Raw genomic sequence first — 57,671 nt, forward strand, 5'->3', positions numbered from 1 at the left:
AAGGACCTCTTCGCAGGGATAAGATAGGAACGCCGGTAGTTTCTATCGCTTGTAGAAATTGCCGTGTGGCCAACCAGCTTCCGGCTACGCTGCCTGGCGGCATGCATCAGCTCCCATAGAAGGTTTGAACGTGCACCACTTGATTCTCGCCCTGACCGTCACCCCGTCGCCCAACCCCTCGGGCACGCTGCGGCCCGGCCTGTCCGAGGACCAGGTGACGCCTGGTACGTGGGGCTTCGTCCTCACGGCCTTCATCGTCATCCTGACCACCTTCCTGATTGTGGACATGGTTCGCCGTATCCGTCGCGTCCGGTACCGGGCACAGGTGGAGGAAGCCCGCCTGGCTGCCGAGGCAGGAGAGCCTGCGGAGGCCGGTTCCCCGGCAGACGCTTCCACACCGGATGAGAGCGGCGATGCCGGTCCCCGGACCCGCTGAAACCACCGGTAACGGTTCGCCCGGGGCACGTAACGCCCTGGGCTCGGAACCTTCTGCCTATTTGCGGCAGCATGCGGACAATCCCGTCCACTGGCGTCCGTTCGGCGACGAAGCTTTTGCTTTCGCCGCCCAACGTGACGTCCCGGTTTTCCTCTCCATCGGATACGCGGCATGCCACTGGTGCCACGTCATGGCCCATGAGTCCTTTGAGGACCAGGAAACCGCCGACTACCTGAACGCCCACTTTGTTCCGGTCAAGGTTGACCGCGAAGAACGCCCGGACGTTGACTCCGTGTACATGGCCGCAACCCAGGCCATCAGCGGCGAAGGCGGCTGGCCGATGTCTGTCTTCCTGACCCCGGACGGACTCGCCTTCCATGCGGGAACCTACTTCCCGCCGGTGCCCCTTCCCGGCCGGCCTTCCTTCCGCAACATCCTTGAGGCGGTCCACGAGGCGTGGGTTGAGCGGCGCGATGGCGTGGAGCAGAACGCCAGGGGGCTGGCAGCCAATATGGCCGACGCGCAGTTGGCCGGGGCGATCAGGCTGGACGGACCTCCCGAGCTGCTTGATGCCAACCTGCTATCGGAAGCGGTAGGACTTCTTGCCCGCTCAGAGGACCCCGACGCCGGCGGGTTTGGCGGCGCTCCCAAGTTTCCGCCGTCGGCGGTTCTTGAGTTCCTCATCCGGCACGCAGCCGCTCCTTCCGACACCGCTGATGCCGCCAGAGACATGACTGGACGAGCGTTGGCGGGCATGGCGCGCTCGGCCCTGCGCGACCAGCTCGACGGCGGATTCGCCCGCTACTCGGTGACGGCAGACTGGTCTGTCCCGCACTTCGAGAAAATGCTGTACGACAATGCGCAGCTGCTCCGGGTCTACGCGCACTGGGTGCGGCTTGGCGGCAATGAGGTTTTCACGGCCAGTGAAGCTGCCGCTGTGGCCTCGAAATGCGCGGACTGGATGCTTGACTCGCTGCGCCTTCCGGACGGTGGCCTGGCTTCCTCGCTGGACGCCGACACCGTGGTGGGTGGCGTGCACCATGAAGGCGCTACCTACCTGTGGACCAAGGAATCACTGGTGGACGCCTTGGGACCGGGCGATGCCGAAGCCGTGGCAGGAATCATGAACATCGGCCCGCAAGGGACCGTTTCGGAGCTTGGCTCCCCGCTGCACCCTGCTCGTAAGCTGACCCAGGCGGAAGCCACGCTCTGGGAGCGAGCCCGTCCGGCGCTTCTTGCCGCCCGCAACCTCCGGAACCAACCTGCCAGGGACAACAAAGTTGTAGCCGGGTGGAACGGCCTGGCTGTGGCCGCCCTTGCAGAGGCGGGCGCCATTCTGGATCGTCCGGAGTTGGTGGCAGCGGCGGAAGCCGTCGCCGGGTACCTTGCCAATGTCCACTGGGACAGCGGTTCTCAGGTTCTGGTCCGCGTCTCGCACGACTCGCGGCCCCGCGGAATCGGTGGCCTCCTGGAGGACTACGCGTTCTGCGCCGACGGCTGCCTGGCCCTGTACGCAGTGACGGGAACCAAGCGCTGGTATCGCCTTGCGGAGGAGCTGCTGCTCGCCGCGTGTTCACGGTTCGTGGACAACGGACAACTTGCCGACTCGACGGGGGAGTCCGCCCAGGTGTTCAACGCACAGGGCCAGCACGCGGTGCTGGACCCCTTCGACAACGCCGCACCCAGTGGTGCCGCCGGATTTGCCGGTGCCCTGTTGTCATACGCCGCGTACTCCGGATCCCACGAGCACCGACTCATGGCAGGCAATATCCTGGGGTTGCTCCCGCCCCTCGCCACGCAGGCACCACGTGTTGCCGGATGGCTGCTGGCCACCGCGCAAGCCGCCCTGGCCGGACCGGTAGAGGCCGCCGTCGCAGGCCCGGATTCGCCGCTGAGGAGTGAACTTCACGGAGCCCTGTTGACGTCGCCCAGCCCGGGACTGGTGGTCGCCCTGCAGACGGACGACGCCGGGTCCCCGGCCGGGGATTCTGAGGTTCCGCTGCTGCTTCACCGGTCCGGGACGCCGGACGGTTCCCCGCAGGTCTATCTATGCCGGGACATGGTGTGTGAGAGGCCGTTGGGGGATGTGGCTGCGGTCCGGTCCCGGTTGGCCGCGATGGCGATGGGTGATCCTTAGCCGGAGCTGATGGCCGGGTACAGCTAGCTGAGCACTGCCATCATGATCGCCACGAAGTGGGCCGCGAAAGCCAGCACCGTAAAGGCGTGAAAAAGCTCGTGGAACCCAAAGTGTTGGACGCTGAAGTTCGGCTTCTTGAGGGCGTAGAACACCGCGCCGGCGATGTACAGGGCGCCACCCACGCAAATGAGTATCGCGGCAGGGGCGTTGGCGGCAAAGAACTGCGGTAGGTAGAACAACGCTCCGCAGCCTAACGCTATGTAGACAGGCACATACAGCCAACGCGGAGCGTGGGTCCACAGGATCCGGAAGAGCACGCCAACGATCGCTCCGGACCAAACAAGCCACAACAGGGTGACAGCCTGGGATCGTTCCAGCAATGACCATGCCAAGGGTGTGTAGCTCCCGGCGATGACCAGCATGATGTTCGTGTGGTCCAACCGTTTGAGCAACATGCGCACCTTGGGCGACCAGTTTCCCCGGTGGTACACGGCGCTGACGCCAAACAGGAGAAAGCCGGTCAAAGCGTAGATCGCGGAGGTGATTTTGCGATCCTCGGTGGGGGCAACTGTTACCAGGACAATGCCTGCAGCGAGTGCGAAAGGAGCCGCTACAGCGTGGATCCATCCGCGCCAGAGGGGCTTGGTTTCAAGGAGCTCTGCCATGGTTTAACAGTAACTTACGTTCCGGTAAGTTACCTGAGGGTAACAAGTGGTTGATGCTTTTTGACTGGCTTCTGCACCGGCTCGCCAGCTTGGGAAGGTAGCCTTGGATGTGCGCCGTCGTCGTACAAGCAAGGAAGTCAGGTGAGAGTCCGGTGGAGCTGCCCGGTTTCCTCTATGGCTTCTACGAGCGCAAACTCCTGCGCTCCCTCAAGCAGGACCAGATCCCGAGGCATATCGGTGTCATGGTGGATGGCAACCGGCGGTGGGCCCGCCAATTCAACGCCCCCACCAGTCAGGGACACCAGGCCGGCGCAGACAAAATCCACGAATTTCTCGGCTGGTGCCAGGAGCTCGGCGTCAAAGTAGTGACGCTCTACATGCTCTCCACGGACAACATGAACCGCTCCGGTGAAGAGCTGGACCTGCTCATGGGCATCATCGCCAACACCATGGACCGCCTGGACGAGGACGCGGACGTTTCCGTTCATGCCATGGGCGCCCCCGAACTCCTCCCGGATTATCTGGCCGAACGGCTCAACAAACTGACGGCCCGTACGCCTGTCCACGAAAAGATCCACGTCAACGTTGCGGTGGGATACGGCGGCCGCCGCGAAATCGTCGACGCCGTTCGGGAACTCCTGCACGACGCCGTCGCCAAGGGACGCAACATGTCCGACGTCGCAGATGAACTTTCGGTGGACGACATCTCCCGGTTCCTTTACACCCGCGGCCAGCCTGATCCTGACCTGGTCATCCGCACCTCCGGCGAGCAGCGGCTCTCGGGTTTCCTGATGTGGCAAAGCGCCTACAGCGAGTTTTACTTCTGCGAAGCCCTGTGGCCCGCGTTCCGCAAGGTCGACTTCCTGCGGGCGCTCAGGGACTACGCCGGACGTCAACGCCGGTACGGAACCTAGGGTGCGGTCCGGTTCACCAAAATTTAACGATCCGGACATGCGACTTGCCGACCGCGGATTGCGGAAATGAATGTGCCGGGGATTACGTTAATCACATCAGCAGGCAAAACCGCCCGCTGATCGGGGAGGCCAGTACATGGAGCGAACTATCGCACCAGTTACATGGGAGGCCACGCCCGGCCTTCCGGCCGAGCCGCTTCACCATTAGGCCGGGCGATCTGCCCGGGGCTGGAGTCGATGTGGCTATTTCTGAGCAACTGCCCGCAATGGTTTCCGACGGGGAAAGTGCAGCTACCTCTCGCACCAAGCGGGTCTCACAAAAAGCGCGGACCGCACCGTCTGCGACAGGCCGCAGCTACGTGATCGATACGTCCGTCCTGCTATCCGATCCACACGCCCTATTGCGCTTCGCCGAACACGAGGTCATCGTTCCCATCGTGGTCATCAGCGAACTGGAAGGAAAACGGCACGATCCCGAACTGGGCTACTTCGCTCGAAAAGCATTGCGACTCCTCGACGACCTGAGGATCGAACATGGGGGACTGGACCACTCCATTCCCCTCGGCAATGACGGCGGAATGCTCCGGGTGGAAATGAACCACATCTCCCCGGAAGTGCTGCCAGCAGGATTCCGTGGAGGCGACAACGACAGCCGCATCCTGGCAGTGGCCAAGAACCTGGCCAACGAAGGCCACAACGTCACCGTCGTTTCCAAGGACCTCCCCATGCGCGTCAAGGCGTCCGCCATGGGACTGCAGGCTGACGAATACCGCAATGAACTCGTCAAGGACTCCGGCTGGACGGGCATGGCCGAAGTGGAAGCCAACGACGACGAAATCACCACCCTTTACGGGCACGAACCAGTCTTCATCCCCGCAGCCGCCGAACTACCCGTCAACACCGGGCTGGTCCTTCTCTCGAACCGGGGCTCCGCCTTGGGCCGGGTGGGCGCCGACAAGCAGGTCCGGCTCGTGAAAGGTGACCGCGACGTCTTCGGACTCCACGGCCGCTCAGCCGAGCAGCGGCTCGCCATCGACATGCTCATGGACCCAGCTGTCGGCATTGTCTCCATCGGCGGACGGGCCGGCACGGGCAAGTCCGCACTGGCACTCTGCGCTGGCCTTGAAGCCGTCCTGGAGCGGCGGGAACACCGCAAGGTAGTGGTCTTCCGACCCCTGTACGCCGTGGGCGGCCAGGAACTCGGCTACCTCCCGGGATCCGAATCCGAAAAAATGAACCCCTGGGCGCAAGCCGTGTTCGACACCTTGGGCGCCTTGGTGAGCCAGGAAGTCGTTGAGGAAGTCATGGATCGGGGCATGCTCGAAGTCCTGCCACTGACCCACATCCGCGGACGTTCCCTGCACGACGCCTTCGTGATCGTGGACGAAGCACAGTCACTCGAGAAGAACGTCCTCCTGACCGTCATGAGCCGCATCGGACAAAACTCAAAGATCGTCCTCACCCACGACGTCGCCCAGCGCGACAACCTCCGGGTAGGGCGGCACGACGGCGTTGCTGCCGTCGTCGAGACGCTCAAGGGACACCCGCTGTTCGGGCACATCACGCTGACCCGTTCTGAGCGGTCACCGATTGCAGCGCTGGTGACGGAATTGCTCGAAGGGGCTGAGATCTAGGCTGCGTTTGCTGCACGGTGGTCACCACCGCGCGGCCACGGCCTCCCGCCGTCGCTTAGACACAACGCAAAAGGACCCCGAAGGTCGCTGGGCGACCTTCGGGGTCCGATGCGTTGCGATGCGCTCCTTTCCGGGAGACCACAGCCGCGCTATTGCCTGAGAGCCGTCAGAGCTTCAGGTACGTTCTCAGTTCTTCGTGGCCTTGGACTTGGAGGGTCCAGTCCGGGCGTTTGAAGGTGGTTGGGGTGAGGCGGACTTTTTGGACTTCCTCGACTCTCTTGTCCCAGCCGTGACGGAAGATGCCGTTGGGCTCATAACCGAGGCTGGTGGAGACGCCCAGCGACTGTTGATTCCATGAGGCGGCCTCGGACTCGGCTACTTCGGCACCCAGGTAATCAAAGGCATAGCTGACGACGGCGGCACGCATCTCCTTGCCGAACCCCTGCCCTTGGGCGGACTGCTTGAGCCAGGAGCCAGTGCCTACTGTTTTCAAAGTGTTGAAGTTCTTGGCGACGATGTCCTGGACGCCGAGGAACTCGTTGTCATTCCAGACCGCCAGGAGGAGGGTCCAGGATTCCTTGGTGAAGTTGGCGCGGCAGCGCCAGTACCACTGGGCCATATTGGGAGCGAGTTCATCGTCCGGGAGCTCGGTCCACGGGGTGCTGAACGGGCTCTTGCCGGGCTCGTGGACACCGGAACGTGCCGCGGCGACGGCGGCCGGGATATCGTCGTCGAAAACTGGACGGATGCTCAACCTCGGGGTGGTGAGGGTGAGTCCGAACGGGGGCCAGATGTCTGCCAGCGATGTCATCGCCGTAGCTTAGCCCGGCAGGGAAAACCACGCGAGTCACATCGCAGCGAGGCTCCCGGGCCACCGTCTTCGTCCACCAGGCTCGCCGGGGTTGGCTCCCGGCGCGGGGCGCTCTTCAGGCTGCCGGGCCGATGTCCCACGGGATGTGGCGGCGTACGTCCGTGAGGTTCATGGACTCAGCCAGGAAAAGGTCGTCCAGCATGTACTCGTCCACGGCCAGGATCTTCAGCCAATGTCCCTTTCCGGAAGAGTCCCCGTCCAGGCTTTGACTGGCAACGCAAACCCCTGTGCCGGCGTCGATCCTGATCAACGTTCGTCCGGTGTGGGCCAAAGGCTCGGCAGGATCCGAGGGAACATAGGTCCTGCTGCGGGTCACGATGGTTTCCAACGCGAGGCGGCCCTCGTGGTCCACTTCCCGGGGTTGTTCCAGGAATACGGGGTTTGTGTCCGGAAATTCAAGGGGAACCGGCGCGTTACCGGCCAGTTCCACGGGATCGAGGGCGGCGGCAAGGCGGCCGTTGCCGAAGGAGGGCTCACCGTAGGCGGCCTCCGGTCGCCGCCTGACCAAGCCGGCGTCGTCGTAAACGGGTGTCACCAGGTGGGCCGGGAGCAACCATGAGCGGCGTGTTGAAGACACGTACAGATCATCCCGGGAGTCGTTGATGCCCGTGGTGCTGTGCAGCAATTGGCCGTCCGGTGTTTCCAGGCGAAGTGCGCCCGGCCGCCTCAGCCACGCGCGGACCATGGTGGCGCCCGTCCCGGGCCGTTCCAGGTATTCGAAGCGGAGGCTCGTCCATTTCCACGGCGAAGAACGGCAAAGATTCCGGAATGTGGAGGACAAGTCGAAACCCGGTCCTCCTGCGCTGTAGCTCCCCATATCCACAGTTTACCCAGCCATTCAAGCGGGCCCTGCGGCCAAAGCGGGATAGCATCCGAGAGTGATCCGACGCCTCTCCGACCTCTGGGACGCCATCCCGCTGGGCTTCTGGCTGGTGATGGCCGCGTGCCTGTACTTCGTGGTGATGGCTGTTCGGCTCACGGTGATCGACGTGCGGAGCCACCTGTTGCCCAACCGCATTGTGTTTCCGTCCTACGCCGTGACCGGGGTGTTGTTGCTGGCGGCATCGCTCCTGACATTCTTCGCTGACGCAGGTTCGGACCGCCACCTTACTGCTGATCTATTCGCTGTGCCCGGACTCCGGGTCCTCGCGGGCGGCGCTGTGCTGTGGCTCTTCTACTTCGTGCTGAGGCTCATCCACCCGCCCGGCATGGGCTTTGGTGACGTCAAGCTGGCGGGTGTGCTGGGCCTATACCTGGGCTACCTGGGGTGGAGCCACGTGTTCGCGGGCACGTTCGCCGCTTTCATACTGGGCGGTCTGTGGAGCCTGGCCATCCTGGTATCACGCCGCGGTACCCTGCGATCGGCCATTCCTTTTGGTCCGTTCATGCTTGCAGGCGCGGCAGCTGCCATGGTGCTGATACCCGCATGACGCTTCCCCCCGGGCCAACTGCGGCCGAACTGCAACCGTCCCCGCATTTTCGCGTTCACCGTGCTGAGGCATGCTTAGCCCAGTGAGTGTTTGGATGTGCTGGGAGGCGGCAGGAGGTGCTGTGGGACGGATCAGGTTGAGGTTCTTGTTGGGGGCCTCCCTTTCCTGTGCCCTACTGCTGACCGGATGCGGGCAGGCCATCAACAGTCCTGACCAAGCGGCCCTGTCCAGCAGCCAGCCGGGTACTACGCATCAGCCCGGCCCTACCGAACAGCCCTACCCCACGCGGGGGCCGGAAACTCCCTGCGAAGGAGGACCGTTGGGCTGTGCCGAGTTCACGTCCGCGCGGGGAACCGACGCCACGGGAGACGTGGCCTGGCTCGGAACGGAACCGCTGGAGATCAGTTCGTCGCAGGTGAATGGTGACTGGATCTTGTACGTTACGACACCATGCAACTGGCTGCAGGTGACAGTTTCGGTAGGCGATGATGTCCTGACGCCGCTTTGGAGGGTCGCCACTGACAAAGGCTGCGAGGGGTCAACCGCCAGCTATCAGGCCTGGACAGAGGAGCTCTTTGAGCAGCCCGTGCAGTGGAAGCTCGACGGCGACACCCTCACCTTGAAGAACTCACATGCCACCATCGAATTGAAGGAAAGCTAACACCATGGGTGCACCAGAGTTCGTGCTGAAATTGCGGGAAAAGATCGGCAACGATCCCCTCTGGCTGCCGGCCGTGCGGGGAGTGGTCTTTGACGACGAAGGCAGGGTGTTGTTGGGCCAGCGTGCCGACAACGGTCACTGGGCACTGATCACCGGCATGCTGGAACCGGGGGAGCATCCAGCACCGGGACTCGTGCGGGAAATCTTCGAGGAAACGGCGGTGGTGGCCGAGACTGAGCGGATCATCGGCGTCGGGGTCGTAGGCCCGGTGACCTTCCCGAATGGCGACATTTGCGACTTTCTGGACATCACGTTCCGTTGCCGATACGTGTCCGGTGAAGCCCGGGTCAACGATGACGAATCACTGGCAGTGGGGTGGTTTGCACTCGACGAGCTTCCGGAGATGAGCGCCGGAAACCTCGAAGCCATCAGGCTTGCCACGGAGCCCGAAGGCCCCGTGGCGTACCAAGTGGAGGACTAGCGTTACCGATGTCCCGCATCGGCTGTGGGGCGATCCTTGTCGACGCCATCCGAAGCTTCAAGTTCCGCTTCCAAGCGCGCAGTCTCGAGTCGCTCGGCCTCGAGCCTGTCAGCTTCGGCGCCGCCGACAGCCTCGCCGCGCGCCACCATTCCTGCAGTGTCGGAGAGAGGGATCTGCTTGAGCGTGATGGCCAGGATCAGAGCGATGGCAATGAATGGCACCAGGTACCAGAACACGGGCGCCAGAGAGTTGGCGTAAGCGTTGACGATCGCGTCCCGCAACTGCTCAGGGAGCTGTGACAATGCCTGCGGATCCAACGTGCTGGTGGACTGCGAAGCTTGCTCGGCAGAAGCGCCGGCGCCGGTGAATGCCTCGGTCAACGATTCGGACAAGCGGTTGGTGAAGATCGCACCGAAGACGGCGACGCCCAGCGACGCACCTACCTCACGGAAGTAGTTGTTGGTGCTGGTGGCCGTGCCGATCTGGTCAGCCGGAACAGAGTTCTGAACAACCAGGACGATGACCTGCATGATGAGGCCCAGTCCTGCGCCGAAGATGAAGAGCTGGACACAGATCACCCAGATGGGCGTGGACGCTGCGAGAGTGGTCAGCCACAACATCGCTGCGATGGTCAGGGCCGCACCGAGGATGGGGTACATCTTGTACTTGCCGGTCTTGGAAATGCGGATACCGGAGTAGATGGACGTGCCCATCAGGCCCACCATCATGGGGAGCATCAGCAGGCCCGACTCAGCCGCCGAGGTGCCCGAGGACATCTGCAGGAACGTCGGGACAAAAGCGATGGCAGCGAACATGCCCAGGCCCAAGGTGAAGCCGATAGCCGTTGCGTTGATGAAGATGGGGTTCTTGAACAGGCTCAGGGGAATGATGGGATCCTCGGCCCGGCGTTCAACCATCACAAAGGCGAAGGCAGCCAGGACCATGCCGGCGCCAAACGCCCAGGTAAGCGGCGAGTCCCAGCCCTCGTCCTTCTTGCCACCGAAGTCGGTGAAGAAGATGAGGCAGGTGGTCGCAGCCGAGAGGAAAAGGACACCCAGGATGTCGATCTTCTTTTCGGCCTTCTTGTTGGGCAGGGTCAGAGTAAACCAGGCGGTGATAAACGCCGCGATGCCGATGGGGATGTTGATGTAGAAAGCCCACTCCCACGTGAGGTGGTCCACGAAGAACCCGCCCAACAGCGGTCCGGCCACAGCGGAGAGACCGAAGATGGCGCCCAGCGGGCCCATGTACTTGCCGCGTTCCTTGGCCGGGACGATGTCCGCGATGATGGCCTGCGAGAGGATCATGAGGCCACCGCCGCCCAGGCCCTGGATGGCACGGAAGATGACGAAGCCCCAGAAATCGGTGGCGAAGGCGCAGCCCACGGACGCGAGGGTGAACAGGGCAATGGCAATGAGGAACAGGTTGCGACGCCCCAGGATGTCACCAAACTTGCCGTAGATGGGCATCACGATGGTGGTGGCAAGGAGGTAGGCGGTGGTGATCCAGGCCTGGTGCTCCACCCCGCCGAGCTTGCCCACGATGGTGGGCATGGCGGTGGACACGATGGTCTGGTCGAGGCTGGACAGGAGCATGCCTGCGATCAGCGCCGAGAAGATGATCCAGATGCGTTTCTGGGTCAGCAACAGCGGTTCTGCTGCCTTCGAGAGTGTACTCATGCGGGGTCCTTCGAGGTTTCAAGGGGGTTGGGGCCCAGCTGCTGGTTCGTGGCCAACGGCTGGGCGAAGAGTTTCCGTGCGGCGTTGAGGTTCTGTTGGAGGATCCCGCGGTACGGGCGGGTGTTCTCCTCCGAGAAGAATTGCTGGGCGGTCTTCTTGGAGACCGCCCCGAACAACGCCGTTGCAGTTATGACTTCGGGATGCTCAGGATCCAGCCCTTCGCGGGCGGCCACCAGGGCAGCGAATTGTCGTTCACGGGCCTCCCCTTCCAGCGTCAGGCGTGCCAGCAGTTGTGGTTCGGCCGTGATGGCAGCGATGAACTGTTGGACCTCGGTACGGCTGATGGATGAACGCTCCATCAGGGTCACGGTGAGCACATGGAGAGCTGCGAGAAGCGTTCCGGAGATGCTGTCCGGCATGCGCGAAGGGTTCTGGTTGAACGACTCCAAGGCGTCTGTGGGCAACTCATCCGAGAAGGAACCGATCACGGCGTCTTCTTTGGAATGGAAGTAGTTGAAGAAGGTTCGGCGCGAAATCCCCGCCGCTTCGCAGACTTCCTCAACCGTGAAACCGCTGAGGCCATGCTCAGCGGTCATGGAACGCGCGACGGCGGTAATCGCCGTCCGCGTGGCAGCCCGCTTGCGCTCGCGGAGGCCGCCGTCGATATTTGCACTATTGCTCACAAAGTAAAGTTTTGCACTCTAAGCTACAAAGTGCAAAAAGAGTCAGAAGTTTTTGTACAGCAGATGCCCTTAAGGGAGGGTCTTAGGGGCGTCTGCTGTACAAAAACTCCGGGGTACGACGACGGCCGGCACCTTTCGTACGAAAGGTACCGGCCGTCGTCGTGCTGCTGAGTTTTAGACCAGGATTCAGGCCTTGTGGGCGGGGGACGTCATGGTGGTGACGTCCAATGCCTTGTCGAGCTCTGCCTCAGTGACCTTGCCTTCGCCCTCGCCGACGAAGCCGAGCTTCTCGGTGGCCTGGCGGATGGTCAGGCCCTCCTTGACGGCGATCTTGGCGATCTTGGCGGCGTTTTCGTACCCGATGAACTTGTTCAGCGGGGTGACGATGGACGGGGAAGCCTCGGCCAGGAAGCGGGCACGCTCCACGTTGGCGGTGATGCCATCGATCATCTTGTCGGCCATGACGCGGCTGGTGTTGGCCAGCAGGCGGATGGACTCAAGAAGGTTGGCGGCCATGACGGGGATGCCGACGTTCAGTTCGAAGGCGCCGTTGGTGCCGGACCAAGCGATGGCGGTGTCGTTGCCGATGACCTGGGCGCAGACCATGATGGACGCTTCGCAGATGACCGGGTTGACCTTGCCCGGCATGATCGAGGAGCCCGGCTGGAGGTCCGGGATGGCGATTTCGCCGAGGCCCGTGTTGGGGCCGGAGCCCATCCAACGGAGGTCGTTGTTGATCTTCATGAAGGAGATCGCAATGTTGCGGAGCTGGCTGGAGCCCTCGATGAGGCCGTCGCGGTTCGCCTGTGCTTCGAAGTGGTCGCGGGCCTCGGTCAGGGGCAGGCCGGTGTCGGCTGCGAGCAGTTCGATGACGCGCTCCGGGAAGCCGGCCGGGGTGTTGATGCCGGTGCCGACGGCGGTGCCGCCCAGCGGAACTTCGGCAACGCGGGGAAGTGCTGCGTTGATGCGCTCGATGCCGTACCGGACCTGCGCTGCGTAGCCGCCGAACTCCTGGCCCAACATTACGGGCGTGGCGTCCATGAGGTGCGTACGGCCGGACTTGACGACGTCCTTGAATTCGACAGCCTTGCGGTCCAGGGATGCTGCCAGGTACTCGAGGGCCGGGATCAGGTCGTTGATCAGGGCAGACGTGGCGGCAACATGGACAGACGTCGGGAAGACGTCGTTGGAGGACTGTGAAGCGTTCACGTGGTCATTCGGGTGGACAACTTTGTCGCTCCCGGCGGCCGCGAGTGCGCGCGATGCGAGCTCGGCGATGACCTCGTTGGTGTTCATGTTGGAGGATGTGCCCGAGCCGGTCTGGAAGACGTCAATCGGGAAGTCGCCGTCGTACTTGCCGGCAGCAACCTCATCGGCAGCCGAAGCGATTGCCTTGGCGAGCTCTTCATCGAGCACCCCCAGTTCGGCGTTCGCCAGGGCAGCAGCCTTCTTGACGCGGGCAAGGGCCTCGATGTGGGTGCGCTCAAGCGTCTTGCCGGAGATCGGGAAGTTCTCCACAGCACGCTGCGTCTGGGCGCGGTACAGGGCGTTCACGGGGACGCGAACTTCGCCCATCGTGTCATGTTCAATACGGAACTCAGTGGTGGAAGTCATGGGGCTAGCTTAGGGCGATTGGACGCCGCACAGAAAACCCGGAGGGGAGTGCTACGTGCTCCGGCGCCGGGGCCGGAGCACGTGCTCCTAGAGCTTGCCGATCCCGGAAACAAGGTCCGCGCGGCCCTCATCCAGCTTGTAGGAAAGACCAACAACTGCCACCCGGCCGTCGTCGATAGCGTCGGAAATCACACGCGAGCTGTCGGCCAGCCGGGCAGCTGTCTGCTTGACGTGCTCCACCACCATGTCGTTGACGTCCTCCTGGCTGTTGCGCTTGGCCGTCAGGACGGACGGCGTGATGCGCTCCACGAGGTCCCGGATGAAGCCCGGAGGCATCTCACCCGTTTCCACGGCGGCCTTGGTGGCCTTCACGGCGCCACAGCTGTCATGGCCCAGGATGACGATCAGGGGAACGCGGAGTTCACTGATGCTGTATTCGAGGGAACCGAGGACTGCATCATCAATGACCTGGCCCGCAGTGCGGACCACGAAGGCGTCGCCAAGACCGAGGTCGAAGATGATTTCTGCAGCGAGCCTGGAATCCGAGCAGCCGAAGATCACGGCAAACGGATTCTGGTTCTCAATGAGGGAGGATCGTCGCGAAGCATCCTGGTTGGGGTGCAGGGATTCGCCGGAAACAAAACGTTCGTTGCCCTCGCGGAGACGGCGCCACGCCAGGGCTGGAGTCAGGTAAGTAGGCACGAGCCTTACTTTACGACGCCGACGCGGCCGGACGTGAAACTGTTGCGCCGGGTTAGGCGGCCGGTGTGGGGGATGCGGTGGCCGGCGCGGACGGCAACGGAGCCTGATCTGCGGACTTGACGACGGCGGCAGCGAGCGTTGCGAACTCGTCCAGGCTCGCGGTGCCGCTCAAGATGATGGTGGTGCCCCGGTACTCCAGGACCATGCTGCGCTTCTCCTTGCCGGAGTCCCGCAGCTCCCAGTCCTGGCCGCCGGCGTTGCGTGTGCCGGTGACGGGCAGGTTGCCGGTCTGCTGCAGAACCCAGGTGGGATTGGCCTGGTTTGTCTGGGTCAGGCCGATGAAGGCCTCCTTGGGCGTCAGGAAACCGACCTCCCAGGTGGGGACGCCACTGCCGGTGCCGGACTCCCACCGGGCGTAGTTGGGTTTGAATGTGTCGCCCGTATCCGGGGTCACAGGTGTGAATCCTGCCACACCTGTGGCGTTGCGGGCGATCGCTGCCACGTCGACATCGGGCCTGAAGCCCTCGCCCTTGGGCGCCGGGTTCATCAAAACGATGGGGAGGAAAGCCAGCACGCAGACAAGCAAGGCAATGACCATGCCAATGACCGACGCGTTGGCCCGCTTGGCAGCTTTCGCCGCAATGACGGGTTTGTAGGGGGCATCCGGGATGGCCTGGGCATCGTTTTGGCTGGCCGCTGCAGGGTCCGATTGGTTCTCGGCTGCGGGCTTGTCCTGCGTTTCACTCACCCCTCCATGATCCCTTATCGCGGCAGGGAACACACATCCGGCAACCTCACCACCGGTATTGCGGACGGTGGTCATCCAACGACTCCCGGACGGCGCGGCGACTATGATCGTTGGTAGAGGAACCACGGGTTGCCACGTGCAACCATGTCCGGTCCCGTGAATCGTCACTCGAAGAAGAGGTTCAAGTGTCTCCTGCACCAATGACCCAGCAGTATTCCACGATTTCGCCGTCGCTCGCCGTCGGCATCGACGAACCCGACCGCAACCTTGCGCTGGAACTCGTCCGTGTCACCGAGGCCGCGGCAATTGCCGGTGGCCACTGGGTAGGATTCGGCGACAAAAACAAGGCAGACGGCGCCGCCGTTGACGCCATGCGTTCGTTCCTTCACACCGTCCACTTCAACGGCGTCGTGGTCATCGGTGAAGGCGAAAAAGACGAAGCCCCCATGCTGTTCAACGGCGAGCAGGTTGGTGACGGCACCGGCCCCGAGTGCGACGTCGCCGTCGATCCCATCGACGGAACCCGCCTGACCGCCCTCGGCATCAACAACGCACTCGCCGTGCTGGCCGTTGCGGAACGCGGATCCATGTTCGACCCCTCAGCTGTCTTCTACATGGAGAAGCTCGTCACCGGCCCCGAAGCTGCAGACATGGTTGACCTTCGCTTGCCCGTCAAGCAGAACCTGCACCTTATTGCCAAGGCCAAGGGCGTCAAGGTCAACCAGCTCAACGTCATGATCCTGGACCGCGACCGCCACCGCCCCCTCGTGGAAGAAATCCGCGAAGCCGGTGCACGCACCAAGTTCATCATGGACGGCGACGTCGCCGGCGCCATCGCCGCAGCCCGCACCGGCACCGGCGTGGACGCCCTCATGGGCATTGGTGGCACCCCGGAAGGCATCGTTGCAGCCTGTGCCATCAAGTCGCTTGGCGGCGTCATCCAGGGCCGCCTGTGGCCGACGTCGGACGAAGAGAAGCAGAAGGCCATCGACGCCGGACACGACCTCGACCGCGTCCTGTCCACCAACGACCTCGTCACCTCGGACAACTGCTACTTCGCAGCCACCGGCATCACCGACGGCGACCTCCTCCACGGCGTGCGCTACCAGAAGGACCGCGTCATGACGCAGTCCATCGTGATGCGCTCCAAGTCCGGGACGGTCCGCTTTGTTGAGGCCGAGCACCACGCATCCAAGTGGGAGACGTACGCGCGCAAGCCGTAATCCCCCCCCCGTTGCTGTCGCGTCTTTGACGCGAAAAGCGCCCTATCCCTCTGCGGCTATCTCCTCGTACCTCGTCGATTTGATGCCGCTGACGCGACAGGGCGCTTTTCGCTGTCCGGGCACGTTTGCTTACGCGGCTCCGGTTGGCGCGATTTGGATGGGTCGGGGCATTAAGCCGGGGTGTTCCTTCGCCACCTACTTTGATTGCGCAGTCCTCGGGGCGCGCCGGGAAGCAGGGTGTGTCGGGGTCAGGACGGGCTCAAAGTGGGTGGTTAAGACACGTGTTCTAGTGGCACCCTTGTCCGTTGTGCTTCCGCAGCGGCGTGAGCCTGGATGAATTTTGAGGGCTTTGGATCCGCGTCCCGATCGGCCGGGGATGCGCGTGGACCCGGGCTCCCCAGCGCAAAGGCTCGACGACGGCGCTTCCGTGAGTATCGTCGTCGGGCGCTACTCGTGATTGGCCGTTGGGCCGTACCGCCACCACTGACTTTGATTGCGAAGCCCTCATGGCGCGCTGGGATAAAGGGTGTGTCGTTGTGAGGGCGGGCTCAAAGTGGGTGGTGGAGGTACGCGACGATTTGAGCGCGAACGGTCTAGCGGAGCTTGTCGCGGAGCTTCCTTGCCAACTGGTAGGCGCCGTAGCGGAGTTTGTTCACCGGGAGGTCCCATGTGCCTGGGTAGGAGACTTCGCGGCCTCCGAAGGACTTCTTGAAGGCCGTGAAGCCCGCCCACTTGTGGTCCGGCTGGTCCTCCGGCGCAACGCCCCAGAGGTCCACGTGTTTGAGGCCCTTCTCCTTGGCATCGGCCATGAGCGTCACCAGGAGCGGGATGCCCGCACTGAGCTTGCGGTGCGTGTCGTCCAGGGCTGCGTGGGCGTACACGCGTGTGTCCGCGGAATCGTACGCGAAAGCCGCAGCTATCGCTTCGCCCTCAAGCTCTGCGATGAACAGCGTGCCTGCGCCGGAAGGCAACAACGATTCCGCCACCTTCGTGAGGTATTCGTCGCTTTGGGGCTTGAACCCGTTCCGGGCAGCGGTCAGGTGCAGGAAGTGCAGGAGCACCGAAATATCGGCGGGGTCCTGGGAAGCCCGGAAGGTCACACCCTTCTTGTGGATGTTCCGGTACAGGTTCCGGTTGGTGGGCTTCATGCCGGCCAGGACGTCCTTGAAGTCGCCGTCCAGGTCCACGATCCAGCTGAGCTCCGGCTGCTGGTTGACCGGCGCCGGCCGCAAGCCGCGGGCGCGGAGCAAGGCGTCGGCGTCGGACGCTGTGAAACCTGCCGCCGCTGGTTCCATCCGGATGAAGACCGCACGTTCTTTCCTGGCCAGTGCCATCAAAGCCGCAGTGGCGGCGTCGAACGCTTCCACGGACTCTGCCACGGGGCCGTAGGGCGCATAAATGACCTTGCCGGCGGGGTTCTTTTCCTCAATGGCGAGGAAGCTCCAACCGGGGCCGGACTGTTCATGGACACGGCGTCCCAGGGCGCGCTGGACATCGGCCCACGCAGGGGTCTGCAGGAAAAACTCCATGGATCAGTTCCCCAGGCCCGTGGTCACCGCGAAGGCGATGCTGATGTCCGTTGCGCCTTGGACGGGGTGGACGTTGACGGGAGCCTCGGCGTCGGGGATGAATGCTGAGGTGCCGCGCTTGAGCAGGAGGTCGCTCTTAGGGGAGTCGAGCATGACTGAACCGGACACCACCACGACGACGGCTGGACCGGTTTGCGCCAACGGTACCGGCCCGGCGCCCGGGCCAAGTTCGATGCGTTGCAGCTGGAATTCCTTGAACGGTGGGCGGTAGAGTTCCTGCCCGAACTCGGTGCCGCTCGCCTCGATCCGGGGAACTCCGAGCGCTTCGAAACGGACCGTCTTCAGCACTTCCGGTATGTCCACATACTTGGGCGTGAGTCCGCCGCGCAGCACGTTATCCGAGGAAGCCATGACCTCCACACCCAATCCGTGGAGGTAGGCGTGGATGTTGCCGGCAGGCAGGTACACCACCTCACCGGGCTCCAGGGACAGGTGGTTGAGGAGCAGCGAGATGAGGACGCCGGGATCGCCGGGGAAGGCTTCGTTGATGTCCAGCATGGCCGTCAGCGCCGCCCGGTGTGGCTCCAGCGGTGCACCGGCGGAGAAGACTGCGACGACCTCGCTGATCGCGTCGGAAACCTGGCTGCCTCCCTCGATCAGGCGGCTGAAAGCTGCCTTCAGGGCGGCGGGCTCGTCAGGCCCGGCAAGGTCCGAAATAACATCCGTGATCACGGGTGGAACAGAAACGGCAGCGGAATCAAGGATGCGGGCCAGGTGTTCAAAAACGGCCTTGGACCCAGCGGCAGGACGGAAACCACACAGCGCCTTGAACGGTGTGAGGGCGAAGATCATCTCCGGCTTGTGATTGTCATCGCGGTAGTTACGCTCAGCGGCATCGGAAGGGATTCCTGCAGCGTTCTCGCGGGCGAAGCCCTCCTGTGCCTGCTCGAGGCTGGGGTGAACCTGCAGCGACAGTGGCTGTTCGGCAGCCAGCAGTTTGGTGAGGAAGGGCAACCGCGGACCGAATTCGGCCAGGCTGCGGGAACCCAGGAAATGCGAAGGGTCCGAATCAATCAGCGCATCCAAGGGCTGGGTGACGCCATTGGGGTGAATCGCTGTGGAGGGGGAGTCCGGGTGGGCTCCAATCCACATTTCCGCCTCAGGACCACCCGATGCCGGCCGCCCCAGCAACCCTGCGATCGCCGTCGTCGAACCCCACGCGTAGGGTCGCAAAACATTCTCAATCTGATACACGAAAGAAAGTCCTTATCGTTGCGCTGGACGTGTGGAGCGGACCTGCAAGCTTACAACGGTGCGCACTGTCCGTTGGTTGCGACGAGGTCGCGGATACCTTGCTCGTCGCCCTGGGCCTTGAGGCCGTTCAACAATTCGATGGTGATCGGCGTGCCGTCCGGTGTGGTGGTTACCGGCGTGAAATCGGCTGACGGCGACGGCAACTGGCTTGCGGGCTTGAGCCCGGCAACCGGACCAGCGGCCATGACGGTACCGGCAGCGGCGCCGTCATGGGACACGACGGCGTCACCCGCCTTGGGTGTGTTGGACGACGCCAGGACTTCCTGGACCTTGGCATGAATCAGGTCGAAGTCCGGCACCGTGGAGAAGGACGCATCAAAGTCCGGCGGTCCGATGGTGAGGCGCTTGACGGGTTGGTTCTTGGATTTCAACGCCAGGTCGACAAAGCTGCCCAGCTGGTTCGAAGAAATGTTGGAGTCAACCACCTTGGTGCCGGCGTTGGCAATGTCCTCGAACTTGGTCAGGAGGGTAGCTGGATCCAACTGCTTGAGCATGGCCTGCTGCACGCACTGCTGGCGGGCGATGCGGGCGTAGTCGTCCACGAACTCGCGGGAGCGGCCATACCAAAGCGCATGGAAGCCATCCAAGTGCTGGTCGCCGGCCGGGATCCAGCCATCAGGCATGCCGTGGATCCCGTTGGCCTCGTCCGTGACGGGACCACTGATGGGTACCCAGCCACCGGCCTTGATACGGATGCCGCCCATGGCATCGATGAGCTTGGCGAATCCGTCCATATCCACCAGGACATACGCTTGGACGGTGATGCCCAAGGTGCCGGAGACGGCTTCCAATGTTGCCTGCGCGCCGGGATCAGCCACACCGGGGTAAAGGTTCTGGTAGTTGTTGGTTACCTCGGTATTGACGGCGTTAATGAGGCATTCGTCGCCGCAGTTGTAGCCTTCCGGGTAGACCTCGCGCATCGGCGAGCCCTCGCTGAACCGGGCATTCTGAAGGTTGCGGGGAACGGAGATGATGGCGCTTTCCCCCGTCTTGGCGTCGACGCTGATGACGGACAGGCTGTCCGGACGCCGGCCCGTCCTGTCGTCCCCGGCATCGCCACCCATCATGAGGAAGTTGTAGCGCCCATCCACGGGATCAATGGCCGGACCGGCCTGGAAGATGCTGCCGATCGCGTTTCGGCTCACGTTCAGGACGTAGGCGATGTAGCCCAGTGACCCGCTGGCCAGGATGGTGGAGACTGCCACCACCACGGCGATGATGGGGCGCATTCCCGGTGCCAGGAGCGCAGGCCGGATAATCCGAAAAGTGTTGAGGAACAGATAGGCCCAGCCCAAGGCCAATGCGACCAGGACCACAATGATGAACAGCGATCCGACCGGGTGGGTAGCGATGCTCAGCAGCATGGTCCGGTTGACCAGGGCGATGACGAGCGTTACCAGTGCCAAGGCCCACACGGTGAGCGTGACGCGCAGGGCCACACGGCCAAGCTTCCGGTCCCCGGCAACGATCTGTGCGCTGCCTGGGACGAAGAGAGTGAGGAGGACCAGCACGAAGGCGCGTTTGGTCCGCACCGGGGCACTCGCCCCGGACGGATAGCGGACAGGATCAGTCAGGGCGGAACCGGGCTGATTCGAGGTCTTGTGCATGGTAGTCAACCGCTGCCTTCCTAGCGGGAGCTCCGGGCTGAAGCGTTGGCAGGGGAGAAGACTTCTTCCACTTTGTGGCGCAGGTTTTCGCCCTTCTTGGTGGCGACGTCATTCAGTTCCTGGGCGAAGGTGAGAAGGTCTGCGCGGAGTCTTACGGCAAGTTCGTCGGTTCCGGAGGCCAGCATACGCACGGCAAGTAGACCGGCATTGCGGGCCCCTGCAATGGACACTGTGGCCACGGGAACGCCCGCAGGCATCTGCACGATGGACAGCAGGGAGTCCATGCCATCCAGGGTTTTCAGGGGGACCGGAACGCCAATCACGGGAAGCGGCGTGACCGAGGCAAGCATGCCGGGGAGGTGCGCTGCGCCGCCGGCGCCGGCGATGATGACCCGGAGACCACGCTCATGGGCTGTCTGGCCGTAACGGATCATTTCCGTGGGCATGCGGTGCGCCGAAACAACGTCAGCTTCGAAGGGGATGCCGAACTCGGCCAAGGCGTCCGCGGCGGCCTCCATGACCGGCCAATCGGAATCCGAACCCATCACGAGCCCTACCAGCGGGGCTGTTGATTCTGACGTCATGCGGTCTCCTCGGAGGTAGTCTGCGCCGGCATGCGGCCGTCACGGATGATGTCTGCAACGGCTGTGGCGCGTTGGCGGACGGAGTCGACGTCGGAAACCGAGCTGCCGACGAGGTTGACGTGGCCGATCTTGCGACCGGGGCGAACGGACTTGCCGTAAGAGTGGACCTTCGCTGCCGGTTCGTAAGCCAAGGCCATGGGGAACGCTTTGAAGAGATCCTGGTTGTCGCCGCCGAGGAAGTTCTTCATGACTACCACCGGGGCCAAGGCATCGGTAGCACCCAACGGTAGGTCCAGCACGGCCCGAAGGTGCTGTTCGAACTGGCTGGTGATGGAACCGTCCTGGGTCCAGTGACCCGTGTTGTGCGGGCGCATGGCAAGTTCGTTGATGAGGAAGCCTGCTCCGACACCCGGGGTTTCAAACAGCTCTGCAGCCATGACACCCGTGACGCCAAGCTCGTTGGCGATGCGCAGCGCAGCTTCTTCGGCGGCAGCTGCCACCTCAAGCGGAATGTTCTGGGCCGGTGCGATCACTTCGTCGCAGACGCCGTCCACCTGGATGGTGTGGACCACGGGCCAGGCACGGGACTCGCCGCTGGGCGTACGGGCCACCAGGGCGGAGAGCTCGCGGCTGAAGTCCACCTTGGCTTCGGCCAGCAGGGGGCTCATTGCCTGGAACCAGTCGGCAGTTTCCAAGGCTTCGTCCGGGGAGTCGACGATCCTGACGCCCTTGCCGTCGTAGCCACCGCGGGGCGTCTTCAAGACGACAGGCCAGCCGATCCTGTTGCCAAATGCCACGAGTTCGTCAACGCTGTTGACGGCTGACCACTCCGGGTTGGGAAGGCCGAGCCGGTCGATCGCAGCCCTCATGACCAGCTTGTCCTGGGCATTGACCAAGGCATCAGGTCCGGGCTGGACGTTAACGCCGGCGTCCAACAGGGCTTGCAGGTGTTCCGTGGGGACATGCTCATGGTCGAACGTCAGTACGTCCAGGCCCTTGGAGAACTCGAGGAGAGCGTCCAGGTCTTTGTAGTCACCGATCGGGGCTGTGGCCACTGCGGCTACAGCCGAAACGTCCACACCCTCGGCCAAAACACGGAGTTCGAAGCCCAGGGCGGTAGCGGGCGGAGCCATCATTCGTGCGAGCTGGCCGCCGCCAACAACGCCAATTACTGGAAAAGTCACAATGTTCAGCCTACCGAACCGGCGGCGGGATCACTGATTCTGCCGTCTTTGGGACCGGTTTTGTGATGCGGGAAGCGCCAGTATCGCCGTTCTCACAGCCCCTTCAAAGGCAACGCATGGAAAACGGCGCTAAAATGGGTTTGGCCCATCGGCCCACTTTTCAACGGCCATGGAGGGTCATGATCACCACACTTGCAGATCGCATCCGCGGACTTGCCTCGCTTTTCTGGCGCGAGGTAGCAAAGTTCGGCGCCGTCGGCGGTGTTGCTTTTGTCATTGACTCGGCAGTATTCATCTGGCTTTTCTCCGGCCCGATGCACGGCAGCGAAGTGTGGGCGAAGGCCATTGCAACGATTGTTGCGAGTATTTTCTCGTGGGTCGCCAACCGATTCTGGACGTTCCGTCACCGCAAGCAGGCGAACGTAGTCCGCGAAGCTGTGCTGTTTGCCGTCATGAACCTCGTCGGGCTCCTGATTGCCTCAGGCTGCGTGTGGTTCGCAAAGTACATCCTGGACCTCAATGACAAGCCTTCGCTGTTCATCGCCGGCAGTGTCGTGGGCCTCGTCCTGGGCACGATCTTCCGGTTCTTTGCCTACCGGTTCTGGGTGTTCAACGAAGAATTGGACGCCGAGCCCGAGTTCTCACACGACCACGAGATCATCGAACTCCACCACAAGGCAAAGACCGGTGCGGAAACAGGAGCCGGCAACCCGGCAACCGGCGAGTTCCCGTCAGTTAAGAACGGCTGACGCGCTCGTTCTCAAGGAGGTGCTCGGTGACGTCGAGGTCAGGGTGCACCAGTACTACTGAGCCGTCACCTTTCCATGCGCCCAAAGATGCTGCCAGACATGATTCCAAGCCTTCGTCGGCCCTCACCAGAAGTCGGACCCCGGGCTCCTGTTCGGCGGCAAAACCATCGATGAGGTCTTGGTGCCGGAGCCCCGAGGCGCCCCGGACGGCCGGCAGTTCCGCTCCGGGTTCGTTGTGGGCCATGAACACGTCGCCGTGGGAGCGGACTTCCGCCGCGTAATCCACGACGCCGGATGGCAGCTCGCCCGGCCAGCGCATCGCAAGTGCCGCGAGCGGTACGGCGACCACCGCGTCAAAGCCGGCGCCAGCGCCGTCGTCGGGGTTGTCAGTTACCAGGAGATCCGCTGGGGTGTCGTCGAAGACCACCTCCATTCCGAGCTGCCATGCCGCCAATGCCCACACGAAGGATTTCCAGTGGGCGGGGAGGTCGAGCCGGATTGCCATCCCGGGTTCTGCGTCCAGTTCGTCCTGCAGGAGGTTGCTGGTCTTGGCCACCCAGTTATCCAGAACCCGGCCTGAAAGTTCAACCCGCTCGGAGTCGGGGCCGTACCAGGTGAGTCGTGGTGACGTTGAATGGCCGGATCGCAGGGCGGTCATAAGGTTCGCTGCGGGGATGCTCATGCGTTCAATCTTGCCACGCTGGTTCCGCAGGGCCCTTGCTGTTCGAGCGGCAAATGTGAAATGCGACACATGGGGATTTCTCAAATCGTTGGGCGTCGCGAGGCGTCCCGGAAATTTTCCGCGGAAATTCAATGAAAGTTCATGTAAACCGATCCATCGCTTCCATTTTCCGCGGGGACATGCGGCGGCGCGTGCAAAATGTTGGGCGTGGCGCATCCCACGTTTCTACAGATTCTTGATTATTATCCCGGCGCGGCTTGACTGGCGGGTAGTTACACGCGTGTAATTAGTAATCAAACGCCGCTGCACAGATGACCGGAACGTCGCCGGGAGTCGGAAATACATCCAAGCAGCAGCTGCAAAATCAGGAGGGACGCCATGGGGCAAGCGTTGCGTATCCAGGAAGATGCAGTCGTCGCAGAACATGCGTCGGTGAAATACCGTTCGCGGGAAGTGCCGGGAGATTGGTACGTCGATCCTGCGGATCCGGAAGCGGCAGACCGATACAACCAGAATGTGCAGGAGTCGTTGGAGGATCAGGCAACTGCCCTCCTGGCCGCACACGAGGCATTGATCGGTGATTTGCCAGCTGGACCGGACGAAGATGTGGACGACCCTCCCATGGAGCTGCGTCGTCCGACGGAAGCACCCGGGCAGCCGGTGTGGATCGGCCTGCCCGGCCAAGGCGACTTCGATGACGAAGGCGAACTCGGGTGGCAGACTGATGCGCTGTGTGCACAAACCGACCCGGAAGCGTTCTTCCCTGAAAAGGGTGGATCAACCAGGGACGCCAAGAAAGTCTGCGGAGCGTGCAACGTCCGTTCGCAGTGCTTGGAGTACGCCCTCGCCAACGACGAGCGGTTCGGTATTTGGGGCGGACTCTCTGAGCGGGAACGTCGTCGGCTAAGGAAGCGAGCGGTCTAATTCTCAAGGAAGTGCATGTTACCGCCGTCGTGGTTTCCCACGACGGCGGCAACTATCTCCCCAGGACACTGGCGGCACTCTCGGACCAGACGCGTCCGGCAGATGCCGCCATTGGCGTTGATACAGGTTCGACGGATAATTCGCTGGATTTGCTCCGTGAAGCATTCGGCCAAGGCCACGTCACCACCTTCCAGCAGGCGAAGTCAGGCTTTGGCGCCGCTGTCCAAGCAGGCCTGCAGGCCCTGGCTCCCGACGACGGGACGGCTGGGGGCGGCAATGGAACGGATAATGATTCCGTCCAATGGATCTGGCTCCTTCACGACGACGCCGCCCCGGCACCGGATGCGCTGGCGGAGCTCCTCCACGCCGTGGAACGGGCCCCTTCGGTAACCGTGGCGGGCTGCAAACAGCTCGGCTGGGACAATGAGCGGCATCTGGTGGACGTAGGGCTTTCCACGAGCCGCTGGGCCGAGCGCCTGACGTTGATCGATGCCGACGAGGTGGACCAAGGGCAATACGACGCCCGCACGGACACCTTCGCCGTGAATTCTGCCGGTATGTTGATCCGCCGCGATGTCTGGGAGCAGCTGCAGGGTTTTGACCCAGCGCTGCCCGGAAGCGGCGATGACGTTGACTTCTGCTGGCGCAACTGGCTCGCCGGCAACCGCGTCGTAGTGGTTCCCAGCGCCCGTATGTTCCACGTGGAGCACCGTCCCCATGGCCTGGGCACATCCTCCGCGGCACGCAAAGCCCAGATCCACATGCGCCTCAAGCACACGCCGTGGTGGAACGTGCCTTTCCAAGCCGTTGGAGCCTTGTTCGGTGCCATCATTCGCCTGGTGCTAAGCATCCTGGTCAAGGAACCGGGCTATGGCTTCTCGCAGTTCACCGCCACTATTGCCGCGTTGGTCCGCCCCGTGGCAATTGGCAGGGGCCGCCGCGTTGCCGCTGCGACGCGCCGGGTCCACCGCTCCGTGGTCCGCGGTCTGCAGACGTCCACACGCGAGGTAAGGGCCAACAGGCGTTCGTTGCTGGAAGCGATCCGCCCCAGCGATGAAACCGCCGCTGTCTCTGACCTGCTTGCCCCCGAACCGAGCGGCGACGCCGCAGACGACTTTGCGGCGCTGGCCACCAACGAGCGGGGCTGGGTGGGAACAGGCGCCGTCGCAGCTGCCTTGCTGGCCCTTGCCGCCGCGCTGGTTGGACTGCTTGGACTCCTCCGCTCCGGCACTGTGGCCGGTGGCGGGCTACTGCCGCTTTCCGCATCGCCCGCAGACATGTGGGCCAACGCATCCACCTGGTGGATCTCCCTCGGCACGGGGTTGCCCGGCCACGGTGATCCGTTCGGCTACGTCTTGTGGCTGTTGTCCCTCTTCGGTGGGGGAGACGGCAATTCAGCCATGGCCTGGCTGCTGATTTTGGCCATGCCGTTGTCCGCCCTTGGCGCGTGGTTCGCCGCTGGTGCGTTGACTACCAAGCGCCGCTTCCGCACTGTCGCTGCATTGGCTTGGTCCGCCGCACCCGCACTCCTGATTGCCGTTAACGAGGGCCGTGTTGGAGCGCTGATGGCGCACATGATGATGCCGCTGTTGCTTCTGGCCCTGTTGCGTGCCTCCGGATCTGCCATTGGCCAAGTGCCTTCGCTTCCGGGAACCGGACTTAGCAGGCGCCCGGCGCCAATCCTCGGGAAGCCGGGAATTAACGGAACACCGTCGTGGACAGCTGCCGCGGCTGGTGGTTTGGCGATGGCGATTGTCACTGCCTCGGCGCCATCGCTCCTGGGCCCTGTCGCCGTCGCGGTCATTCTGGCCGCAGTGATCCTGGGACAGAGGGGCAAGACGCTGTGGTGGTCACTTCTGCCCACTTTTGCACTGTTCCTTCCTTACGGCATTTCCGTGCTCGACAGGCCCCGTGCCCTGCTCGGCGATCCTGGTGTGCCCCTCGCTTTTGATGCAGCGCCGTTGTGGCAGCAACTGCTGGGCCAGCCGCTGGCCTTCGATATCGACGGCGGCCTCACCGGTTTGGCGTTCTTCGGTCCTGGCGCCGTGCCCTGGGCATTGCTGTTGGCCCTGCTGGTCAGTGCACCAGTCTTCGCCCTTGCCGTGACGGCCCTGTTCCTCCCGGGCAAGCGCACAGCACTTGCCCGCGTTTTCTGGCTGGCAGCGTTGGCCATCCTGGCGAGCGGCTGGCTGGTGGGGCACGTAGCCACGGGAGTCAACAACAACGTGATTGTTGGACCCTTCACGGGTCCGGCTGTTTCCGCTGCGGGCATCTTGCTGCTTGGTGCGGCCGTTATTGGTGCGGATAAGGTCTTTGCTGCTCCCCGCAGGATGACCGATGCCAGTCGTCGAAAGCTGCCGCTGCGGCGCCTGGCGTCAGGAATTGTCTTGACGCTTCTCGTCGCCGGCCCCTTGGCCGGCCTGAGCGCCTGGACGGTCCAAAACGTCCTCCAGCCTTCACCCGCGCCCGGGACCGCCACAGCGCAAAACGCTACCGAACCGTCGTCGTCGCTAGGTTCCAAACGCCAGGTGAGGCCGGTGGACGCCGGGACGTTGCCAGCCACTGCCGTGGACCGTGGACAAGGACCTGAGCGCACCCGGACGCTGGTCATTACCAGCGGTGAGCAGGGTGCCTATACGTCGTCCCTCATGCGCGGCGCCGGGACCACCCTGGATAGCCTGTCCACCATCGCTTCGGCCAGAACCATCATTGGTGCACCTGGTCGCGAAGAAATTGCCGCCGACGATGCTGCCACCGCCTCGCTCCGAAGGGCCGTTGCAACCATCGTGGCGAGCACTGGCGTGGATCCCCGGGCCGACCTGGAACAACTTGGTGCCGGATTCGTGGTCCTGAAGGCCGCGGACAACGCAGCACAGCTGACGGCCAGCAGGATTGATGCTGTGCCTGGGCTCGTAGCTGTTGGCCAAACCGACGCCGGATGGCTGTGGCGTGTCACGCCACGGAACCAGCCTGCGGCCACCGCTGCCGATACGGCCCACCGCGTGCGCATCGTCGATTCCAAGGACGTCACAGTCGGTACACTGCCGGCCGAAGAAGTGTCCGTGGACGCGGCGGTGCCAGCGGGGGCCGAGGGGCGGAAAGTTGTTCTCGCCGAACGGTCGGATCCCGGCTGGACCGCGTGGATGGACGGCCGGCAGCTGAAAGCCAGCACCTCGGGGTGGTCGCAGGCTTTCGAACTCCCCTCCAGCGGGGGTGACCTGGAAATCCGCTATACGAACCCCTGGGCACCATGGTTCGCCATCCTTCAGGCCGTGGTGATCGGACTGACGGTCCTGTTGGCCATCCCGATGCCCGCGCGCCGCACCCGAACCGGCATGTCGAGGGATGAAGTCTCCCTCCGTAAGGAGTACAGCAGTGTCTGACGACCAGAAGCAGGCGGTCGATGAAAAAACGTCCCGCAGCTCCAGCAAGGGCTCGAGGAGCTCCAACAAGGGCGTCATCACCGGGGTCCTGTCCGCCGTGGTTATCCTGGCAGCGGGGGGTGGAGCTGTCGCCGCGACGTCGATGATGCCTGAGCCTTCCGGTGGCACGGCAATGGATATCCGGCAGGCTGACGTTCCTGCAGGCCGTGCCTTGGGTGTATGCCCCGAACCCGCGAGGCTGGTCAACGGAACCGTCGTGGGAACGGATGCCGAGTTCAGCCCGGTGTCCACTACCGCCACGAGCGCCCTCAACGCCGTGGTGCTGAGCAATCCAGCGGGAACGATTCCCGGCAGCAAAGTGACGTCACTGCGAGGTGACGCGGTGGCGGAGATCGCCAAGGCACCCACCAGCACTCCCACGCCGACGGCCGGACCGCCGGTGCTGGCGGCAGGTATCGCGTCCATTTCCCCGGTCACCTCGCCCGCTGTGGTGGGGGCTGACCCCTTGGGGAACGAACAGGCCTCCTTGGCCGCCAACCTCAGCTACTCGGCCACCGATGGCGATCTCCGTGGCTTGGCCTCGGCCCAATGCCAGCCGCCAGGCAACGACGCTTGGCTGTTGGGAGCCAACACCGCCGTGGGACGCACCGCCGTCCTGAATCTCAGCAACGCCTCGGAGACTCCGGCGACGGTGAACCTGGACCTCTTTGGGTACAAGGGCCAAATCCTGGCCCCCGGGGCGCGCGGCCTCCTGGTAGCTCCTGGAACCACCCGCTCGGTGAACCTCGCCGGGCTGGCCCCGGGCGAATCCCAGCTTGCCGTCCACGTTCGCAGCACAGGTGGCCCGGTGGCCGGAACCATTCAGCAGAGCGTGCTGCGTGGACTTGCTCCCGGCGGCGTTGAGTACCTTTCGCCGGGCTCCGGGCCGTCAAACCTGCAAGTGATGTCCGGAATTGATATCCAGGATCCGGCAGCCACCAAAGCACTGGCCAGTAAATCGGGTTTCGCGGATGCGGTCCCGGCACTTCAGATCGCCGTACCGGGCTCCACCGATGCCGTAGTGCAGGTCAGCCTTTACGGAGCCAACGGTGAACGCAAGATCCCCAGCGGTGGAGTGGTCACGGTGAAAGGCGGGTCGGTGGCCACCTTGAACCTCGAGGGCATTCCGGCCGGCACTTACACGGTCAGCGCCAGCTCGGATGTGGCTTTTGTGGCATCCTCCCGGATAACACGTGGCGCCAAGGCAGAGGAAGCAACGGACTTCGCGTGGTCGCCATCATCAGCGCGGCTCGGCAGCCAGCACTTGGTGGCAATACCCCGGGACGGACAGAGGTTCCTGAGCTTCGGTGTGCCCGAGGGCCGTGGAACGGTCACTTACGCTCCCGTGACCACCGACGGCAAGGTTGGCAAAGCCGTCGACGTGGACATGTCAGGCGGGACCACCTCGCTGATCGAGCTTCCTGCAAAGTCCGGCGATGCGCTGGTGGCGGGTTATGTGGTTTCGGCTTCCGGTGACCCGATTTATGGAGCGCTGGTCCTGGGCAAGCAAGGGCGCCCTGACGTTTCAGTCATGGCAATCCAGGATGCGGCCGCGGGGCTCGAGAAGGTCCCGGTCGCAGTGGGCTACTAGCCGTGCCCGGAACGCACAGGGCGCCGACCGCCGTCGTTATTGATGCGACGTTGTTGATACGTACCTGTTGATACGTACCTATTGATGCGACGTTATTGATACCGACGGCGGTAAACGGGATCCAAAGTTTCCGGAGGGACACCCAGCATCTCGGCGGTGTACTCCACCACGACGTCGTGGACAAGGTCCTGCAATTCCTCACGGGTGTTGGATCCTTGCACCACCACCCGGCGGTACACCGTGATCATGGGTGCCTCGCCGCGACCACCGGGCGTGTAGGAGCCCATGGGGGCAGTGCTTCCGGACGCGACCAACTGCTCAAGGTTGGGCGGAATTTCATCGACTGCGAAGAGGACACCATCGAGCTGTTTGCCCCACATGTCCTGCAGCCGCTCCGCCGAGTCCAGCACCATGTCGTCGAAACGCTCTGCGCGTGTTCGGAAACCGGGAAGGTTGGGGAGCATCAATTCGCCACGCAGGCCCCGCCCGTGGCGATTGCGCCGGCGCCGCCGGAAACCGCGGACACCTGAACCGGCGTGTTCCTCTGCCTGATCGCCATCGGCGTCAGTCCACCGGATGGTGAACCCGGGAACATGTGGCTGTGACTGCATATATCGACTTTAGTCCCGAGCAACCGCCAGCGCGACATCATGGCACGCACCGCGCCGGAGCTGTTGATACTCCGTGGAGTTCGTGGGCCACGGACGCACAATGCGCAATGTGAGTGCCAAATGGCGCTAATCTGGGATGTTGTGGGTGCTATTCGTCAATGTTCAAGGTCAGCCTGCCGCCAGTCCGCGGTGGCCACTTTGACGTACGTGTACGCAGAGTCAACCGCTGTCCTGGGTCCCTTGGCAACGTATGCCGAACCGCATGCTTATGATCTTTGCTCACAGCACGCGGAGAGCCTCACGGTTCCACGAGGTTGGGAAGTCTTGCGCCTGGCGATGCCGGCCACCCCGCCGGAGCCCGGTCCTGATGATCTTCTCGCTCTGGCCAATGCGGTCCGGGAGGCGGCATCGGCCGCCCCTGAAACGCCTGCCCGGCACAACCACGCACAAATGGAACCGCCCGCAGGCGTCGAAGGAACCCGTCGAGGCCACCTGCGTATCCTGCGCGAACCGTCCTGACGAGGCCCGTTCCGGCCGGCCCGTCTCAGCCGAACAGACATAGTCTTCCGGACGAGTTTTCCCGCTTCGGACTCAATTCGTCGTCGTGCTCCAACCGGGCTGATCCTGCGCGGTAGGCTGGAATCTGCAGATAAATCCGCCAGCGGCGCCACGCCGGCGCCACCCAGGGAGCATCATTCATGCCAAAGGTCAGTCCTGAACTGTTGTCCATCCTGCGCTGCCCCGTGACGGGTTCACCGCTGGTCCAGGAGGGCGAGGAGTTGGTCTCCACCACTGCCGCCGCGGACGGTGTAAAACTCCGCTACTCGATCGAGGACGGCATCCCGCTGCTCCTGCCTCCGGAACTGCTGGCCGCGGCCAATGCTGCCGGCTCCAGCCAGCACGATTCCAAGGCCTGACGCACTCTTCTTCATCAAACCCGCACGGTACCCCTAAGGACTTCCATGACTTTTGACTTCAAAGTGGCTGACATCACCCTTGCGGAGGCAGGCCGCCACCAGATCCGTCTCGCAGAGCACGAAATGCCCGGCCTCATGTCGCTCCGGGCAGAGTTCGGCGCCTCGCAGCCGCTCAAGGGCGCACGGATCGCCGGTTCCCTGCACATGACGGTTCAAACCGCAGTCCTCATCGAGACCCTCACGGCCTTGGGCGCCGAGGTTCGCTGGGCCTCCTGCAACATCTTCTCCACCCAGGACGAAGCAGCCGCCGCCGTCGTCGTCGGCAAGGGCACTCCGGAAGACCCCCAGGGAGTCCCGGTCTTCGCGTGGAAGGGCGAAACGCTGGAGGAGTACTGGTGGACTGCAGAGCAGATCCTCACCTGGCCGGGCGCTGACGCCAATCCGGAGTTGGGTCCCAACATGATTCTCGACGACGGCGGCGACGCCACGCTGCTGCTGCACAAGGGCGTCGAGTTCGAAGCCGCAGGCGCAGTTCCCACCGCCACCGAAGAAGATCCCGAGGAATACGTCCTCATCCTGAACCTCCTCCGCAGGACGCTCGCAGCTGACCCCCGGAAGTGGACACGCCTGGCTGCCCGCATCGAGGGCGTGACAGAGGAAACCACTACAGGCGTCCACCGCCTGTACCAGCTCGCCGAGCAGGGCAAACTGCTGTTCCCGGCCATCAACGTCAACGACTCCGTCACCAAGAGCAAGTTCGACAACAAATACGGCATCCGCCACTCCCTGCCGGACGGCATCAACCGCGCAACGGACGTCCTCATGGGCGGCAAAGTGGCCGTCGTGTGCGGTTACGGCGATGTGGGCAAGGGCGCCGCGGAGGCGCTGCGTGGCCAGGGATCCCGCGTCATCGTGACCGAGATCGACCCCATCTGTGCATTGCAGGCTGCGATGGACGGCTATCAGGTGGCCAAGCTGGAGTCCGTTCTGGCGCAGGGTGACATCTTCATCACCACCACTGGCAACAAGGACGTCATCATGGCCGAGCACATGCTGGGCATGAAGAACAAAGCGATCGTTGGAAACATCGGCCACTTCGACAATGAGATCGACATTGCCGGGCTTGCAAAGATCCCCGGAGTCAAGAAGGTGGAGATCAAGCCGCAGGTCCACGAGTGGGTCTTCGAGTCCGGCACGGGTTCCGAGCGTTCAATCATTGTTCTGTCCGAGGGCCGCCTGCTCAACCTGGGCAATGCTACCGGCCACCCCTCCTTCGTGATGAGCAACTCCTTCGCCAACCAGACCATCGCGCAGATTGAGCTGTGGACCAAAAAGGACCAGCCTGCCGGTGAGCGTGAGTACCAGAAGCAGGTCTACGTCCTTCCGAAGATCCTCGACGAGAAGGTGGCGCGACTGCACCTGGACGCTCTTGGTGTTGAGCTGACGGAACTGAGCAAGGACCAGGCGGACTACCTGGACCTGGATGTCGCTGGACCGTACAAGCCGGAGCACTACCGCTACTAAAAGCTCCGCTTCGGAAGCTCCGCGAAACCCCAATCGATGGTGAAAGGCCGGACATGCGATAAGCGTGGCCGGCCTTTCGGCTAGAATTGGGTGTTCAGTATTGCTTGCCGGGGGACAGGAAGACGGGAACCATGACGGAAGTCGCCAAACGGAAAACGGGCAAGATCCTTGCCATCGTAGGGATCTGCGCTGCTATTGCCGTGGGCGGAATTGGCGTGGTGACCGTGCCGGGGCTGCTGGCTGGTTCAACCCAGAATGGTGCCGCTGCTCCGTCGCCGGCTCCCACCGTGGAGGCCAAGCCCGTTGAGCTGGGGATCACCCCGCTGGACGGAGCGATTGAGTGGAACCCCGTGGTGGGCCCGCAAATCAAAGCGGTCAACGGCAAGGTCAAGGACGTTGTGCTGGCGCCGGTGGACGGAGGCACGCCTGTGCAGGGCAAGACGAGCCCTGATGGCAGCACGTGGACCACGTCGGAGGTCCTGAAATTCAAGACCCAGTACAGCTATTCCTTCACCGTGGTGGACACCGCGGGGAAGGAAACCAAAAAGACCCAAACCTTCACCACGGTTTCAGCAGCCTATGAGGCAGACGCGTCCATTTACCCCCGCCACGGCACTACGGCGGGATCCGGGCAGCCCATCGAAATCAACTTCAGCGAGCCGGTAGTTGACAAGGCAGCCATGGAGAAGCGCGTTGCCATCACGGTTTCCTCAGGCCAGCCTGTGGCCTGGCACTGGTACTCGGACAAGAAGGTCCGGATCCGTCCTGAAGCTTTCTGGGCTTCCGGGACCACGGTCACCGTGGACATGAAACTCCTGGGAGTGGACTTCGGTAACAAGATGATCGGCAATGCCGACGTCGTTTCCACGTTTACCACCGGCCCCCAGCGCGTGGCCGTGGTGGATGACACCACCAAGACCATGAACGTGTACTCCGACGGACAACTGGTTCACACGGCTCCGGTGTCCCTCGGTGGCGAGGACTGGCTCTCTCCTACGGGGTACGCCGTGATCCTGGAGCAGGAGCGCAAATCCAACTTCAATGCCGGCAGCATCGGCCTTAAGCCGGGGGACAAGGGCTACTATGCGCCGATGGTGGTGGATTATGCCAACCGCCTGACGTGGTCCGGTGTCTACGTACACCAAGCCCTCGAATCCGCTTGGGGTGCCATTGGCCGGGTGAACGTCTCCCATGGCTGCGTAGGCCTGCTGCCGGACGACGCTGCATGGTTCTTCAACAACATGAAGACCGGCGATGTTGTCCAGATCCTGAACACCGGCGCGCCGGCCGTGGAACCTTTGGAAGGGTTCGGGGATTGGAACATCCCCTGGGCGAGCTACGCCCAACGGTAGTCCTGCTGTTAAGATCGTTGCAGTGATTATTTCCTGCGCGCTTTGACTCATTTTTCCAGCGCTGACATCTCGTCGGTCCTGCTCTTTGTGCTGCCCTCCACGGTGATTCCGGGTGTCCCTCAGGGGAACCCGCTAACGGGTTCCCAGGCCTCTTCCACCGGACCCCTCCTCATCACCTGGAGCACGCATGACTTTTTCACCAAACCTTCGCCCTGACTGCGGCAACTGCTTTGCACTCTGCTGCACCGCGCTCGGATTCACACGTTCTGCCGACTTTGCCATCGATAAGCCAGCTGCCGTAGCTTGCCCGAACATGGCGGACGACTTTTCCTGCTCGATCCATCAACGCCTGCTGCCGCGGGGTTTCCGCGGCTGCACGGTGTTTGATTGCTTCGGCGCCGGCCAAGTGGTTTCCCAGGGAACTTTCGCGGGAACCAGTTGGACCCAGGACCCCTCATCCAAGTCCTCGATGTTCGCTGTGTTCAAGGTTGTCAGGCAACTCCACGAGATGCTCTGGTACCTGGCTGAGGCCCGGCAACGGACCTTCGATCCTGACCTGGCATCCACCGCGGACCACCTGTCTGAACGCATAGCGGCCACCGCCCAAGGCGACGCCTCCACGGTCCTGGGCGCCGACGTCGAAACCTTGCACGGAGAGGTGCGGGTCCTCCTGATGGAGGTCAGCGAAGAACTGCGTGCCTCCTACGGTGCCGAGGACAAGCAGACGCTCGACGGCGGCCCTCGTCACCTGGAAATGAGCGGAGCAGACCTCATGGGGGCCAACCTTGCCAACCGGGGTCTATGCGGAGCAGACCTCCGCAGTGCCTACCTGATCGGAGCCAACCTCAGGAACAGCGACCTCACGGCAGTCGACCTCCTGGGAGCAGATCTTCGCGGAGCACAACTCCACGGCGCGGACCTCTCCAAGGCCCTGTACCTGACCCAACCGCAGATCAATGCCGCCGAAGGAGACTCCACCACCCTCCTGCCGGAACGGCTCACTAGACCGACTCAGTGGTGATTTTGACTGGTAACAGCCGCACCGGAGCTACGACCCGTGACTGTACGGCAGCTTCCTGAGTCGTTCTCCGACAGTCGCGTTCCGCTGCTCCGCCTGGCGCAGGCGGGCGAGCTCGCGGTTGCGTCGTTCCCCGAGGACTGCCCCGATGTAGTCCTCGGGGATGGTGCCTGAGGGAGGGGGAGGGGCGACGTACCTTGCGAGTTCGGAGGCCAGGGATGCCGCCATGTTGACGCGCGATGCCGGAGCCATGAGGTACGCCTGCTGCACAAACGTTCCTGCCCTGCGCGCGGTGGCATCGGGGACCCTGCCTATATCTGCCATGGCTACCCAGGCCTGAAGATAGTGGGGTGCCACGGGCATGATCCGGGGCTTGGAGGGAACACGCTGACGGAGCGAGTAGGTGCCGGCGACGATGTCGCCCAGACGCTTGGACTTGTCGTTGAAAAGCGCTACTCCGATGGCCAGGCCACCGAACGTCATGTAGATCTCCAGGAAACCGAGGAGACCACGGATGAGCGCGTGACGGAATCGGATGGAGCCGCCGTCGTCGCGTACGATGCGTAGTCCTGTGGCGAGCTTCCCCAGGGACCGTCCGCGGGTGAGTGTCTCCACGGCGATAGGGACGATGACGACGGAGAAGACGACGCTGCTGAGGACCAACGCCTGGATGGCGGCGTCATCGAGGTCCTGGGAGGCGGCGCTGATGAGGATGATGAGCAGTATGGCGAGGACGACCTGGGAGATGACGTCGAGGATGAGCCCCAGTGCACGGGCAGCGAAGGATGCCGGGCGCAACTCCAGGACCACTGCCTCGCCGGTGATGATTGAACTCATGCCCGCCCCCATACTTCGCAAACGCAGCGGGCCCACGGCGTGCCCGCATCAATGAGTCTAGCCGCGGCACTGACCCGGCGGGTGGCACAGGGGCTAGGGTGGTGCCGTGGACATTGACGCCTTCTCGGCCGTACAGGGGGACAAGTGGTCCCGGCTTCATTTTCTGGCGCACAAGCGCCGGCTCACTGGAGCCGAAGCAGACGAACTGCTGCGGCTGTACCAAACGGTGTCCGGGCATCTGTCCCTGATTCGCTCTGTGGCCCCGGAGACAGGCTTGTCGGCGTCCTTGTCTGCGGCGCTGGCCCAGGCCCGGACACGTTTTACGGGGGCACGCTCGAATTTTATGGAGGACTTGGCACGGTTCTTCGTTATTTCCCTGCCCGCGGCGTTCTACCGAATCCGCTGGCTGACTCTTTGGTGCGGGCTTGCCTTCGTGCTGGTAGCGGGTGCTTATGCCCTGTGGATCGGCACGTCACCGGATGCTTTGAGGGCCGTAGCCAGTGATGCAAAAGTGCAGCAGTACGTGGAGGAGGACTTCATTGACTACTACTCGGAGAATCCCGCTGCCTCGTTCGCAGGCGCTGTGTGGACGAACAACGCCTGGATTTCCGCCCAAGCTGTGGCGTTTGGAATCACCGGGTTCTGGGTGTCGTTCATCCTGTTCATGAATGCCCAGGGCCTGGGAATCGCGGCCGGGCTTTTCCTGGCGACGGGAAAGATGGATATCTTCTTCAGTTACATCCTTCCGCACGGCCTGATGGAACTCACGGCGGTGTTCATTGCTTGCGCGGCCGGGCTCAAGATCTTCTGGGCCATGGTGAGGCCCGGTCCCAGGACGCGGCTCCAGGCTGTGGCTGATGAAGGACGGTCTTTGATGACTGTTGCCCTCGGGTTGGTGCTCGTCCTGCTGATCTCCGGGATAGTGGAGGGCTTCGTGACGCCGAGTGCGTTGCCTGTGTGGGCCAAGATCACCATCGGGGCGCTGGTTTTGGCTGGTTATTGGGTCTATACCTTGGTGCTCGGTGGGAGGGCAGCCCGCGCCGGTGTCACCGGTGACCTGGTTGTCCACGACGCCGGGTATCGCAGCATCGCCGCATAGACCTTACAGTTACGTTTCGATCTGGTCGCAGGCGGGGTGGCACCGCGTGTCTGAAGAGGGCCGGGCGGTAGGCTCGAATGCAGACAAGAGAGCCGGTAGCAAGCAATCGCCGGTGGATGCCTACGGAAGTGAACCCGCTGTGAGCGACAAAAGCCCAAAACCACAAGAACCGGACACGGACGTCCATGAGGACCCCAACGAACCGGCCTTCGACTGGATGAAGCCGAAGAGCTCCAGCAGTGCTTCCGGCGCAGCTCCTGCCACTAAAGCGACCCCGGCTAATACCGCTACGCCGGCCACTACCGCGACACCTGCTGACAACGCCACGCCGGCCACTACCGCGACGCCTGCTAACACCGCAACGCCGGCCACTACAGCCACGCCGGCCAGCGGCCAGCCCGAGAGCCGTGCTGACCGCAAAGCCGCAGAGGCAGCCGACGTCGAGCCGGAACCCCCGCTGTTCGCTGACACGCTCGCTGGTGCTTCCACTGACAAGCAGCCGTCGCACTATTCGGAACCTTTGCCGACGTCGGCCCTTCAGGTCCGTCCGCCGGAAGACGAAGTGGCCCGCCGCAATGCTGAACGCGAGCAAGCCGCAAAAGTGAAACCGATCGGCCCCCGGGTTTTCCAGGTTCTGTTGGCCGTCTTCTATCCGGTGATCCTCCTGGTGCTCGCCGTCCGGGCGGTCACCAGCCCCCTGTTCCTGTGGGTGGAGTACAACCGCCCTGGTTTTCCCGGCGACGGCTACGGTTTCAGCACTGACGACCGCATGACGTACGGCTCGTACGCCGTGGACTACCTGAGCAACTGGGCCGGTCCGCGGTACTTGGGTGGCTTGGTCAACCAGGATGGCGCCAAGCTGTTCAAGGACAGCGAAGTGGCGCACATGGCTGACGTCAAGCTGGTCATATTGTCGTCCTTCGGTGCCGGCCTGCTGCTCATCATCCTCAGCATCATCGCCATCCTGTACTTGCGTAAGCGCAGTAACGGCGGGATCCGTCGAGGTCTCTTTGCCGGATCCATCGTTACTTTGGTCATCATTATTGGCCTCGCTGTCCTGGCAGCACTGAGCTGGCAGCAGTTCTTCACTGAGTTCCACCGGATCTTCTTCGCCAACGGGACGTGGACGTTCTCGCTGGAGGACACCCTCATCCGGCTCTTCCCGGGACAGTTCTGGATCGACGCGGGCATCGTCATTGGCGCCCTGGTATTCCTTGTAGCGACGCTGACGTTCATCTTCACGTGGCCCACCAAGCAGCGTCGGGGGCTGGCGGGTAAGCAGGATGCTGCGGACGGCGACGACACGGGTGACGCCGCTGCGGTGCCAAACGACGATGAAAGCACCAAGGAAGCAACAGAAGTCAAACGGTAGTCGCGGCAGAAGCCCGTGGGTTGAAGGCGATCCTGAAGTAGTCAGCACGGAACGCCAGGAAATCCAGCCCGTTCCTCAATTGCCGTAAAGCTCCAGTGCCGACACTCCGCGGATATTCGCAGTGCTGAACTCAGGAGTACGAGGAATTCTGTACCCTTCATTGTGCCCGTACGGGAGGCTTTGTAGAAGAGAAACTCCGTGCCGACGCCGGCGGGGGTGACCTTGGGACTCCTCTGCAAGCCGCCGGTTAGTGCGCCAAGCTGACCATGCCCAACATCAGCGGCTTCGCCATCAATGGCCAGCTTCGTTTCGACAAGAGGTTCTCCTCCTCTACCTTCTTGCTGCTGTCAAGACACCGATGAGCTGTTCAGGGCGGTCTGTGCTGGCGACGACGGTCTTGCCGTTTTCGTCTCGATGTGGATCTCCGGACCGCCGACGAGGTACCCGATCATGCCGGGCCCCATGTATCGGAGCCCGTACCCGCTGGGACCGGCCGCGTTGTCGGTGGTCACCGGTGGTGATTCGAGCCGGCCTAGGTGGTGCCGCTACTTTTCGTAGAGCTTTTCCACAACCGACGAGAAATCGCCAACCACGGCCGCCCGCTTCAGTTTGAGCGACGGCGTCAGGTGGCCGGATTCGACGCTGAGCTCAGCCGTAAGGAATGCGAATTTCTTGATCGATTCAGCGGCGGACACGAGCTTGTTGGCCTCGTCCACAGCCGACTGCACGGCGGCGTTCACCCGGTCGTCTCGAGCTGCGTCCTCGAGTGCCAAGGCACCGACCTTGTTCTCCGCGCACCAATCGGCCAAGCCGTCGGGATCGAGGCTCACCAGTGCCCCGATAAACGGCCGGCCGTCGCCCACCACCACTGCCTGGCCCACCAACGGGTGCTCGCGCAGTTTCTCCTCCAAAGGGCCCGGAGCCACGTTCTTGCCACCTGCAGTGACCAGGAGGTCCTTCTTGCGGCCGGTGATGGTCAGGAAGCCGTCTTCGTCCAGTTCGCCGAGGTCGCCGGTACGGAAGAACCCATCAACAAACGCGGCCTCGTTGGCTGCCTCATTGCGGTGATACCCCTTGAATACACCGATGCCCTTGACCAGCACTTCGCCGTCCTGGGCCACCCGGACGGTGGTGCCGGGGAGGGGGATCCCGACGGTACCGATACGGGTCATGCTGGGAGTGTTGACGGTACAAGGCGCGGTGGTCTCCGTCAGCCCATAGCCCTCCAGCACGGGAACACCCGCTCCATGGAAGAAGTGGTTGTCCCGGAGGCTCAGGGGACTGGCACCGGAGACCGTGTAGCCCACGTTCCCGCCGAAAACCTCGCGCACCTTGGGATAGAGAAGCTTGTTGAACGCGGTGTGCTTCATACCCAAAAGCCACCCCGGCCCGGGTCCCTGCCCACGCGCGGCGAGGTCGACCGCCGTCGAATATTCCACAGCGGTTGCTGACGCTGCGGAGAAGAGCGCGGACTTTCCGCTCATGGCGGCTTTGTGGCCTGCGCCGGCATAGACCTTCTCGAAGATACGGGGAACGGCGAGCAGGAATGTGGGCTTGAAGGAACTGAGGTCGGCCATCAGCCCGGCGGCTCCGGCGCTATGCCCCAGCGTGATGCCTGCGGTGAGGCAAACAACCTGGACCGCCCTAGCAAGGACGTGTGCCAGCGGCAGAAACATCAGTGTCCGTGCGCCTTGCTGCATCAGCAGCTCGGGGAGGAACGGGATGACGTTCCGCGCCACCAGGACAAAGTTGCCGTGGGTGATTTCGCAGCCCTTGGGCTTGCCCGTGGTTCCGGAGGTGTAAACGATTGAGGCGACGTCAGCCAGGGTTGCGGCGCTGCGCTGGCGCTCCAGTTCGGCGTCCATAATGCCGATTCCGACGGCGGAGACGCTGGTCAGGTTGGGGGCGTCGCCGTCGTGCTCCATCCGCATGATCGCCACGGGATCGTCGCCGAGTGCCGTGGACCGGTTCACCACCGCATGGACAAGGTCGGCTTTGGCCGTGTCCTCCACGAAGATGCGTCGAGCGCCGGAATCAGCCAGGATCCATTCGATCTGGCTGGCTGACGACGTCTCATAGATGGGTACGGTCACGCCGCCTGCCATCCAGATGGCGAAGTCCACCAACGTCCATTCGAAGCTTGAGCGGGACAAGACCGCCACGGGGTCACCGACGTTGAGGCCACCAGCGATCAGGCCCTTGGCCAAAGCAGTGACATCGGCGAGGAACCTTGCAGCGGAGACATTCAGCCAACCGTTGGCCGTCTTGTGGGCGTACAGGATCCCGAACGGATCCTTGGCGCAGCGTTCCAGGAGGAGGTCCGTCACGTTGGTGTCCGGGTCCGCCTCGACCAGGAGCTCCGTGCTCGCTTCCCTCACTGCTTGCCTCCTAGATCCACGATGGCATCCACATTCTCATCCGCCACTCCTGGTAGCTGATGACTTCCGCTGTCAGCACCGGATAAAAGAACGCCGTTGCCAGGACAGCCAGCACCAGGACCACGGCAACAACGTACAGTCCGGACCTTCGACGCCATGGAGGATCGCTGCTGCGTCCCAGGACCAAACCCAGCACATATGTCAGGCCGAGCACAAGGAACGGCTCAAAGGACACAGCGTAGAAGATGAACATGGTGCGTTCCGGGTACATGAACCACGGAAGGTATCCGGCAGCAACTCCGGCAAGGATGGCGCCTGCACGCCAGTCCCGGCGGCCGGCCCACCAGAACAGCAGGATGACCAGGGCAATGGTTCCGCCCCACCACACCACTGGATTGCCCACCGGAAGAATGGCCGAGGAACACGTCTCAACGACGCAGCCCGCGGTGCCCTGCTTGGGAGCCTGGTAGAAGAACGACGTAGGCCGGCCCATGACGAGCCAGGTCCAGGGGCTGGACTCATAGGGGTGGTCCGAGCTCAGTCCTTGGTGGAACTTGTAGGCCTCAAGGTGGTAATGCGCCAGGGACCGCACGGAGTTGGGCAGCCAATCCCATCCGGGTGCGGGATTGGTGGCCGCCCATTGACGGTAGTAAGCGTCCTTCGACAGGAACCAGCCCGTCCAGGTTGCCGCATACGTGACGGCAGCCACCGGAATCATGGTGACAAACGCAAGGAGGCCGTCTTTGATGATGCCGGCACTGAACCAGCTGCGGATGCCGGCAATGCGCCGTGCGTTCAGGTCCCACAGCACAGTCATCAGTCCAAAGGCAGCCACGAAGAACAGCGCGGACCATTTGGTTCCGACGGCGAGTCCAAGGCAGATTCCGGCAATGAGGCGCCACCATCGCATCCCAAGCCAGGGCCCGGCCACCAGCTGGGTGGGTGTTGGGCGACCGCCCGGCGAAGCAGCCGCCTGCGCGGCAAGCCGGGAAGCCAAACGACGGCGGCCGTCGTCGCGGTCCAGCAGCAAGGCGCCGAATGCGGCCAGGATCCAGAACGCCAGGAACACGTCCAGCAGTGCTGTCCGGGACAGCACCAGGTGGTGGCCATCAATGGCCAGCAGCAGACCGGCCACAGCGCCAAGTGTGTGGGAACGGAAGAGTTTCAGTGCGATGAGGGAGACCAGGAAGACCGTCAGCGTGCCCGTGAGCGCGGCGCTAAAGCGCCAGCCGAAGGGATTGTCTCCGCCGAACAGCCACATCCCGAAGGTGATCATCCACTTGCCCACCGGGGGATGGACCACGTATTCCGGAGTGTTGAGGAGGACGTTCGGGTTTCCGGCGTTGAATGAGTCGTTTGCGTTGGCGGGCCAGCTGCGCTCGTAGCCGCTCACCAAATAGGAGTACGCGTCCTTCACGTAGTAGGTCTCGTCGAAAACCAGGCTGTGCGGGGCATCAAGCCGGAAGAACCGGAGAATCCCGCCCAGGACCGCGGTGATGGTGGGTATCAGCCAGAACCACAAACGCAACGACGCCGGATAGTCGCGCCAGCTTTGGACCCCGCCGATCAGGCGGTCCCTGAGAGCCTGGGCAGTGAAGGCCTCAGCAGGCCGGACAATCCAACGGTGACGTTCCAGCCCACGGCCCGGCAATGGCGTCCCTGCCCCGTCCTCCATGGGCTTGGCCCGCCGGGGCCCCTGCCCATCCTTGGATGTCCGTGGATCCGGGACCGCGATGGTGTCCGCGCCCGCAGTGTCACCGGCTCCAGGCGTCGCGGGGGACGCCACGGGAGTTCCGGAAGAGGTGGCAGGAACGGGCGACTGGTTCACCCGCCCATGCTACCTTTCCATCCTTGGTGCAGCGTTGAGGTGCGGCGTTGACGACGGCGCGGCATTAGGCTTGGCAGGTGGATGAACAACGCAGCACCCCGGACGAGGCTCCCTTCAGCGATGACGTGTACGAGGCGACTCCTGCCGCCGGTGCCGGCGCAACCCCGGGCATCGGCAGGATCGTGTTGGCGGCCACCCCTATCGGAAACGTGGGGGACGCATCCGCCCGCCTGATTGAACTCCTGGCGACCTCGGACATCGTGGCCGCAGAGGACACTCGCCGTTTGCACCGGCTCGTCACGGCCTTGGGCGTGGAAGTCTCCGGACGTGTCATCAGCTACCACGAACACAACGAAGTGGCCAAGACCGGCGAACTGCTTGACCACGTACGCGCTGGAAAGACCATCCTCATGGTCAGCGACGCCGGGATGCCCGCGGTCTCGGATCCCGGGTTCCGCTTGGTGGAGGGCGCGGTTGCGGCCGGCCTGACGGTCACGGCGGTGCCGGGGCCTTCCGCCGTGCTGACGGCACTTGCCCTGTCCGGCCTGCCAACGGACCGATTCTGCTTTGAAGGATTCCTGCCACGGAAGTCGGGGGAGCGGAACTCGCGCCTCGTCGACCTCGCGGATGAGCGCCGCACCATGGTCTTCTTCGAGGCCCCGCACAGGCTCGAAGTCATGTTGCGGGCACTGCACGAGCGTTTTGGGGCTGAGCGCCGTGCCGCGGTATGCCGCGAGCTGACCAAGACCTACGAAGAAGTCATCCGCGGCACCCTCCGCGAACTGCTGGAGTGGGCAGAGAACAACGAAGTCCGCGGTGAAATCGCGGTTGTGGTGGGTGGTGCGCCTGAACAGGCGCCCGGCAAGCCCGAGGACCACGTAGCAGCGGTGAACGAACTCATCTCCCAAGGGATCCGCTTGAAGGAGGCCGTGGCAGCCGTGGCCGACGACGCCCGGGTCAGCAAGCGCGAGCTGTACTCCGCGGTCCTCGCAGCACGCTGATACCGGCTGTGCAGCTGCACAAAATAGCGACTCCTTGGCAGTGCGTGAAGGCGTAGACACTCCTTCTCGCGGGGCAGTACCGTGGCAGTAATTCAAGCCACTTCCGGCAACGAACCCCAGTGGTGCAATTCTCCAAAGCACCCAAGACGAAGGAGTCGCCATGACTGTCACGGTTGAACGCGAAAGCGAACTGCTGGCTTCCGTCCCCACCGGCCTGCTGATCAACGGTCAGTGGCGCCCGGCCGGATCCGGAAAGACCTTTGATGTTGAGGACCCGGCCACGGGCAAGGTCCTGCTCAGCATCTCCGACGCCGGTGCTGAAGACGGCGCCGCCGCCCTCGACGCCGCTGCTGCCGCCCAGGCTGACTGGGCACGCACCGCCCCGCGTGAGCGCGGCGAGATCCTGCGCCGTGCCTTCGAGCTCGTCACCGAACGCGCCGAGGACTTCGCATTGCTCATGACCCTGGAAATGGGCAAGCCCCTGGCCGAAGCCCGCGGCGAAGTGACTTACGGCGCCGAATTCCTGCGCTGGTTCTCTGAGGAAGCCGTCCGCGTGTCCGGCCGCTACTCCGCAGCGCCGGACGGCAAGAACCGACTCCTCGTGCAGAAGAAGCCGGTAGGCCCCTGCTTGCTGATCACCCCGTGGAACTTCCCGCTGGCCATGGCCACCCGCAAGGTAGCCCCCGCCGTCGCGGCTGGCTGCACCATGGTGCTCAAGCCCGCCAACCTGACTCCGCTGACCAGCCTGCTCTTCGCACAGGTCATGCAGGAAGCCGGTCTGCCCGCCGGTGTACTGAACGTCATCCAGACCTCCACCGCCGGTGCCGTCACCGGCCCGCTGATCAAGGATGACCGTCTCCGGAAGATCTCCTTCACCGGCTCCACCCCGGTCGGCCAGGCACTGATCCGGGAAGCCGCTGACAAGGTCCTGCGCACCTCCATGGAACTGGGCGGCAACGCTCCGTTCGTGGTCTTCGAAGACGCCGACCTGGACAAGGCCGTTGAAGGCGCCATCGCAGCCAAGATGCGCAACATGGGCGAGGCCTGCACCGCAGCGAACCGCTTCATTGTGCACGAGTCCATCGCCGACTCCTTCGCCGAGAAGTTCGCCGCCAAGATCGGCTCACTCACCACCGCCCGCGGCACTGAGCCTGAGTCCAAGGTGGGCCCGCTGATCGACGGCAAGGCCCGCGACGGCGTTCACGCCCTGGTGTCCGAAGCCGTAGCAGGAGGTGCCACAGCCGTCACCGGTGGTGCCGCCGTCGACGGTCCCGGCTACTTCTACCAGCCCACCGTGCTGAAGAATGTCGCAGCTGATGCCCGCATCCTGCAGGAAGAGATCTTCGGGCCGGTAGCGCCGATCATCACCTTCTCCACCGAAGACGACGCCGTCCGTCTGGCCAACAACACCGAATACGGCCTGGTTGCCTACGTCTTCACCAAGGACCTCAACCGTGGCCTGCGCATCAGCGAACGAATCGAGACCGGCATGCTCGGCCTCAACGCCGGCGTCATCTCCAACGCCGCGGCTCCGTTCGGTGGCGTCAAGCAGTCCGGCCTGGGCCGTGAAGGCGGCTCTGAAGGCATCGAAGAGTACCTGTACACCCAGTACGTAGGTATCGCGGACCCGTACGCCGACTAGGCTGCGCAGGATCCGGTCCACCGCTCTCGCAACAAGAACGGTTGACACATGCAGGGGCCCGGCCCCGGAACCACAAGTTCCGGCGTCGGGCCTTTGCTGTTCCTCTGGCGGCCGGGTCAGCGGCGCTGCGGCAGAAGGCCCCGAAGCGACCGCCACCAGCGGGCCAGCGTCCACCCCACACTCTTCCCGAGCTTCCCTATTGCCCGGAAGGGTGCGCCGAGGGCGCGGACCCAGCGATGCATCATCGACGGCGGCAGCCAGTCCGCACGGAAGCGGACCAGCCAGCGGGTATTGTTCCGCAACGACTCACGGACGACGGCGATGCGGCTCGCCGCTGGAGGTGCTGCGCCCTGCGCTCCCGTAGCCCCGCGCCCATAGCGCTGCCGTTCGAAGTCCGAGGTAAGCGCGGCGACCGCCACGTGTGCGGCGTCGTCGAGTCCTCCCGCCTCACCCAAGGCAGCACTCGCGCGGAGCCTGGCGGAGAAGTGCCGGGGCGTTTCGCTGGGCGTTGACGGCAAGCCGTAGTCGGTTGCGAGGTCCTGCAGTTCCGCCCAGGCAAGTTCCGGGGCAGGATCCTTGGAACCGGGCAGCGTTGCGTTGGCGTCATCCGGTGGCTTTTGGTTCAGCCGACGCCGGCGCAGGACCGCCCTGCTCAGCCGGGGCGACCACAGGAATCCCATCAGCAGCAGTACACCTGCCGCGGCAGCGGCAATCGTGGGAAGCGGATTCGCACTGGGGGAACCCGCTTCGGGGGTGTCGCCTCCGGGCAGGGGCACAGGGGCGGGCGCTGCAGTGGCAGGAGTGGTCAGGACTTCCTTCTCGTCCGCGTTGGTACTGAGGTTGCCGGAGGCTGAGGACTCCGTGGCGTACTCGGGCACCACACCGCGCGATGGGGTGGGCTCAAACGGAACCCAGCCGAGGCCCTCAAAGTAGAGCTCCGGCCACGCGTGGGCGTCACGGGCATCCACTTCGTACTCCGGGAATGACCCCTGGCCGACCAAAGCCACCGACTCGCCGGTGAGCCTGCCGGGTGCATAGCCCACGGCAATGCGGCTCGGAATACCTTCAGCCCGCGCCATCACGGCCATCGCCGAGGAAAAATGGACGCAGTAACCGCTTTTGACAGCCAGGAAATCTGCCAGGACCGAAAGGCCATTTCCGTCGTAGCCGTTCTGCACCGGCGCCTGCAGGGAGTAGGTAAACTCGCCGGAGCGCAAGTATTTCTGGAGGGCCAACGCCTTGCCGTAGTTGCTCCCCGCGGATGCCGTCACGGAATCGGCGGTCTGGCGAACGATGTCCGGCAGGTTGCCCGGAATCCGGAGGAAGTCCTCCGGGATGCCCTCCGGAGCGGCCGTGGCCTGGGACAAGGACTGCGCCGTCACCTTGGGGGCGGCGGAGAACACCACATACCTTTGCGCACGCGTGCTGGTTTCCGTGCTCATGATGCTCAACGTGGCAGGATCCCAGGTCCAGCGCCCGTTGAGACCGTTCACCGAGGCCGGCGCGAACGGGGCAGGAAGGTAGGGGCTGGTGAAGAGGCCCGCGTTGATGGACGTCACGGTATTGACCACTTCGCCTTGGACGGAGTATCCGGTCTCGATCCTGTCGGCACCCACGCGCCGCTCCGCGGCACGATCGTCAGGGGCCCAGGTTTCGCCGTCGAAGTGGTCGATGGTGACGGACCTCAGGTACACAGGGCCATCGGCGCTCGTGGCGTAGGTGATGCGACCCGATCCCGTGGGACTCCGGAGGCTGTTGCCCAAGGTGATCATGGGATTAAGTCCGTTGGAGGTGCCCCACGGACTTAGCCGTGAACCCTGGGGAAAGGTCCCGGTCTCGAAGCCGGGAATCGCCAGCGGAACCACCATGGTCAAGGCCAGCGCGAGGCCACCAGTCACCAGGGAGCGCCTGAACTGGCCGGCGCCCCGCCCGGACCCGGACTGCAGCCGCGCATCAGGGGCGAACCAATGGCTGCACCCCAGGATGAGGAGATAGCCCACGGCAGCACCGACGAAGCCTGCAATGCCCACGCTCTGGGGTTTGATGGTGGCTGGAACCACCATGACCGCGAGGAGCCCGATGCCGCTGGCCGCGGGCATCGCCAAGGGAACTGCCAACGCGTCGATCAAGATCACCAGGAGCCCCAGGCAGGCGCACATGACGAACACGATCCCGGCGTTGGGCGCCACAGGTGCGCTTTCGGAGACCACCGTCTCGGCAGCACGTTTGATCAGGCGTCCGACGGCGGTGAATGTCCCGGCCGTGGGGATGAAACCCGCCAGGCTTTCCTGGCGGCAGAACGTGAAGCTGAGTATTCCCGCGAGCGTGGCAAAGGAGCCCAAGGTCGCGAGCAGCGGCTGGGCGCGGAGTGCCCGGAGGACGGCCAGCGTCAGTGCGACAACAACCACCGTGGTGATCAGGGGCATGAACCAGGCCCAGCCCCTGAGGACGCCGTTCAAAGAAAGGGCGGCGCCCAGGACAGCAACCACGATTGAGCCCGCCATGACCCAGGGGTACGGGCCAGGGCCGGGGGCTTGCTGCCGGGATGCCCCACCGGACTGCCCCTGGGCGGGCGTTCCACTGGTTGGGTTTGGCGCGGGGGATCCGCGGTGGGACGTGGCCGTCATCGGGGCACCGCCGCTCCGCGCCGCACGTCCATGGCCGCCCCTGCGGCAGCCACGATTCCACCTTCATCGAAGGCGGACCAGGCAGCCGGCAATGGTGTCCTGGATGTCACGGCAGCCACTCGCCAGCCCGCGACACGCAAAATTTCCAGTGCTTCGTCGTTGTTCCGCGACGGATCGGTGATGACCAACGCAAAGGCGTTTGCGCCATACGCTGCCGCCGGGGCGAGGGTCCTGGCTTCGGCGGCCGTCAGCGTGCCCAGCAGCGCCAGAAGGGGGCCACGCAGCCGGTGCGCCGCGAGTTTATCCATGAGCCGGTCATCAAACACCGAGTCAGCGGTTTCCTGGCCGCTCGAGCCCGATACTGCGTCCCGGCTTTCGCCCTTCTGGTGTTCGGCCCTGTTGTGTTCGGACCTGGCATGCCGGGGACCGCTGAGCTCAATGGCGGCAAGCCCCTCCGCGATCGCCTGCAAGCCTCCGGCGCCCGCGAACTCCTCCGTATCCGGCTCCGGCGCCGAGCGCGAACGGATGAACGCCGGACTGCCAAAAGCATCCAGGACACGCAGCGAATAGTTCCATTCCGCCAAGTGGGCCGTGATGGACATTGCTGCCGTGACCATCCACTCAAAGTTGGGATTGGTCACCAGGTCCGAATCTTCGTCGTGGCCTCCGAACATGGACGCCGTTCCAGCCGCGAAAGCCGTGAAGCGTTGGTCAAGGATGAGGGTGGCTTCCGGAGTGGTGACCGACTCCTCTTGACGCACCATGAGCTGGCCGTGGCGCGCCGTAGCGGCCCAATGGACGCGGCGCATGGGATCGCCGTGCCGGTACTCGCGGGTCATGATGTCGTCATCGCTGGGGTTGGCACGGATGCGCGTTGCCGTCACGCCGTCGTTGCCGCGCGCCCCGGCAAGGCCGGTCACGGGAAGTTCGACGGCGGCCGGCGTCACGGTGAGGATGTCGCCGTCGTCGATTGAATGCCGACGCAGGGACAAGCCAAAGGGGTCACTGAACTCCGCCGTCACCGGACCAATCCGGAACTGTCCGCGCTTGCCCGAACGCAGATGGTATTCATAACGGCTGGTGCCCCCGGAAGCCGACCTTGCGGGGAAACGGAACGCCGGAGGCTCCCCGAAGCGGGGAGGCAGTTGCTCCTCCATGATCACGTGGCCCGTGGAATAGGAGGACCGGGCGATTGCCATCCGGACTGTGGTGGTGTTGGCCGTCTCCACAGTGGAGGGATTGAACTCCCGGTACACCTGGAATTTCGGCTTGAGCACCCGGACGCCGGCGAGGGCGACAATCGGCAAGAGGAGCAGCAGGACCGCGAGGGTCAGGAGATCCCGCCTGCCCATGACGTAGGCACATCCCAGTGCGACGGCCCCGGCCGCAAGCAAGCCCCAGCCGCGGTTGGTAAACAAGTGCTTGGGGAGCCGATCCACGAGCGCCATTTCTGCCTCCTAGGCGGTGTGCCTGTCCCTGCGCCACGCTCCGGGCGGTTCCTGGGCAACCGGCAGTGCAGCCAGGATGCCCCGGAGGATGCTCTGCGGCGTATCGCCTGAGCTTGCCGCTTTGCGGTCCAGGATGATCCGGTGGGCGAGTACGGATTCGGCCACGTCCACCACATCATCCGGAAGCACGAAGTCGCGGCCGTCAAGGGCGGCCGTGGCCTTGGCCGCGCGCAACAACTGCAGCAATGACCGTGGGCTCGCGCCCAGGCGAAGGCGGGCGCTGTCGCGGGTTGCCCGCCCGATAGCCACTGTGTATTCCTTGATCGCCGTGGACACATGGACCTCCTGAACGGTGGCGATCATGGCTGCCACGTCCGCGGCAGTGACCACGGGGGTCACTTTGGCCAGGGGTGAGAACGCCTGGTGCGTCTCCAGCATTTCGATCTCGGCGTCCTTGTCCGGGTAGCCCATGGAAATCCTCGCCATGAAGCGGTCGCGCTGGGCCTCGGGCAGCGGGTAGGTGCCCTCCATCTCGATGGGGTTCTGCGTAGCCACCACCATGAACGGCAAGCCCAGTTGGTACGAATGCCCATCCACGGTCACCTGGTGCTCTTCCATGCATTCAAGGAGGGCAGATTGTGTCTTGGCCGACGCGCGGTTGATTTCATCGCCGATCACGATGTTCGCGAAGACGGCGCCCGGGCGGAACTCAAACTGCCGGGACGACTGGTTGTAAATGGACACGCCCGTAACGTCCGAGGGCAGGAGGTCGGGGGTGAACTGGATGCGCGAGACAGTGCAGTCCACTGTCCGTGCCAGGGTCTTGGCCAGCAGGGTCTTTCCTACACCGGGCACATCTTCCAAGAGGAGGTGGCCTTGGGCGAGCAGTACCGTCAGTGCGAGCTTCGCAGCATCTGCTTTGCCGTCGATGACCTTGTTGATGGAACTGAGGACGCGTTCGCTGGCATCGTGGAACCGCTCCGCGTCCATGACCTGCGGCCGGTGCCCGTTAAGCGCCGCGCCGTCCCGTGGCAGCGCGCTGTAAGCCTCGCCCTGGAGCGGGGTTGGTTCAACGGACACTTGTCGCTTGGACTCCATGGATTGCCCTTCAGCCGTGGCCACTGCACCGCAACCTTCGCTTAGCACTGCTGGTGTTGGCCGCCTGTCCGTTCCAGACTACCCAGACATTGGCCGTCGCTGACATAGTGCTCATGAATTTATGTGCCAACTGGAATTTATCGTGGCTGTCTTAGGAGGACCGCGGTCCGATTAAGGTGTAAGCATGTGCAATTCCCTCGCTCCTGCTCCCTACCAGGCGTCATCCGACGCAACAGACGCAAAAGATTCCCGCAAGGAATATCCGCCCGCGCCGGAGCCACTGCCCGTGCCGGTGATGGACAACCACACACATCTGGACTTCAGGCACGGTCTGATCGAAGTGTCCGTGCGCGACGCGATGGACTCCGCCGAGGCCGTGGGTGTGCAGGGAACTGTTCAGGTTGGCTGCGACCTGGAGTCCTCCCGCTTCACCGTGGAAGCCGTCGAAGCGGATCCCCGCCTGCTGGGCGCCGTCGCGATCCACCCCAATGATGCACCCGTGTACGCAGGTCGTGGTGAACTGGAGTCGGCGCTCGCCGAGATCGAAGAGTTGGCCGCCCATCCTCGAATCCGTGCGATCGGGGAGACAGGATTGGATTTCTTCAGGACCCACGGCGAGGGCCTGGCACACCAGAGGTACTCCTTCCGGCGCCACATCGACATTGCGAAGCGGCTGGGACTGACATTGCAGATCCACGACCGGGATGCCCACGACGACGTTGTGCAGGTGCTGAGGGAGGAAGGAGCCCCGGACCGGGTGGTGTTCCACTGCTTCTCCGGAGATGAGGAACTGGCCCGGATCTGCAACGAGAACGGTTGGTACATGTCTTTCGCGGGCACCATGACGTTCAAGAATGCGGGAAACCTCCGTGCGGCACTGGCCATCGCCGAGCCCGGCAGGATCCTGGTGGAAACCGACTCACCTTTCCTGACGCCGCATCCTTACCGGGGCCGGCCGAACGCGAGCTACATGGTGCCGTACACCGTTCGCTCCATGGCCGAAGTGACAGGAAACGACCTTTCAGAGCTGTGTTCGCGTCTGGCGGAAAATACGCTCCGAGCCTACGGTTCGTGGGCCTGATTCGCCCGTCCGAGGGATGCCTGGAGGTTTCTCCCATGAATACCCGGTATGCAGAAGTCTTGGTTGGTTTATAACAGATCGGTTACTGTGTTAAACAAGTAGCCGGGGTCGGGGAAGGCCTTCGGACAACTGGACCGATTGACTCGGACCATCAGTTGAATGTTTTTTGGCGGCGCGGATGCCGGCAGCAAGAGCGGGACCAGGCGTTATGCCTGGCCCCTCCGTTTTGCGGCTGGCATTATTTCTGCGCTTTTCCCCGTGCCCGGACGGTCTGAGAGTTATGGGCAATCGTGATCAAGTTCTTCACAACGGATGGCAAGTTCAGCTTCCTCAAAGTCGGTGCCCAGTTGCTGGTTGTTGCAGCGCTGGTGGTCGGAGTTGTCACGTTCGTGGGCAACAACAAGACCGTCACCCTCAACGTGGACGGCAAGGTGAGCTCCATCCAGACCTTTGGCGGCACGGTTGACCAGGTGGTCAAGGCAGCCAAGGTCGAGTTGAAGGACGCAGACAGGGTGTCGCCGGCTCTCGACTCCCGCGTTGACAACGGCTCCGTGGTCAACATCAACCTCGCCAAGGCAGTGTCCATTGAACTGGACGGCGCCCGCAAAACCGTCAACACCAATGCCCCCGACGTCGCCGCACTGGTGAGCGAACTCGGAGTAGCCAGCTCCTCCGAGATCTCCCAGCCGAAGGAAGCGTCTTTGGAAGTCACGGGCTCCTTCGTCTCCATCTCCACTCCCAAGACCATCAGCGTTGTTGCTGACGGGAAGGACACCAGCACCACCACGACGGCGGCCGACGTCGCCACCGTTCTCAAGGACACCGGCATCACCGTCGGCGCCAACGACCGCATCTCCCAGCCTGGCAACGCGCCCATCGTCCAGGACATGGTGATCAAGGTCTCCCGGGTGGACACCAGCAAGACTGCAGAAGCCACTGAGGAAGTGCCCTTCGAAAGCGTGAAGACCGAAAGCGCTGAGCTGTACAAGGGTGAAGAAAAGGTCACCCAGGAGGGCGTAGCCGGTTCGCTGGTCAAGACGTTCAAGCTGGTCCTGGTTGATGGACGCGAAGCATCCCGCGCCCTCGTGTCCAGCAATGTCACCACGAAGCCAGTTACCGAGAAGGTCAGCGTCGGCACCAAGGCCCGCCCCGTGGCGACTCCTGCCAAGGCTGCAGCGACCTCCAGCGGCCCCACAGGAGCCCCGAACGAAGCCATGTGGGACAGGATTGCCCAGTGCGAGTCCGGTGGAAACTGGTCCATCAACAGCGGTAACGGCTACTACGGCGGCCTGCAGTTCTCCAGCCCCACCTGGCTTGCCAACGGTGGCGGGGCTTACGCTCCCAACGCCAGCTTGGCCAGCAAGGCACAGCAGATCGATATCGCCAACCGCCTCTACGCCAAGAACGGCCTCCGCGACTGGGGCTGCGCGCACGCGGCCTGACCCCTCACAGGCGATACGATACCTAGGTGACTGAACCGAATTCCGAACCCGCCGCCGTCGCGCCCCTGCTGGGCGCCACAGACATCCGACGGCTTGCCGAGGAAATCGGTGTACGCCCTACGAAGACCCTGGGGCAGAACTTTGTGATCGACGGCAACACGATCCGCAAGATCGTGGCCGCTGCCAATATCGACTCCGGGGAAACCGTGTTGGAGGTCGGCCCGGGACTGGGCTCGCTGACACTCGGTTTGCTGGACGCAGCCAAGAACGTTGTGGCTGTTGAGATCGACCCCGTCCTGGCCGAAAAGCTGCCCGAAACCGTGCGGGCCTGGCGGCCGGGAGCGGAAGACAACTTCCATCTGGTGCTGTCCGACGCCATGAAGGTCACGGAGTTGCCCGTGCCACCCACCGCGTTGGTAGCCAACCTGCCGTACAACGTTGCCGTGCCCGTGGTGCTTCATCTCCTGCAGCATTTCCCGAGCCTGCAACACGGCCTGGTCATGGTGCAGGACGAGGTAGCCGATCGCCTCGCCGCAACGCCCGGGTCCAAGATCTACGGTGTTCCGTCCGTCAAGGCAGCCTGGTATGGGCACATGCGCAAGGCCGGCGTCATTGGCATGAACGTATTCTGGCCCGCCCCGAAAATCCATTCGGGGCTCGTGGCGTTCACGCGCCATGACCCGCCCGAAACTCATGCCACCCGTGAACAGGTCTTTGCCGTCATTGATGCTGCCTTCGCGCAACGCCGGAAAACCCTCCGCGCCGCACTGGCCGGTTGGGCAGGCAGCGCCGCAGAGGCCGAGCGTTGCCTGGTTGCCGCCGGCGTCGACCCAACCGCGCGCGGCGAAGTCCTGGACATCTCCGCTTACGTCAGGATCGCCGAAGCCCGCCATCCTGTGGACGCATGAACCCGGGCACCCGGAAACCCAGCAGCCTCCCGTTTGTGGGGGATCGCTTCCATGCCCGGACGGTTCGCGTCAAAGCCCCCGGTAAGGTCAACGTCTCCTTGAGCGTAGGCCCGCTGCGTCCGGACGGTTACCATTCGGTGGCCAGCGTCTACCTCGCTGTTTCCCTGTACGAGGAAGTGGCGGCGACCAGCACCGAGGCTGAAGGAATCACCATCAGCATCAGCCCTGAAAGCACGCTGGACCTGGACGGCGTGGACATTCCCCTGGACGAGCGAAACCTTGCCCACAAGGCCGCAGCCATCATGGCCGAAATGTCCGAGAAGCCCACGGGCGTGCACCTCGAAATCACCAAGCGCGTGCCGGTTGCCGGCGGCATGGGCGGCGGTTCCGCCGACGCCGCAGCCACGCTGCTGGCGTGCGACGCCCTCTGGAACAGTGGCCTCTCACGCGAGGAACTCGCGCATCTGGCAGCTGAGTTGGGCGCTGACGTGCCGTTCTCGCTTCTCGGAGGCACCGCCGTCGGGCTTGGCGTCGGTGACAAGCTGTCGCCCGCACTGGCGAAGGCGCAAATGGATTGGGTCCTGGTCTTTGCGGATTATGGACTCTCGACGCCGGACGTGTTCCGCACCCTCGACGGCCTTCGGGATTCTGAAGGCGTGGAGATTCCAGAACCCGTCGTCGTGGACCCCACCATTCTCCAGGCACTCCGCCACGGTGATCCCGAGACCCTCAGCAGGGTACTCATCAACGACCTCCAACGGGCCTCCATCGCACTCGCGCCCCAGCTGCGCGACACCATCGGGCTGGGCGAAGCACGCGGCGCCCTGGCTGGCATGGTCTCCGGCTCCGGGCCCACCATCGCGTTGCTTGCCCGGGACTCCCTGGCCGCCAGCGTCCTCGCCGAGGAGTTAACCCATCGTGGTCACAACGCCTTGGCTGTCCACGGCCCCGTGCCCGGCGCCCGGATCATCTCCGATACCCTCCTTTAGTACCTCCCGCATTCCAGCAGTAGAAAGTAGTACCCATTGGCCCACCTGCTTGGCGGCGAAAACCTCACCGTTTCGTTCGCGACCCGCACTGTCCTTGACGGCGTCACCCTCGGTTTGGAGGATGGCGACCGCATCGGCATGGTGGGCCGCAACGGCGACGGCAAATCGACCCTCATGCGCCTCCTGGCCCTGCGGTCCACACCGGATTCGGGCCGCGTCACCAAACGCGGGGACGTCAACGTCGGCTACCTGGACCAGGGTGACGTGCTCGACGGCGACCTGACGGTGGGCGCTGCGATTGTCGGCGACCGCGCGGATCACGAATGGGCGGCCAACGCCAAGATCCGCGAAGTCATGGGTGGCTTGGTGGGCGACGTCGACTGGCACGCCAATGTCCACGCGCTCTCCGGTGGCCAGAAGCGCCGCGTCGCGCTGGCCAAGCTCCTCATCGAAGACCACGACGTCATCATGCTGGACGAACCCACCAACCACCTCGACGTCGAAGGCGTCGCCTGGCTGGCCCGTCACCTCAAGACACGCTGGCGGGCGAATCAAGGCGCCTTCCTGGTGGTCACCCACGACCGCTGGTTCCTCGACGAAGTCTGCAATTACACCTGGGAAGTCCACGACGCCATGGTGGACATGTTCGACGGCGGATACGCCGCCTACGTTCTGGCACGCGCCGAGCGTGACCGCATGGCCTCCGTCGTCGAAGGTAAACGCCAGCAGCTCGTCAAGAAGGAACTCGCATGGCTGAGGCGCGGCGCCCCCGCCCGGACCGCCAAGCCGAAGTTCCGCATCGAAGCCGCAAACGACCTCATAGCCGACGTGCCCGATCCCCGCGACTCGGTGGCCCTCAGCAAGATGGCCACTGCACGTCTCGGCAAGGATGTGCTGGACCTCGAAAACGTCACCTTGGACTTTTTGGGCGGCGAGACCGGGCAGAAGCTCTTTGACAACATCACGCTGCGGCTCGCACCGGGCGAACGCCTTGGCCTGGTGGGTGTCAACGGTGCCGGAAAGTCCACGTTGCTGAAACTGCTTAACGGCGAAATCCAGCCGACTTCCGGCAAAGTGAAGCGCGGTAAAACCGTGGTCACCGCAGTGCTGACCCAGGACGTCAAGGAGCTCGACGACGTCTCAGATTTGCGCGTCATCGAAGTCATCGAACGGGAGAAGCGGTCCTTCAGCGTGGGCGGCAAGGAATTCACCGCCGGCCAGCTTGTTGAGCAGCTCGGGTTCACCAAGGAAAAGCAATGGACCCCCGTCAGCGACCTCTCCGGTGGAGAACGTCGACGCCTCCAACTCCTGCGCCTGTTGGTGGGGGAGCCCAACGTGCTCATGCTTGACGAGCCCACCAACGACCTCGATACCGACACGCTTGCCGCCGTCGAAGACGTCCTGGACGGCTGGCCCGGGACGCTGGTTGTGGTCAGCCACGACCGCTACCTCCTGGAACGCGTCACCGATAACCAGATGGCATTGCTCGGCGACGGGAAACTCCGCGGCCTGCCCGGCGGCGTAGATCAGTACCTTGAGCTGCGTGAAGCCGCGCTTGCTTCCGGCGCCGTGGGTGGCGGCTCCGGCGCGCCTACTTCTGCCAGCGGGTCTTCTACGTCCGCTGCCGTCGCGACCGGGGCGAGCGAAGCCGAAAAGCGCGAAGCCCGGAAGGACCTCAACAGGATCGACCGCCAACTCGGCAAGATCTCCCAGCAGGAAGAGAAGCTGCACACCCAGATGGCAGCCAAGTCCGAATCCGGCGACTTCGACGCACTGGGCGAACTCAACGCCAAGCTGCAGGAGTTGCTCGAGGAAAAAGAGGGCCTCGAGCTCGAGTGGCTGGAGGCCGCCGAAATCCTCGGCGAGTAAGGGGCGGCCAGCGGTGTTGCTGTCGCGTCTGGTGACGGCTGCGAGGCGCGCTTCCTCCGCGTTCTAATCTGCCGGAGTGTGTTCCCACGCGAAACCCCCGAAGCCACGGCCATCTCTCACCTTTCGTCGGTTGACGGGTGACGCTCTCTCACCTTTCGTCGGTTTTTGGGTGAAGCTCTCTCACCTTTCGTCGGTTTTTGGGTGAAGCTCTCTCACCTTTCGTCGGTTTTTGGGCGTCCCTCTCTCATTTGCCGTCGCTCGATGACACTGATTCGTAGCCGATGAGCCAGCGCAGGCCGTGGCGGTCCACTACTTGGCCGTCAGATGCGCCCCAAGGCTTCGGTGCCAGTGGGTCCAGGATCTGGCCGCCGACGGCGAGTTTGTCGAACCAGTCGTGCAGGATTTCAGGTTCGGCTGCTCCCAGCAATGAGAGCATGGCACCCTCGATTTTGACTGACTTTTCACCGTTTGCAGCGTCGGATCCGCTCAACGAGACCGCTCCGTTGAGGACACCGTGCGCGATCGCTTCCGGAGGTCCGTCCGTGCGGCTGAAGTCCTCAAAGGTGTATGTCGAAAGCTCGCCGCCGAAGATCTCCGCGTAGAAGCCAAGGGCTTCACGCGCTGTGCCGGGAAAGGTGATGTAGAGCTGTGGTGCAGTCATGAGCACATCCTACGGAGGTGAACCCGCTGACTTTCCAGTGACACGTAGCCAACCCGCTTTCGCAGCCGAGGGCAGAAGTACACCGGGACCCGAGCCCCGGCGAGAGGGGGATGCCCAATTTGGGGTGGAAGGTGAGAGGGGGATGCCCAATTGGGGGTGGAAGGTGAGAGGGGGATGCCCAATTGGGGGTGGAAGGTGAGAGGGGGATGCCCAAAAACCCGCAGAAGGTGAGAGAGCGTTCCAACGCGGATGCGGCCCCAGGGGAGTGGGTTAGCCCTCGGAACGCAGTCCGGGCTCTTTCTGCAACCCGGTGAGGCCGTTCCATGCCAGGTTCACCAGGTGGGCGGCGACGGCGCGTTTGTCCGGTGTGCGGCTGTCGAGCCACCACTGGCCGGTCATTGCCACCATGCCGACCAGCATTTGTGCGTACATTGCACCGTCTGCTGCGCTGAATCCCCGGCGGGCGAATTCGTCGGAGAGCAGGTGCTCAACCCGGGCAGTGACG

Annotated in this window: 51 protein-coding genes (2 of these 51 only partly in view); 27 read left to right on the forward strand and 24 right to left on the reverse strand. The window is 63.6% G+C overall.

The annotated features are described in order from the left end of the window. From mca to N7568_RS05715, 3 genes are all read left to right on the forward strand, one after another. Nucleotides 1–27: the 3' end of a mycothiol conjugate amidase Mca gene (gene mca, locus N7568_RS05705; RefSeq protein WP_261608919.1), read on the forward strand. The gene continues 879 nt to the left of window position 1, outside the view; the window shows 27 of its 906 coding nt (coding positions 880–906); its start codon lies off the left edge, out of view; its stop codon occupies nt 25–27. 103 nt (nt 28–130) lie between these two features. Further along, the gene (locus N7568_RS05710) at nt 131–436 is read left to right on the forward strand and encodes a hypothetical protein (protein WP_261608920.1); all 306 of its coding nucleotides are present in this window, start codon (nt 131–133) and stop codon (nt 434–436) included. Next, complete coding sequence (locus N7568_RS05715) at nt 414–2,573, forward strand: thioredoxin domain-containing protein (RefSeq protein ID WP_261608921.1); 2,160 nt, start codon at nt 414–416, stop codon at nt 2,571–2,573. Before N7568_RS05710 ends, N7568_RS05715 begins: the two co-directional genes overlap by 23 nt. 23 nt (nt 2,574–2,596) lie before the next feature. On the opposite strand, the gene trhA is transcribed toward N7568_RS05715, so the two are convergent. Next, on the reverse strand, nt 2,597–3,238 hold the full coding sequence (gene trhA, locus N7568_RS05720) for a PAQR family membrane homeostasis protein TrhA (protein ID WP_261608922.1): 642 nt from the start codon (nt 3,236–3,238) through the stop codon (nt 2,597–2,599). A gap of 107 nt (nt 3,239–3,345) precedes the next feature. On the opposite strand from trhA, the gene N7568_RS05725 reads away from it, so the two are divergent. Beyond that, entirely contained in the window at nt 3,346–4,152 is an 807-nt protein-coding gene (locus N7568_RS05725) for an isoprenyl transferase (RefSeq protein WP_261608923.1), read from the forward strand. Between the two features lie 239 nt (nt 4,153–4,391). Beyond that, nucleotides 4,392–5,786, forward strand: a complete 1,395-nt coding sequence (locus tag N7568_RS05730; RefSeq protein ID WP_439898961.1) for a PhoH family protein — start codon at nt 4,392–4,394, stop codon at nt 5,784–5,786. A gap of 166 nt (nt 5,787–5,952) precedes the next feature. Here the strand turns inward: N7568_RS05730 and N7568_RS05735 are convergent, their stop codons facing one another. Both N7568_RS05735 and N7568_RS05740 read right to left on the reverse strand, forming a co-directional pair. Then, entirely contained in the window at nt 5,953–6,597 is a 645-nt protein-coding gene (locus N7568_RS05735; RefSeq protein ID WP_261608925.1) for a GNAT family N-acetyltransferase, read from the reverse strand. Between the two features lie 115 nt (nt 6,598–6,712). Next, entirely contained in the window at nt 6,713–7,474 is a 762-nt protein-coding gene (locus tag N7568_RS05740; RefSeq protein ID WP_261608926.1) for a hypothetical protein, read from the reverse strand. 61 nt (nt 7,475–7,535) lie between these two features. Here N7568_RS05740 and N7568_RS05745 point away from each other — a divergent pair, with 61 nt between their 5' ends. The 3 genes from N7568_RS05745 to N7568_RS05755 all read left to right on the forward strand — a co-directional run bounded on the left by N7568_RS05745 (nt 7,536) and on the right by N7568_RS05755 (nt 9,229). After that, a complete protein-coding gene (locus tag N7568_RS05745) occupies nt 7,536–8,087 on the forward strand; it encodes a prepilin peptidase (RefSeq protein ID WP_261608927.1) in 552 nt (183 codons plus the stop codon). Between the two features lie 121 nt (nt 8,088–8,208). Beyond that, a complete protein-coding gene (locus N7568_RS05750; protein ID WP_261608928.1) occupies nt 8,209–8,748 on the forward strand; it encodes an META domain-containing protein in 540 nt (179 codons plus the stop codon). A gap of 4 nt (nt 8,749–8,752) precedes the next feature. Then, on the forward strand, nt 8,753–9,229 hold the full coding sequence (locus tag N7568_RS05755; RefSeq protein ID WP_261608929.1) for an NUDIX hydrolase: 477 nt from the start codon (nt 8,753–8,755) through the stop codon (nt 9,227–9,229). Between the two features lie 2 nt (nt 9,230–9,231). Here N7568_RS05755 and N7568_RS05760 read toward each other — a convergent pair whose 3' ends face one another. From N7568_RS05760 to N7568_RS05780, 5 genes are all read right to left on the reverse strand, one after another. Beyond that, a complete protein-coding gene (locus tag N7568_RS05760; protein WP_261608930.1) occupies nt 9,232–10,908 on the reverse strand; it encodes an MDR family MFS transporter in 1,677 nt (558 codons plus the stop codon). Then, nucleotides 10,905–11,591: a TetR/AcrR family transcriptional regulator gene (locus N7568_RS05765; RefSeq protein WP_261608931.1), complete on the reverse strand. Its 687-nt coding sequence runs from the start codon at nt 11,589–11,591 to the stop codon at nt 10,905–10,907. The genes N7568_RS05760 and N7568_RS05765 overlap by 4 nt, the downstream gene beginning before the upstream one ends. Before the next feature lie 186 nt (nt 11,592–11,777). Continuing rightward, on the reverse strand, nt 11,778–13,205 hold the full coding sequence (locus tag N7568_RS05770; protein WP_261608932.1) for a class II fumarate hydratase: 1,428 nt from the start codon (nt 13,203–13,205) through the stop codon (nt 11,778–11,780). Between the two features lie 87 nt (nt 13,206–13,292). Next, complete coding sequence (locus tag N7568_RS05775) at nt 13,293–13,907, reverse strand: carbonic anhydrase (protein WP_261608933.1); 615 nt, start codon at nt 13,905–13,907, stop codon at nt 13,293–13,295. A gap of 52 nt (nt 13,908–13,959) precedes the next feature. Beyond that, entirely contained in the window at nt 13,960–14,655 is a 696-nt protein-coding gene (locus N7568_RS05780; RefSeq protein ID WP_261608934.1) for a DUF4245 domain-containing protein, read from the reverse strand. Between the two features lie 200 nt (nt 14,656–14,855). Between N7568_RS05780 and glpX the strand changes: the two genes are divergently transcribed. Next, complete coding sequence (gene glpX, locus N7568_RS05785; protein WP_261608935.1) at nt 14,856–15,878, forward strand: class II fructose-bisphosphatase; 1,023 nt, start codon at nt 14,856–14,858, stop codon at nt 15,876–15,878. A 593-nt stretch (nt 15,879–16,471) separates the two neighbouring features. Here glpX and N7568_RS05790 read toward each other — a convergent pair. From N7568_RS05790 to N7568_RS05810, 5 genes are read right to left on the reverse strand one after another with little or no spacing between them, the layout of a single operon-like run. After that, nucleotides 16,472–17,407, reverse strand: a complete 936-nt coding sequence (locus N7568_RS05790; RefSeq protein WP_261608936.1) for a lipid II:glycine glycyltransferase FemX — start codon at nt 17,405–17,407, stop codon at nt 16,472–16,474. 3 nt (nt 17,408–17,410) lie between these two features. After that, nucleotides 17,411–18,661 (reverse strand): mannose-6-phosphate isomerase, class I, encoded by a 1,251-nt coding sequence (gene manA, locus N7568_RS05795; protein WP_261608937.1) that lies wholly within the window; start codon nt 18,659–18,661, stop codon nt 17,411–17,413. A 50-nt stretch (nt 18,662–18,711) separates the two neighbouring features. Next, nucleotides 18,712–20,328 (reverse strand): LCP family protein, encoded by a 1,617-nt coding sequence (locus N7568_RS05800; protein ID WP_261609034.1) that lies wholly within the window; start codon nt 20,326–20,328, stop codon nt 18,712–18,714. Between the two features lie 20 nt (nt 20,329–20,348). Then, complete coding sequence (gene purE, locus N7568_RS05805; protein WP_261608938.1) at nt 20,349–20,912, reverse strand: 5-(carboxyamino)imidazole ribonucleotide mutase; 564 nt, start codon at nt 20,910–20,912, stop codon at nt 20,349–20,351. Continuing rightward, complete coding sequence (locus N7568_RS05810; RefSeq protein ID WP_261608939.1) at nt 20,909–22,096, reverse strand: 5-(carboxyamino)imidazole ribonucleotide synthase; 1,188 nt, start codon at nt 22,094–22,096, stop codon at nt 20,909–20,911. Before N7568_RS05810 ends, purE begins: the two co-directional genes overlap by 4 nt. 179 nt (nt 22,097–22,275) lie before the next feature. Between N7568_RS05810 and N7568_RS05815 the strand changes: the two genes are divergently transcribed. Further along, nucleotides 22,276–22,845: a GtrA family protein gene (locus N7568_RS05815; RefSeq protein ID WP_261608940.1), complete on the forward strand. Its 570-nt coding sequence runs from the start codon at nt 22,276–22,278 to the stop codon at nt 22,843–22,845. Here the strand turns inward: N7568_RS05815 and N7568_RS05820 are convergent. Next, a complete protein-coding gene (locus N7568_RS05820) occupies nt 22,832–23,527 on the reverse strand; it encodes a TIGR03089 family protein (protein WP_261608941.1) in 696 nt (231 codons plus the stop codon). The two genes, N7568_RS05815 and N7568_RS05820, sit on opposite strands and share 14 nt — an antisense overlap. 378 nt (nt 23,528–23,905) lie before the next feature. Here N7568_RS05820 and N7568_RS05825 point away from each other — a divergent pair, with 378 nt between their 5' ends. The 3 genes from N7568_RS05825 to N7568_RS05835 are packed head-to-tail and all read left to right on the forward strand — an operon-like array spanning nt 23,906 to nt 29,464. Then, on the forward strand, nt 23,906–24,451 hold the full coding sequence (locus tag N7568_RS05825; RefSeq protein WP_261608942.1) for a WhiB family transcriptional regulator: 546 nt from the start codon (nt 23,906–23,908) through the stop codon (nt 24,449–24,451). 11 nt (nt 24,452–24,462) lie between these two features. Further along, nucleotides 24,463–27,834 (forward strand): glycosyltransferase family 2 protein, encoded by a 3,372-nt coding sequence (locus N7568_RS05830; protein ID WP_261608943.1) that lies wholly within the window; start codon nt 24,463–24,465, stop codon nt 27,832–27,834. Beyond that, on the forward strand, nt 27,827–29,464 hold the full coding sequence (locus N7568_RS05835; RefSeq protein WP_261608944.1) for a DUF5719 family protein: 1,638 nt from the start codon (nt 27,827–27,829) through the stop codon (nt 29,462–29,464). Before N7568_RS05830 ends, N7568_RS05835 begins: the two co-directional genes overlap by 8 nt. A gap of 92 nt (nt 29,465–29,556) precedes the next feature. Here the strand turns inward: N7568_RS05835 and N7568_RS05840 are convergent, their stop codons facing one another. Then, nucleotides 29,557–30,075 (reverse strand): metallopeptidase family protein, encoded by a 519-nt coding sequence (locus N7568_RS05840; RefSeq protein WP_261608945.1) that lies wholly within the window; start codon nt 30,073–30,075, stop codon nt 29,557–29,559. 120 nt (nt 30,076–30,195) lie between these two features. On the opposite strand from N7568_RS05840, the gene N7568_RS05845 reads away from it, so the two are divergent. The 5 genes from N7568_RS05845 to N7568_RS05865 all read left to right on the forward strand — a co-directional run bounded on the left by N7568_RS05845 (nt 30,196) and on the right by N7568_RS05865 (nt 34,889). After that, entirely contained in the window at nt 30,196–30,594 is a 399-nt protein-coding gene (locus tag N7568_RS05845) for a DUF3499 domain-containing protein (RefSeq protein ID WP_261608946.1), read from the forward strand. A 179-nt stretch (nt 30,595–30,773) separates the two neighbouring features. Beyond that, nucleotides 30,774–30,992, forward strand: coding sequence for a Trm112 family protein (locus N7568_RS05850; RefSeq protein WP_261608947.1), 219 nt, complete (start codon nt 30,774–30,776; stop codon nt 30,990–30,992). 45 nt (nt 30,993–31,037) lie between these two features. Then, nucleotides 31,038–32,516 (forward strand): adenosylhomocysteinase, encoded by a 1,479-nt coding sequence (ahcY, locus tag N7568_RS05855; protein WP_261608948.1) that lies wholly within the window; start codon nt 31,038–31,040, stop codon nt 32,514–32,516. A 131-nt stretch (nt 32,517–32,647) separates the two neighbouring features. Beyond that, complete coding sequence (locus N7568_RS05860) at nt 32,648–33,868, forward strand: L,D-transpeptidase (protein ID WP_261608949.1); 1,221 nt, start codon at nt 32,648–32,650, stop codon at nt 33,866–33,868. A gap of 187 nt (nt 33,869–34,055) precedes the next feature. After that, nucleotides 34,056–34,889 (forward strand): pentapeptide repeat-containing protein, encoded by an 834-nt coding sequence (locus N7568_RS05865; RefSeq protein WP_261608950.1) that lies wholly within the window; start codon nt 34,056–34,058, stop codon nt 34,887–34,889. 27 nt (nt 34,890–34,916) lie between these two features. Here the strand turns inward: N7568_RS05865 and N7568_RS05870 are convergent, their stop codons facing one another. Next, a complete protein-coding gene (locus N7568_RS05870) occupies nt 34,917–35,723 on the reverse strand; it encodes an RDD family protein (RefSeq protein ID WP_261608951.1) in 807 nt (268 codons plus the stop codon). 106 nt (nt 35,724–35,829) lie between these two features. Between N7568_RS05870 and N7568_RS05875 the strand changes: the two genes are divergently transcribed. Beyond that, nucleotides 35,830–36,822 carry a stage II sporulation protein M gene (locus N7568_RS05875; RefSeq protein ID WP_261608952.1) on the forward strand — a complete coding sequence of 331 codons (993 nt, stop codon included), beginning with the start codon at nt 35,830–35,832 and terminating at the stop codon, nt 36,820–36,822. A 139-nt stretch (nt 36,823–36,961) separates the two neighbouring features. Continuing rightward, nucleotides 36,962–38,194 carry a TIGR01906 family membrane protein gene (locus N7568_RS05880; RefSeq protein ID WP_261608953.1) on the forward strand — a complete coding sequence of 411 codons (1,233 nt, stop codon included), beginning with the start codon at nt 36,962–36,964 and terminating at the stop codon, nt 38,192–38,194. A gap of 347 nt (nt 38,195–38,541) precedes the next feature. Here N7568_RS05880 and N7568_RS05885 read toward each other — a convergent pair whose 3' ends face one another. Genes N7568_RS05885 through N7568_RS05895 form a run of 3 tightly spaced genes read right to left on the reverse strand, consistent with a single transcriptional unit; the run spans nt 38,542 to nt 42,400 of the window. Continuing rightward, entirely contained in the window at nt 38,542–38,706 is a 165-nt protein-coding gene (locus N7568_RS05885; RefSeq protein WP_261608954.1) for a hypothetical protein, read from the reverse strand. 33 nt (nt 38,707–38,739) lie between these two features. Continuing rightward, nucleotides 38,740–40,572 (reverse strand): AMP-dependent synthetase/ligase, encoded by a 1,833-nt coding sequence (locus N7568_RS05890; protein ID WP_261608955.1) that lies wholly within the window; start codon nt 40,570–40,572, stop codon nt 38,740–38,742. A 10-nt stretch (nt 40,573–40,582) separates the two neighbouring features. Next, entirely contained in the window at nt 40,583–42,400 is a 1,818-nt protein-coding gene (locus N7568_RS05895; protein ID WP_261608956.1) for a dolichyl-phosphate-mannose--protein mannosyltransferase, read from the reverse strand. 125 nt (nt 42,401–42,525) lie between these two features. Here N7568_RS05895 and rsmI point away from each other — a divergent pair, with 125 nt between their 5' ends. Both rsmI and N7568_RS05905 read left to right on the forward strand, forming a co-directional pair. Then, nucleotides 42,526–43,401: a 16S rRNA (cytidine(1402)-2'-O)-methyltransferase gene (gene rsmI, locus N7568_RS05900; protein WP_261609035.1), complete on the forward strand. Its 876-nt coding sequence runs from the start codon at nt 42,526–42,528 to the stop codon at nt 43,399–43,401. Between the two features lie 160 nt (nt 43,402–43,561). Then, nucleotides 43,562–45,043 (forward strand): NAD-dependent succinate-semialdehyde dehydrogenase, encoded by a 1,482-nt coding sequence (locus N7568_RS05905; protein ID WP_026542786.1) that lies wholly within the window; start codon nt 43,562–43,564, stop codon nt 45,041–45,043. Between the two features lie 116 nt (nt 45,044–45,159). Here the strand turns inward: N7568_RS05905 and N7568_RS05910 are convergent, their stop codons facing one another. Genes N7568_RS05910 through N7568_RS05920 form a run of 3 tightly spaced genes read right to left on the reverse strand, consistent with a single transcriptional unit; the run spans nt 45,160 to nt 50,216 of the window. Further along, entirely contained in the window at nt 45,160–47,670 is a 2,511-nt protein-coding gene (locus tag N7568_RS05910) for a transglutaminase family protein (RefSeq protein WP_261608957.1), read from the reverse strand. Further along, nucleotides 47,667–49,118, reverse strand: a complete 1,452-nt coding sequence (locus N7568_RS05915; RefSeq protein ID WP_261608958.1) for a DUF58 domain-containing protein — start codon at nt 49,116–49,118, stop codon at nt 47,667–47,669. The genes N7568_RS05910 and N7568_RS05915 overlap by 4 nt, the downstream gene beginning before the upstream one ends. Nucleotides 49,119–49,127: 9 nt before the next feature. Continuing rightward, nucleotides 49,128–50,216, reverse strand: coding sequence for an AAA family ATPase (locus N7568_RS05920; RefSeq protein WP_261608959.1), 1,089 nt, complete (start codon nt 50,214–50,216; stop codon nt 49,128–49,130). A 184-nt stretch (nt 50,217–50,400) separates the two neighbouring features. On the opposite strand from N7568_RS05920, the gene N7568_RS05925 reads away from it, so the two are divergent. From N7568_RS05925 to N7568_RS05950, 5 genes are all read left to right on the forward strand, one after another. Beyond that, a complete protein-coding gene (locus tag N7568_RS05925) occupies nt 50,401–51,297 on the forward strand; it encodes a TatD family hydrolase (protein WP_261608960.1) in 897 nt (298 codons plus the stop codon). A 290-nt stretch (nt 51,298–51,587) separates the two neighbouring features. After that, complete coding sequence (locus N7568_RS25815; RefSeq protein WP_368736508.1) at nt 51,588–52,739, forward strand: transglycosylase family protein; 1,152 nt, start codon at nt 51,588–51,590, stop codon at nt 52,737–52,739. A 26-nt stretch (nt 52,740–52,765) separates the two neighbouring features. Beyond that, nucleotides 52,766–53,647 carry a 16S rRNA (adenine(1518)-N(6)/adenine(1519)-N(6))-dimethyltransferase RsmA gene (gene rsmA, locus N7568_RS05940; protein ID WP_261608961.1) on the forward strand — a complete coding sequence of 294 codons (882 nt, stop codon included), beginning with the start codon at nt 52,766–52,768 and terminating at the stop codon, nt 53,645–53,647. After that, nucleotides 53,644–54,636, forward strand: coding sequence for a 4-(cytidine 5'-diphospho)-2-C-methyl-D-erythritol kinase (locus N7568_RS05945; protein WP_261608962.1), 993 nt, complete (start codon nt 53,644–53,646; stop codon nt 54,634–54,636). The genes rsmA and N7568_RS05945 overlap by 4 nt, the downstream gene beginning before the upstream one ends. Nucleotides 54,637–54,672: 36 nt before the next feature. After that, the gene (locus tag N7568_RS05950) at nt 54,673–56,505 is read left to right on the forward strand and encodes an ABC-F family ATP-binding cassette domain-containing protein (RefSeq protein ID WP_261608963.1); all 1,833 of its coding nucleotides are present in this window, start codon (nt 54,673–54,675) and stop codon (nt 56,503–56,505) included. A gap of 244 nt (nt 56,506–56,749) precedes the next feature. On the opposite strand, the gene N7568_RS05955 is transcribed toward N7568_RS05950, so the two are convergent. Continuing rightward, nucleotides 56,750–57,166, reverse strand: coding sequence for a VOC family protein (locus tag N7568_RS05955; protein ID WP_261608964.1), 417 nt, complete (start codon nt 57,164–57,166; stop codon nt 56,750–56,752). A 270-nt stretch (nt 57,167–57,436) separates the two neighbouring features. Beyond that, nucleotides 57,437–57,671 carry the 3' portion of a TetR/AcrR family transcriptional regulator gene (locus N7568_RS05960; RefSeq protein WP_261609036.1) on the reverse strand. Its footprint extends 365 nt past the window's final position, so the window shows 235 of its 600 coding nt (coding positions 366–600); its start codon lies beyond the right edge, outside the window; it ends in the stop codon at nt 57,437–57,439.

It is taken from the genome of Paenarthrobacter aurescens, assembly GCF_025421775.1.
GTDB lineage: Bacteria > Actinomycetota > Actinomycetes > Actinomycetales > Micrococcaceae > Arthrobacter > Arthrobacter aurescens_B.

Excerpts from the sequence above, each read along its gene's own strand:
- N7568_RS05820 (WP_261608941.1), bottom strand. The coding sequence starts at position 23,527 with ATGAGCATCCCCGCAGCGAACCTTATGACCGCCCTGCGATCCGGCCAT.
- N7568_RS05755 (WP_261608929.1), top strand. The coding sequence starts at position 8,753 with ATGGGTGCACCAGAGTTCGTGCTGAAATTGCGGGAAAAGATCGGCAAC.
- N7568_RS05925 (WP_261608960.1), top strand. The coding sequence starts at position 50,401 with ATGTGCAATTCCCTCGCTCCTGCTCCCTACCAGGCGTCATCCGACGCA.
- N7568_RS05815 (WP_261608940.1), top strand. The coding sequence starts at position 22,276 with ATGATCACCACACTTGCAGATCGCATCCGCGGACTTGCCTCGCTTTTC.
- N7568_RS05715 (WP_261608921.1), top strand. The coding sequence starts at position 414 with ATGCCGGTCCCCGGACCCGCTGAAACCACCGGTAACGGTTCGCCCGGG.
- N7568_RS05725 (WP_261608923.1), top strand. The coding sequence starts at position 3,346 with ATGTGCGCCGTCGTCGTACAAGCAAGGAAGTCAGGTGAGAGTCCGGTG.
- N7568_RS05850 (WP_261608947.1), top strand. The coding sequence starts at position 30,774 with ATGCCAAAGGTCAGTCCTGAACTGTTGTCCATCCTGCGCTGCCCCGTG.
- trhA (WP_261608922.1), bottom strand. The coding sequence starts at position 3,238 with ATGGCAGAGCTCCTTGAAACCAAGCCCCTCTGGCGCGGATGGATCCAC.
- N7568_RS05760 (WP_261608930.1), bottom strand. The coding sequence starts at position 10,908 with ATGAGTACACTCTCGAAGGCAGCAGAACCGCTGTTGCTGACCCAGAAA.
- N7568_RS05920 (WP_261608959.1), bottom strand. The coding sequence starts at position 50,216 with ATGGAGTCCAAGCGACAAGTGTCCGTTGAACCAACCCCGCTCCAGGGC.
- N7568_RS05800 (WP_261609034.1), bottom strand. The coding sequence starts at position 20,328 with ATGCACAAGACCTCGAATCAGCCCGGTTCCGCCCTGACTGATCCTGTC.
- N7568_RS05735 (WP_261608925.1), bottom strand. The coding sequence starts at position 6,597 with ATGACATCGCTGGCAGACATCTGGCCCCCGTTCGGACTCACCCTCACC.
- N7568_RS05770 (WP_261608932.1), bottom strand. The coding sequence starts at position 13,205 with ATGACTTCCACCACTGAGTTCCGTATTGAACATGACACGATGGGCGAA.
- N7568_RS05905 (WP_026542786.1), top strand. The coding sequence starts at position 43,562 with ATGACTGTCACGGTTGAACGCGAAAGCGAACTGCTGGCTTCCGTCCCC.
- N7568_RS05845 (WP_261608946.1), top strand. The coding sequence starts at position 30,196 with ATGGCGCTAATCTGGGATGTTGTGGGTGCTATTCGTCAATGTTCAAGG.
- N7568_RS05860 (WP_261608949.1), top strand. The coding sequence starts at position 32,648 with ATGACGGAAGTCGCCAAACGGAAAACGGGCAAGATCCTTGCCATCGTA.
- N7568_RS05865 (WP_261608950.1), top strand. The coding sequence starts at position 34,056 with ATGACTTTTTCACCAAACCTTCGCCCTGACTGCGGCAACTGCTTTGCA.
- N7568_RS05740 (WP_261608926.1), bottom strand. The coding sequence starts at position 7,474 with ATGGGGAGCTACAGCGCAGGAGGACCGGGTTTCGACTTGTCCTCCACA.
- ahcY (WP_261608948.1), top strand. The coding sequence starts at position 31,038 with ATGACTTTTGACTTCAAAGTGGCTGACATCACCCTTGCGGAGGCAGGC.
- N7568_RS05790 (WP_261608936.1), bottom strand. The coding sequence starts at position 17,407 with ATGGAGTTTTTCCTGCAGACCCCTGCGTGGGCCGATGTCCAGCGCGCC.
- N7568_RS05955 (WP_261608964.1), bottom strand. The coding sequence starts at position 57,166 with ATGACTGCACCACAGCTCTACATCACCTTTCCCGGCACAGCGCGTGAA.
- glpX (WP_261608935.1), top strand. The coding sequence starts at position 14,856 with ATGACCCAGCAGTATTCCACGATTTCGCCGTCGCTCGCCGTCGGCATC.
- N7568_RS05825 (WP_261608942.1), top strand. The coding sequence starts at position 23,906 with ATGGGGCAAGCGTTGCGTATCCAGGAAGATGCAGTCGTCGCAGAACAT.
- purE (WP_261608938.1), bottom strand. The coding sequence starts at position 20,912 with ATGACGTCAGAATCAACAGCCCCGCTGGTAGGGCTCGTGATGGGTTCG.
- N7568_RS05840 (WP_261608945.1), bottom strand. The coding sequence starts at position 30,075 with ATGCAGTCACAGCCACATGTTCCCGGGTTCACCATCCGGTGGACTGAC.
- N7568_RS05870 (WP_261608951.1), bottom strand. The coding sequence starts at position 35,723 with ATGAGTTCAATCATCACCGGCGAGGCAGTGGTCCTGGAGTTGCGCCCG.
- N7568_RS05910 (WP_261608957.1), bottom strand. The coding sequence starts at position 47,670 with ATGACGGCCACGTCCCACCGCGGATCCCCCGCGCCAAACCCAACCAGT.
- N7568_RS05945 (WP_261608962.1), top strand. The coding sequence starts at position 53,644 with ATGAACCCGGGCACCCGGAAACCCAGCAGCCTCCCGTTTGTGGGGGAT.
- N7568_RS05915 (WP_261608958.1), bottom strand. The coding sequence starts at position 49,118 with ATGGCGCTCGTGGATCGGCTCCCCAAGCACTTGTTTACCAACCGCGGC.